The 45,041-nt window shown below is 40.7% G+C and carries 40 protein-coding genes, 1 other RNA gene and 3 pseudogenes; 37 read left to right on the forward strand and 7 right to left on the reverse strand.

Annotated features, from left to right (window positions below):
• The first annotated feature begins 255 nt into the window (after nt 1-255).
• Both malQ and glgP read left to right on the forward strand, forming a co-directional pair.
• Nucleotides 256-1,764, forward strand: coding sequence for a 4-alpha-glucanotransferase (gene malQ, locus ODU45_RS06480; RefSeq protein ID WP_011922661.1), 1,509 nt, complete (start codon nt 256-258; stop codon nt 1,762-1,764).
• Nucleotides 1,757-4,021, forward strand: coding sequence for a glycogen/starch/alpha-glucan family phosphorylase (gene glgP / locus ODU45_RS06485; protein WP_105121089.1), 2,265 nt, complete (start codon nt 1,757-1,759; stop codon nt 4,019-4,021). The genes malQ and glgP overlap by 8 nt, the downstream gene beginning before the upstream one ends.
• Before the next feature lie 229 nt (nt 4,022-4,250).
• On the opposite strand, the gene ODU45_RS06490 is transcribed toward glgP, so the two are convergent.
• Nucleotides 4,251-4,958: a UTRA domain-containing protein gene (locus ODU45_RS06490; protein ID WP_029186820.1), complete on the reverse strand. Its 708-nt coding sequence runs from the start codon at nt 4,956-4,958 to the stop codon at nt 4,251-4,253.
• 198 nt (nt 4,959-5,156) lie between these two features.
• On the opposite strand from ODU45_RS06490, the gene ODU45_RS06495 reads away from it, so the two are divergent.
• The 11 genes from ODU45_RS06495 (at nt 5,157) to ODU45_RS06545 (ending at nt 16,172) form a co-directional block, all read left to right on the forward strand.
• A complete protein-coding gene (locus tag ODU45_RS06495) occupies nt 5,157-5,948 on the forward strand; it encodes an endonuclease/exonuclease/phosphatase family protein (RefSeq protein WP_398580995.1) in 792 nt (263 codons plus the stop codon).
• A 33-nt stretch (nt 5,949-5,981) separates the two neighbouring features.
• Entirely contained in the window at nt 5,982-8,150 is a 2,169-nt protein-coding gene (locus ODU45_RS06500) for a PTS transporter subunit IIBC (protein WP_398580996.1), read from the forward strand.
• A gap of 109 nt (nt 8,151-8,259) precedes the next feature.
• Entirely contained in the window at nt 8,260-8,976 is a 717-nt protein-coding gene (locus tag ODU45_RS06505) for a YebC/PmpR family DNA-binding transcriptional regulator (protein WP_004194195.1), read from the forward strand.
• Between the two features lie 304 nt (nt 8,977-9,280).
• The gene (locus tag ODU45_RS06510) at nt 9,281-10,129 is read left to right on the forward strand and encodes an S-adenosyl-l-methionine hydroxide adenosyltransferase family protein (protein ID WP_398580997.1); all 849 of its coding nucleotides are present in this window, start codon (nt 9,281-9,283) and stop codon (nt 10,127-10,129) included.
• A gap of 20 nt (nt 10,130-10,149) precedes the next feature.
• A complete protein-coding gene (locus ODU45_RS06515) occupies nt 10,150-10,695 on the forward strand; it encodes an ECF-type riboflavin transporter substrate-binding protein (RefSeq protein ID WP_398580998.1) in 546 nt (181 codons plus the stop codon).
• 106 nt (nt 10,696-10,801) lie between these two features.
• Nucleotides 10,802-11,722 carry a hypothetical protein gene (locus ODU45_RS06520; RefSeq protein WP_398580999.1) on the forward strand — a complete coding sequence of 307 codons (921 nt, stop codon included), beginning with the start codon at nt 10,802-10,804 and terminating at the stop codon, nt 11,720-11,722.
• 210 nt (nt 11,723-11,932) lie between these two features.
• Entirely contained in the window at nt 11,933-12,916 is a 984-nt protein-coding gene (locus ODU45_RS06525) for a rhodanese-related sulfurtransferase (protein WP_023369456.1), read from the forward strand.
• A gap of 119 nt (nt 12,917-13,035) precedes the next feature.
• Entirely contained in the window at nt 13,036-13,188 is a 153-nt protein-coding gene (locus tag ODU45_RS06530) for a hypothetical protein (protein WP_398581000.1), read from the forward strand.
• Between the two features lie 117 nt (nt 13,189-13,305).
• Nucleotides 13,306-14,979, forward strand: a complete 1,674-nt coding sequence (locus ODU45_RS06535; RefSeq protein WP_398581001.1) for an ABC transporter ATP-binding protein — start codon at nt 13,306-13,308, stop codon at nt 14,977-14,979.
• Nucleotides 14,976-15,809: an energy-coupling factor transporter transmembrane protein EcfT gene (locus ODU45_RS06540; RefSeq protein ID WP_136671963.1), complete on the forward strand. Its 834-nt coding sequence runs from the start codon at nt 14,976-14,978 to the stop codon at nt 15,807-15,809. Before ODU45_RS06535 ends, ODU45_RS06540 begins: the two co-directional genes overlap by 4 nt.
• A gap of 159 nt (nt 15,810-15,968) precedes the next feature.
• A complete protein-coding gene (locus ODU45_RS06545; protein ID WP_004195223.1) occupies nt 15,969-16,172 on the forward strand; it encodes a cold-shock protein in 204 nt (67 codons plus the stop codon).
• 41 nt (nt 16,173-16,213) lie between these two features.
• Here the strand turns inward: ODU45_RS06545 and rsmG are convergent, their stop codons facing one another.
• Genes rsmG through recU form a run of 3 tightly spaced genes read right to left on the reverse strand, consistent with a single transcriptional unit; the run spans nt 16,214 to nt 19,758 of the window.
• Nucleotides 16,214-16,927 (reverse strand): 16S rRNA (guanine(527)-N(7))-methyltransferase RsmG, encoded by a 714-nt coding sequence (gene rsmG / locus ODU45_RS06550; RefSeq protein ID WP_136671951.1) that lies wholly within the window; start codon nt 16,925-16,927, stop codon nt 16,214-16,216.
• A gap of 58 nt (nt 16,928-16,985) precedes the next feature.
• On the reverse strand, nt 16,986-19,160 hold the full coding sequence (gene pbp1a, locus ODU45_RS06555) for a penicillin-binding protein PBP1A (protein ID WP_169051116.1): 2,175 nt from the start codon (nt 19,158-19,160) through the stop codon (nt 16,986-16,988).
• On the reverse strand, nt 19,141-19,758 hold the full coding sequence (gene recU / locus ODU45_RS06560; protein WP_004194173.1) for a Holliday junction resolvase RecU: 618 nt from the start codon (nt 19,756-19,758) through the stop codon (nt 19,141-19,143). Before recU ends, pbp1a begins: the two co-directional genes overlap by 20 nt.
• Nucleotides 19,759-19,823: 65 nt before the next feature.
• Between recU and ODU45_RS06565 the strand changes: the two genes are divergently transcribed.
• The 6 genes from ODU45_RS06565 (at nt 19,824) to tnpA (ending at nt 24,639) form a co-directional block, all read left to right on the forward strand.
• Nucleotides 19,824-20,363, forward strand: a complete 540-nt coding sequence (locus tag ODU45_RS06565) for a DUF1273 domain-containing protein (protein ID WP_105141725.1) — start codon at nt 19,824-19,826, stop codon at nt 20,361-20,363.
• Between the two features lie 70 nt (nt 20,364-20,433).
• Complete coding sequence (gpsB, locus tag ODU45_RS06570; protein WP_004194167.1) at nt 20,434-20,769, forward strand: cell division regulator GpsB; 336 nt, start codon at nt 20,434-20,436, stop codon at nt 20,767-20,769.
• 138 nt (nt 20,770-20,907) lie between these two features.
• Nucleotides 20,908-21,272, forward strand: an RNA gene (rnpB, locus tag ODU45_RS06575) — RNase P RNA component class B.
• A 53-nt stretch (nt 21,273-21,325) separates the two neighbouring features.
• A complete protein-coding gene (locus ODU45_RS06580) occupies nt 21,326-22,492 on the forward strand; it encodes a class I SAM-dependent RNA methyltransferase (protein WP_277697220.1) in 1,167 nt (388 codons plus the stop codon).
• Nucleotides 22,493-22,501: 9 nt separating this feature from the next.
• On the forward strand, nt 22,502-23,956 hold the full coding sequence (locus ODU45_RS06585) for a cell division site-positioning protein MapZ family protein (protein ID WP_398581002.1): 1,455 nt from the start codon (nt 22,502-22,504) through the stop codon (nt 23,954-23,956).
• 209 nt (nt 23,957-24,165) lie between these two features.
• Nucleotides 24,166-24,639, forward strand: a complete 474-nt coding sequence (gene tnpA / locus ODU45_RS06590) for an IS200/IS605 family transposase (protein WP_398581003.1) — start codon at nt 24,166-24,168, stop codon at nt 24,637-24,639.
• Nucleotides 24,640-24,859: 220 nt separating this feature from the next.
• Here tnpA and ODU45_RS06595 read toward each other — a convergent pair whose 3' ends face one another.
• A complete protein-coding gene (locus ODU45_RS06595) occupies nt 24,860-25,342 on the reverse strand; it encodes an S-ribosylhomocysteine lyase (RefSeq protein WP_105148059.1) in 483 nt (160 codons plus the stop codon).
• Between the two features lie 129 nt (nt 25,343-25,471).
• Here ODU45_RS06595 and ODU45_RS06600 point away from each other — a divergent pair, with 129 nt between their 5' ends.
• The 14 genes and pseudogenes from ODU45_RS06600 to ODU45_RS06665 all read left to right on the forward strand — a co-directional run bounded on the left by ODU45_RS06600 (nt 25,472) and on the right by ODU45_RS06665 (nt 40,476).
• On the forward strand, nt 25,472-27,085 hold the full coding sequence (locus tag ODU45_RS06600; RefSeq protein ID WP_024384085.1) for a ribonuclease Y: 1,614 nt from the start codon (nt 25,472-25,474) through the stop codon (nt 27,083-27,085).
• 147 nt (nt 27,086-27,232) lie between these two features.
• Nucleotides 27,233-27,859 (forward strand): guanylate kinase, encoded by a 627-nt coding sequence (gmk, locus tag ODU45_RS06605; RefSeq protein ID WP_024384084.1) that lies wholly within the window; start codon nt 27,233-27,235, stop codon nt 27,857-27,859.
• A 23-nt stretch (nt 27,860-27,882) separates the two neighbouring features.
• Nucleotides 27,883-28,197: a DNA-directed RNA polymerase subunit omega gene (gene rpoZ, locus ODU45_RS06610; protein WP_105257322.1), complete on the forward strand. Its 315-nt coding sequence runs from the start codon at nt 27,883-27,885 to the stop codon at nt 28,195-28,197.
• Between the two features lie 188 nt (nt 28,198-28,385).
• Nucleotides 28,386-30,776: a primosomal protein N' gene (locus tag ODU45_RS06615; protein ID WP_398581004.1), complete on the forward strand. Its 2,391-nt coding sequence runs from the start codon at nt 28,386-28,388 to the stop codon at nt 30,774-30,776.
• A gap of 131 nt (nt 30,777-30,907) precedes the next feature.
• Complete coding sequence (fmt, locus tag ODU45_RS06620) at nt 30,908-31,846, forward strand: methionyl-tRNA formyltransferase (RefSeq protein ID WP_205026551.1); 939 nt, start codon at nt 30,908-30,910, stop codon at nt 31,844-31,846.
• Nucleotides 31,833-33,146: a 16S rRNA (cytosine(967)-C(5))-methyltransferase RsmB gene (gene rsmB / locus ODU45_RS06625; protein ID WP_398581005.1), complete on the forward strand. Its 1,314-nt coding sequence runs from the start codon at nt 31,833-31,835 to the stop codon at nt 33,144-33,146. Before fmt ends, rsmB begins: the two co-directional genes overlap by 14 nt.
• Before the next feature lie 37 nt (nt 33,147-33,183).
• Entirely contained in the window at nt 33,184-33,921 is a 738-nt protein-coding gene (locus ODU45_RS06630; protein WP_004194145.1) for a Stp1/IreP family PP2C-type Ser/Thr phosphatase, read from the forward strand.
• Nucleotides 33,921-35,477 (forward strand): annotated as a pseudogene (pknB, locus tag ODU45_RS06635) (Stk1 family PASTA domain-containing Ser/Thr kinase); the annotation flags it as partial. The gene ODU45_RS06630 and the pseudogene pknB, both read left to right, overlap by 1 nt.
• Nucleotides 35,451-35,915, forward strand: a pseudogene (locus ODU45_RS06640) (PASTA domain-containing protein); the annotation flags it as partial. The pseudogenes pknB and ODU45_RS06640, both read left to right, overlap by 27 nt.
• 416 nt (nt 35,916-36,331) lie before the next feature.
• On the forward strand, nt 36,332-37,027 hold the full coding sequence (gene liaF, locus ODU45_RS06645) for a cell wall-active antibiotics response protein LiaF (RefSeq protein ID WP_024384079.1): 696 nt from the start codon (nt 36,332-36,334) through the stop codon (nt 37,025-37,027).
• On the forward strand, nt 37,024-38,040 hold the full coding sequence (locus tag ODU45_RS06650; protein WP_398581006.1) for a sensor histidine kinase: 1,017 nt from the start codon (nt 37,024-37,026) through the stop codon (nt 38,038-38,040). Before liaF ends, ODU45_RS06650 begins: the two co-directional genes overlap by 4 nt.
• The gene (locus tag ODU45_RS06655; protein ID WP_002937025.1) at nt 38,012-38,653 is read left to right on the forward strand and encodes a response regulator transcription factor; all 642 of its coding nucleotides are present in this window, start codon (nt 38,012-38,014) and stop codon (nt 38,651-38,653) included. Before ODU45_RS06650 ends, ODU45_RS06655 begins: the two co-directional genes overlap by 29 nt.
• 49 nt (nt 38,654-38,702) lie before the next feature.
• Complete coding sequence (locus ODU45_RS06660) at nt 38,703-40,103, forward strand: bifunctional Cof-type HAD-IIB family hydrolase/peptidylprolyl isomerase (RefSeq protein WP_044759386.1); 1,401 nt, start codon at nt 38,703-38,705, stop codon at nt 40,101-40,103.
• 1 nt (nt 40,104) lies between these two features.
• Complete coding sequence (locus ODU45_RS06665; RefSeq protein ID WP_002937017.1) at nt 40,105-40,476, forward strand: S1 RNA-binding domain-containing protein; 372 nt, start codon at nt 40,105-40,107, stop codon at nt 40,474-40,476.
• Between the two features lie 25 nt (nt 40,477-40,501).
• Here the strand turns inward: ODU45_RS06665 and cysK are convergent, their stop codons facing one another.
• Both cysK and ODU45_RS06675 read right to left on the reverse strand, forming a co-directional pair.
• The gene (gene cysK / locus ODU45_RS06670; protein ID WP_002937015.1) at nt 40,502-41,428 is read right to left on the reverse strand and encodes a cysteine synthase A; all 927 of its coding nucleotides are present in this window, start codon (nt 41,426-41,428) and stop codon (nt 40,502-40,504) included.
• Between the two features lie 89 nt (nt 41,429-41,517).
• Nucleotides 41,518-42,150, reverse strand: coding sequence for a YigZ family protein (locus ODU45_RS06675; protein WP_161950536.1), 633 nt, complete (start codon nt 42,148-42,150; stop codon nt 41,518-41,520).
• 56 nt (nt 42,151-42,206) lie between these two features.
• Here ODU45_RS06675 and ODU45_RS06680 point away from each other — a divergent pair, with 56 nt between their 5' ends.
• The 4 genes and pseudogenes from ODU45_RS06680 to ODU45_RS06695 form a co-directional block, all read left to right on the forward strand.
• A complete protein-coding gene (locus ODU45_RS06680; protein ID WP_105152846.1) occupies nt 42,207-43,499 on the forward strand; it encodes a DEAD/DEAH box helicase in 1,293 nt (430 codons plus the stop codon).
• Nucleotides 43,492-44,157 carry a ComF family protein gene (locus ODU45_RS06685; RefSeq protein WP_105212078.1) on the forward strand — a complete coding sequence of 222 codons (666 nt, stop codon included), beginning with the start codon at nt 43,492-43,494 and terminating at the stop codon, nt 44,155-44,157. Before ODU45_RS06680 ends, ODU45_RS06685 begins: the two co-directional genes overlap by 8 nt.
• Before the next feature lie 76 nt (nt 44,158-44,233).
• Nucleotides 44,234-44,776: a ribosome hibernation-promoting factor, HPF/YfiA family gene (hpf, locus tag ODU45_RS06690; protein ID WP_014637536.1), complete on the forward strand. Its 543-nt coding sequence runs from the start codon at nt 44,234-44,236 to the stop codon at nt 44,774-44,776.
• A gap of 56 nt (nt 44,777-44,832) precedes the next feature.
• Nucleotides 44,833-45,041, forward strand: a pseudogene (locus tag ODU45_RS06695) (hypothetical protein); the annotation flags it as partial.

The following is a 45,041-nucleotide window of genomic DNA, read 5'->3' on the forward strand; positions in this document are numbered from 1 at the left end:
TAGCCCATGATAATAGAAACAAAAGGAAAAACACAAATAGTTCGGCTGGATTTCATCAAAATCAGCTTGAATCTATCTGTGTTTTTTATTTACTGGCTAGTTTTTGCTCAGCCTCTTTTCTTTTTTGTTATTCGCTAACAAATGCTATAAAATAGGCTTTCTAGAGCACATTAAAACTTTTTTCATAAAATCCTTGACAAGTGCAAACGTTTGCGTTAAACTATATTCGTAACCGACAGAAAGGAAAATGTTTTTATGACAAATCGTACCAGTGGAATTTTGATGCATATTACCTCACTTCCAGGTAAGTTTGGTATTGGTACTTTTGGACAGTCTGCCTATGATTTTGTAGATTTCTTGGTGGAAACCAAGCAAACCTACTGGCAGATTTTACCACTAACAACTACAAGCTATGGAGATTCTCCTTACCAGTCTTTCTCTGCTATTGCAGGAAATACACACTTGATAGACTTTGACCTCTTGGTTGAAGATGGCTTGTTGGCAACAGAGGATTTCCAAGATGTAAATTTTGGAGATAATCCTGAAAAAGTAGACTATGCTCTTATCTATCAAGTTCGCCGACCAATTTTGGAGAAGGCAGTTCAAGCATTTTTACAAGATGATAAGAAGAAGGCTGCTTTTCTAGAGTTTGAAAAGGCTAACTCATCTTGGTTGACAGATTATGCGGAGTTCATGGCTATCAAGGAATACTTTGGTAATAAAGCTCTCCAAGAATGGGAAGATAAAAAAGTTGTAGCTCGCAACGAGGAAGCTCTTGATAAGTACCGCTTAGAATTGGCAAATCAAATCGACTACTACAAAGTCACCCAGTATTTCTTCTTCAGCCAATGGAAGCAATTGAAAGAATATGCCAACAAACACCACATCAAAATCATCGGAGACATGCCAATCTATGTTTCTGCTGATAGCGTTGAAGTGTGGACAAAACCCCAACTATTCAAATTAGACAGTGAACGCAAGCCGCTTTATGTAGCAGGTGTACCAGCTGATAACTTCTCGGCAGATGGGCAATTATGGGGAAATCCTATTTACGATTGGCCAGAACATGAAAAAACAGGCTATAACTGGTGGATTTATCGTATCCATGAAAGTTTCAAACTTTATGATGTCCTTCGGATTGACCATTTCAAAGGTTTCTCAGACTTCTGGCAAGTTGATGGTAAGGCAGAGGTGGCAAAAGTTGGAACTTGGGAACCAGGTCCTGGCTACAATCTCTTCAAGGCTGTCAAAGAAACACTTGGAGACCTTCCAATCATTGCAGAAGACCTTGGAAACATTGACGCTAAAGCTCGCAAATTGCTTGCAGATTGTGGCTATCCTGGCATGAAAATCTTAGAATTTGGTTTCTTTGATGTAACAGGTAAGAGTATCGATGCTCCACACCGTTGCATTCCAAATTCAGTTGCCTACACTGGAACTCACGATAATGAGGTTGTCAACGGCTGGTACAACAATCTTGATCCAGAACAACAAGAATACGTGGACGCCTACAGCAACCGTAAGCCGATTGAAAAAGTTAGCCAAGCTATGCTCCGTATGCTGTTTGCAACAGTGAGTGATACAGCTATTGCAACCATGCAAGATGTCCTAGACTTGGGCGAAGAAAGTCGAATGAATATGCCGTCAACTATCGGTGGAAACTGGGAATGGCGCATGAAAGCTGAAGACTTGACCCAAGAACGCAAAGACTTCTTGACAAAAATGACATTACTATACCAACGAGGAAATGAAAACCATGACTAAATTTACAACATTTGCAGAAACAAACACTTCGAAGAAATTAGCTGATTTGACAAATGAAGAAATCTATCTTCAATTGTTAAACTACGTAAAAGAAGCTGCAGCTACAAAACCAAAAAACACAGGAAAACGTAAAGTTTACTATATCTCAGCTGAGTTCCTTATCGGTAAACTCTTGTCAAACAACTTGATCAACTTGGGTGTTTACAAAGACGTTCAAGCAGAATTGGCAGCAGCTGGTAAATCATTGGCTCAAGTTGAAGACGTTGAACCAGAACCATCACTTGGTAACGGTGGTTTGGGACGTCTGGCTTCATGTTTCGTTGATTCGATGTCAACACTTGCTATCAACGGTGAAGGTGTTGGTCTGAACTACCACTGTGGTCTTTTCCGTCAAGTATTTAAGAAAAATGAGCAAGAAGCAGAGCCAAACTTCTGGATTGAAAATGATTCTTGGTTGATTCCAACAACTATCAGCTATGATGTTCCATTCAAAAACTTCACTTTGAAATCAAAATTGGATCGTCTTGATATTCTTGGCTATAAAAAAGAGACTAAGAACTACCTCAATTTGTTTGATATTGAGTCAGTAAACTATGACTTGATTACAGACGGTATTTCATTTGACAAGACTGATATTAAAGAAAACTTGACACTCTTCTTGTACCCAGATGATTCTGATAAGAATGGTGAATTGCTCCGTATCTACCAACAATACTTCATGGTATCAAATGCTGCTCAACTTTTGATTGATGAAGCAATTGAGCGCGGTTCAAACTTGCATGACTTGGCTGACTACGCTTATGTGCAAATCAACGATACTCACCCATCAATGGTGATTCCTGAGTTGATCCGTCTTTTGACTGAAAAACATGGTATTGAATTTGCGGAAGCAGTTGCCATCGTTAAGAATATGACTGGTTACACAAACCACACTATCTTAGCGGAAGCGCTTGAAAAATGGCCACTTGAGTTCCTTGAAGAAGTGGTGCCGCACTTGGTTGATATTATCAAAGAATTGGATGCCCTTATTCGTGCAGAAATTAAAGACCCAGCAGTCCAAATCATTGATGAATCAGGTCGTGTACACATGGCTCACATGGATATCCACTTCTCTAACTCAGTGAACGGTGTAGCTGCGCTTCACACAGAAATCCTCAAAAACTCTGAATTGAAAGCTTTCTACGAGCTTTACCCAGAAAAATTCAACAATAAAACAAACGGTATCACTTTCCGCCGTTGGTTGGAATTTGCCAACCAAGACCTCGCTGACTATATCAAAGAATTGATTGGCGATGAATACTTGACAGATGCTACTAAACTTGAAAAATTGCTTGCCTTTGCTGATGACAAGGAAGTTCATGCTAAGTTGGCTGAAATCAAGTTCAACAATAAGTTGGCTCTCAAACGTTACCTTAAAGACAATAAAGGTATCGAGCTGGATGAAAATTCTATTATTGATACACAAATCAAACGTTTCCACGAGTACAAACGCCAACAAATGAATGCCTTGTATGTTATCCATAAATACCTTGAAATCAAGAATGGTAACCTTCCAAAACGTAAAATCACTGTTATCTTCGGTGGTAAAGCGGCACCTGCCTACATCATTGCACAAGACATCATTCATTTGATTCTTTGCTTGTCAGAGTTGATCAACAATGACCCAGAAGTAAATAAATACCTCAATGTTCACTTGGTAGAAAACTACAATGTGACAGTTGCTGAGAAACTCATCCCTGCGACAGATATTTCAGAACAAATCTCATTGGCTTCTAAAGAAGCGTCAGGTACTGGTAACATGAAATTCATGTTGAACGGTGCATTGACACTTGGTACCATGGACGGTGCAAACGTTGAGATTGCTGAGTTGGCTGGTATGGACAACATCTATACATTTGGTAAAGATTCAGATACCATCATCGACTTGTACGATAAGGCTGGATATGTATCTGCTGACTACTACAATGGCGATGCTAATATCAAACGTGCAGTTGACTTTATAGTAAGCGATGAAGTGAAGGCGCTTGGTAACGAAGAACGTCTTGCACGCTTGCACCATGAATTGATTTCGAAAGACTGGTTCATGACCTTGATTGACTTGGCTGAATACATCGAAGTAAAAGAACAAGTCTTTGCAGATTACGAAGATCAAGATTCATGGAACAAGAAAGTTGTTCACAACATTGCTAAAGCTGGATTCTTCTCATCTGACCGTACCATTGAACAGTACAACCAAGACATCTGGCACAGTAACTAATTGAATTCCAACAATTAGTAGGAAAATTGATTGAACCACTCCAAAACTTATCAGATCAATTCTTCCTATGTGTTGAAGAATAAAAAACTACCAGTTTTTACCATTATTGGTGCTCTCCTTAGTATATAAATGCAAAGAATGTCTCTGCAAAAAAGCGGAGACATTCTTTTTATAACTATAAAATTCTAGAAGTTTTGTACACTTGGTCGAAAAAATCGAAAGCTTCCTTTTACCGTTTCGCCATTGAGACAAAGCTAACTTTGTCTGGACGGTAGCTAATGGTCCCATACTGGAAAGCTTGACCATTTGAAAGATAGGTGATACTAGTGACCACGACGACCATGTCATAGTCTCCTAAGTCCATTAATTGTTTTTCTTCTTCGTTTGCAAAACGGAAGGAGATTTCACGTCTGGAATGAGAAATTGTTAAATGGAGTTCTTCTTCTAAGTAGCGGTAAATAGAGCTTTCGGCAATTTCTTTGCTAAGATAAGGGACGACCCTACGGTCGAAATAGGAAATGTCATATTCTAACCGCTCACCGTCAATTGTCCGTACCCGACTCACTCGATAGAAATCTACCTTATCATCAACTTCGAAAGTTGACATTAAATCTTCTTGGCCTTGAATAATATAAAGCGAAGTAAGTTGGGTCTGAATTTGGTGCTGTGATTTTTTGTTCAATTCGCCCGCTGTTTTTATTTCAGAAAGATACTGGTCCTTCATTAGACCGTGTTCGATAACAATAGAAGATTTCCCCTGTTTCTTTTGAATATAACCATCCATTTCAAGAAGAGATAGTGCTTTGCGAATGGTGTCCTTGGAGTAGGAATACACTTCCATTAATTCATTTTCTGTCGGTAGGGCCTGTCCAGTTGACCAAACCTGCTCTTCAATTTTTTTCTTAATATCTTGATAAACTTTTTTATACTTACTCATAGTTTCCTGTCTTTCTACCCATTAGTGTATCATAAAAGAGCCAGAAAGGGGCAATACATCTATTTTATTTAGTAGAATACACAACTTTTACGTAAAAGTTTAAAATATTACGGAAAAGCTATTGACTAATGCAAACGTTTACGTTATACTATTCCTATAAAAGAAAACGGTTACGCATTTTCAGAGAGAGGGGGAGCAATGAAATTACTAACAATTAATGTCCATGCCTGGTTAGAAGAAAGGCAGGATGAAAAACTAGATGTTTTAGCCCAAACAATAGCTGAAAAGGCTTATGATGTCATCGCTCTTCAAGAAGTCAATCAGCTCATAACTGCTGATTTGGTAGCGAAAGACTTGAAGGCGGATAATTATGGCTTGATTTTATTAGAAAAATTAAGAGCCTTGGGACAATTTGACTATTCATATTATTGGAGCAACTCACATATCGGCTACGATAAGTACGAAGAAGGGATTGCCTTTCTTACCAAGTTGCCAGTTTATGAAGTGGATCCATTTTATTGTAGTCAGAATAAATCTGTTGATTCCATCCTATCACGAAAAATTATGGGCTTGACGGTCTTCTATCAAGACCAGTTGATCGACCTGTATTCTTGTCACATCAATCTTCCAGGGAGTGAAGAGGAAGACCAGCTTGATAACATTCGTACGATTGTGGAACGGACTGGCAATAGACGTTTTAAGATTCTTATGGGAGATTTTAATACCGATGCCTTCTCAGATCGAGAGGCCTACGAAGCGATTACAGAGCTTGGGCTTTATGATTCATACAATCTAGCGATGGAAAAAGACCAGGGGATTACGGTTGAAAAGGCTATCGATGGCTGGGCTGGTCACAGTCAGGAAAAACGATTGGATTACATTTTCTTAAATCAGAAAAAGGAAGTTTTATCCAGCTTAGTGATTTTCAATGGAGAGAATCGTCCGATTATTTCAGACCATTTTGGTGTGGAAGTTGAAATTAATGTATAAAATGGCACAGAGCCAAAAAATAAAGGAGAAAAAATGAAAAAATTTCTTAGTTTCGAATTTTGGCAAAAATTCGGTAAGTGTTTAATGGTCGTGATTGCAGTTATGCCTGCAGCAGGTCTTATGGTTTCTATCGGAAACTCTATTCCGTTAATCAGCCCAGAATCAGAACTCTTGATTCGTATTGGGAATATTATTGCCCAAATCGGTTGGGGGATTATCGGAAACCTTCACTTGCTCTTTGCCTTGGCTATCGGTGGTAGCTGGGCTAAGGAAAAAGCTGGCGGTGCCTTCTCGGCAGGTCTTGCTTTTATCTTGATTAACTTGATTACTGGCCACTTCTTTGGTGTGACGACTGACATGCTTGCAGATGCGGCGGCAACCGTAACCACTGTTTTTGGAACAGAGATTCCAGTTTCAGGCTACTTCGTCAATATCTTGGGTCAACCTGCTTTGAACATGGGTGTCTTCGTTGGTATCATCGCTGGTTTTGTAGGGGCAACAACCTATAACAAATACTACAATTACCGCAAATTACCTGATGTTTTGACCTTCTTTAACGGTAAACGCTTCGTACCATTTGTGGTTATCTATCGCTCAGTTCTTGTAGCGCTAGGATTAGCTATCTTTTGGCCGGTTGTTCAAACAGGAATCAACAGCTTTGGTAAATGGATTGCAAGCTCACAGGATACAGCACCAATTCTTGCACCTTTTGTTTATGGTACCTTGGAACGTTTGCTTCTTCCATTTGGTTTGCACCACATGTTGACCATTCCAATGAACTATACTTCACTTGGTGGTACCTATGAGATCTTAACAGGTGCACAAGCAGGTACACAAGTATTTGGACAAGATCCGCTCTGGTTGGCTTGGATTACAGACTTGATCAACCTCAAAGACGCTGGTGATATGGCTCAGTACAATGACCTTCTTGCAAACATTACTCCAGCCCGTTTCAAAGTTGGTCAAATGATTGGTTCATCAGGGATTTTGATGGGATTGACTTACGCTATGTACCGCAATGTGGATGAAGATAAAAAACATAAGTACAAAGGTATGTTTATTTCTTCAGCACTTGCCGTCTTCTTGACAGGTGTAACAGAACCAATTGAGTTTATGTTCATGTTTGCAGCAATGCCACTCTATGTCGTTTATGCTTTTGTACAAGGTGCGGCTTTTGCCATGGCTGACGTTGTCAACTTGCGTATGCACTCATTTGGTAATATCGAATTCCTTACACGTACACCGATGGCGATTAAAGCTGGTATCGGTATGGATGTTATTAACTTTATCTGGGTAACAGCCCTCTTTGCGGTTGGTATGTACTTCATTGCCAACTTTATGATTAAGAAATTCAACCTAGCAACAGCTGGACGCAATGGTAACTATGATACAGAAACAACGGATGTGGTTTCAAACTCAAACGTAGATACTGCGGATGCCAATTCACAAGTAGTTCAAATCATCAACTTGCTTGGTGGTCGTGATAATATCGCAGATGTGGATGCTTGTATGACTCGCCTTCGAGTTAGTGTTAAAGATGTGGCACAGGTTGGAGATGAAAATGCTTGGAAACAGGCTGGTGCTATGGGCTTGATTATCAAAGACTCAGGTGTTCAAGCAGTCTATGGACCAAAAGCAGATGTTCTCAAATCAGACATTCAAGACTTGCTAGAATCTGGCGTAGCTATTCCTCGTACGGAAATTGTTGCGACAGAAGAAGTTGCTCCTGAGACTCAGTTCAAAGGTGTGACGGAGACAGTTTACTCTGTCGCTGAAGGGCAAGCTATTGCCATTACAGAAGTAAAAGACCCAGTCTTCTCACAAAAAATGATGGGTGACGGTTATGCAGTTGAGCCTAGCTCCGGCAATGTCTACGCACCAGTTTCAGGTATTGTAACTAGTGTCTTCCCAACCAAACACGCTGTTGGTATTTTGTCTGACAAGGGTGTAGAAGTCTTGGTGCACGTCGGCCTAGATACGGTTGCGCTAAACGGTGCTCCATTCTCAGCTAAGGTAACAGATGGCCAACGTGTGGAAGCAGGTGACTTGCTCCTTGTTGCAGACCTTGAAGCTATTCACTCAGCAGGACGCGAAACAACCATCGTCGTTGCCTTCACAAACACAGCAGAAATCAAATCTGTCAGCCTTGAAAATCTTGGACAGGTCAGTCAAGATAGCCAAGTTGCGACAGTTGAGTTGTAAAAAGTAAAAGACAAGTTCATCAGAGCTTGTCTTTTACCTTTAAAAATCTTCTCAATCCTTTCCATTTATGGTATAATAAAGCGATTTTATAAAATGTAGGAGGTTCCCCATGGGACGTAAATGGGCCAATATTGTAGCCAAGAAAACCGCAAAAGACGGTGCTAACTCAAAAGTTTACGCCAAATTTGGTGTTGAAATCTATGTAGCAGCGAAAAAGGGTGACCCAGATCCAGAAACAAACTCAGCGCTGAAATTTGTTATCGACCGTGCTAAGCAAGCGCAGGTTCCAAAACACATCATTGATAAAGCCATTGACAAGGCAAAAGGAAATACAGACGAAACCTTCGTGGAAGGTCGTTACGAAGGCTTTGGACCAAATGGTTCTATGATTATCGTTGATACTTTGACATCAAACGTAAACCGTACCGCAGCCAATGTTCGCTCTGCCTTTGGTAAAAACGGTGGAAACATGGGTGCATCTGGTTCCGTATCATTCATGTTTGATAAAAAAGGTGTGGTTGTATTTGCAGGTGATGATGCAGATGCCATCTTCGAATTGCTCCTTGAAGCAGATGTCGAAGTCGATGATGTAGAAGCAGAAGACGGCACAATCACTGTCTACACAGCCCCAACTGATCTGCACAAGGCCATCGTGGCACTCAAAGAATCAGGAATCCAAGAGTTCAACGTCACTGAACTTGAAATGATCCCGCAATCAGAAGTATCACTTGAAGGCGATGACCTCGCAACATTTGAAAAACTCTACGACGCCCTCGAAGACGACGAAGACGTCCAAAAAATCTACACGAATGTAGATGGCTTCTAATAAAAATGACTGTCCGGGAGACAGTCATTTTTATTAGAAGGTTGGAGATTGGAACTGCCGGTAGGCAGTTTTCTTTGTATCGAATTGCTCAAAGACGATAGTTGGTTGGAACTAGAGAGTGGAGGATTTTATCTTAAGTTCGAAGAAGGTACGATGGGAAAATTTGCGGAGTTTTCGGTGGCTGATAGTAGAGTGCTTGACAGATGAGGTATAAGGAAAAACTATAGCCAGGCTTTGGAAATATCTATTTGAATGGTCACGGGTTTTCTGTTATCATAGAACGGTAATAAGATTAGGAGAATGTATGTCAAATAATTTACTTGTTTTACAATCAGATTTTGGTTTAGTTGATGGTGCAGTTTCAGCGATGATTGGTGTTGCTCTCCAAGAATCGAGAGATTTAGTTGTTCACCATCTAACTCATGATATTACTCCGTACAATATCTTTGAAGGTTCTTATCGCCTCTTTCAAACGGTCGAATACTGGCCGGAGGGGACAACATTTGTTTCGGTTGTTGATCCAGGAGTTGGTTCAAAACGTAAGAGTGTAGTAGCTTTGACCGAACAAAATCACTATATTGTAACGCCAGATAATGGGACGCTATCCTTCATCAAAAAATATGTGGGGATAAAGGCGGTTCGAGAAATTTCAGAGGTGGCCAATCGCCGTGCCAATACAGAATATTCGTACACCTTCCATGGTCGAGATGTTTATGCCTATACGGGAGCTAAATTGGCTTCTGGACACATTAGCTTTGAAGAAGTTGGTCCAGAATTAAGCGTGGATAAGATTGTGGAAATTCCAACAGTCCCAACGGAAGTTGGTTCAGATTATGTAAAAGGCGCAATTGATATTCTAGATGTTCGATTCGGCTCGCTTTGGACCTCGATTACGAGGGAAGAATTTTACACCTTGCAACCGCAGTTTGAAGATCGCTTTGAAGTGACCATATACAATAACGACATGCTTGTGTATCAAAACCAAGTAACCTATGGCAAGTCCTTTGCGGATGTACGTATCGGACAGCCATTGATTTATATCAATTCCCTCTATCGTGTAGGTGTTGCGATTAATCAGGGCTCATTTGCCAAGGCTTATAATGTCGGTGTAGGTCAAAACTGGCATATTGAAATCAAACGTATTAGTAATTAAAGAAATTTTAGGAGATAGTTATGAAAAATAATTCAATCAAAACAGTCGTTGCTACTGGTATCGGCGCAGCCCTCTTTGTGGTTATTGGTCATTTAATCAATATCCCAACCTTTGTCCCAAATACTTCTATCCAGCTTCAATACGCTGTTCAATCGCTATTGGCAGTTGTATTTGGTCCTGTGGTTGGCTTCTTGGTCGGTTTCATTGGGCACACGCTTAAGGATTCGTTGACTTACGGTCCATGGTGGTCATGGATTTTGGCATCAGGGGTCTTTGGTTTGGTTGTTGGTCTTACCAAAAAACGTCTGCGTATTCAAGAAGGGATTTTTGAAGGGAAAGATATTCTTTTCTTTAACCTTGTTCAGATTGCAGCGAATGTGCTTGCTTGGGGAATCATTGCCCCAGTTTTAGATATTCTTATCTACAGTGAGGCGGCGAATAAGGTCTTTGCACAGGGACTTGTAGCAGGTATTGTAAACAGTATTACGGTTGCTATTGCAGGGACACTCCTTTTGGCTGTTTATGCAAAATCTCAAACGAAGACAGGTAGCTTGTCTAAAGATTAAGTTTTTATTTTCCCTAGAAAAAATTCTAGGGTTTTTTAATACAAAAAAATACATATATGATATAATAATATAAAACAAACAAAAACATGTGTTCAAGGGGAGAAGTATGGTCTGGATAGAAGAAAAGTTGGGACCGATTATTCATTCTATACTCAATCCTGACGAGGAAGTTTTAAGTCTTTATCAATCGAAAACGACGAAATCAATTTATGGATGCATTCTTTGGAATAGTTATTATTATAAGGTTTTCCGAGTTAGTAACCACTCATCACAATCTACATATAAACAGCCAACTTTTTATGATTTCCATGGCGAATTTTATATGAAGGGAGCGATTCGGACCTACCTTTACCACACGAACAGCTGGTATGAACTTAGTAAACAAGGCTACTACCTTCTTCTCTTCTTTCAAAAGTTATGGGATGAAAAGCAAGAGGTGGAGGCGAGTTGGCAAAATGGTAGGATGCAGATTCGCTTAGTGGTTGAAGAAGAGGGGTGGCAAGTCCATTACCGTTTTCCAGATCATCAGGCAAGGGAGGTTGAACGCCTATTGGCCTCAGGCATGCTGGTGGCCGTTCGCTCCTCCAGAAATTTTATCAAGATACGGACGAGTCGTTTTGTTGCACCGTATATAGCTCTAATCAAACAGCGTCAACTTTATCGAAAAAAGCCGAGTAAAGCTATGCTCCAGTGGGAAAAATATCAAAGTCAACTTATTGAAATCCAAAGGACCTATCGGCTAGTGGAGGAAAGTGCTCCGCAAACTTTTTTTGGACACTGGTTGAATAAGGTCCAACTCTATCTCTGCTCTGCTATTGCCAGCTATTGGGAAGAAGTTATTAAAGGAGTGGAGTGGCAGGAGGCAAGAGAAATCAAAGAGCAAAGGAAAATCGAGAAGCCACATAATCCTATTGAAGATAAATGGAAGGAAAATATTGCTAGACGCCATAAGCGAAAAGTGGACCAACTTATCGGACATGATACCTTGGAAAAACTCCGACAGCTGAAAATAGAATTAGACGACTAAGAAGTTATAGCGAACCTTCAATAAATGCGGTAGCATGTCATCCATGTTACCGTATTTTTTACATATAAGCACTGAACCTGCGAATAGAGGTTCTAAATTTTCAGTTCAGATTTTTGTCTTTTGAGGGGCTAAACGATATAATCGTAAGGTATCATTTATTAGAAATGACAGAGTTTTATCATCTATTGCAAAGATTGAGAAGGAGAAATCATGTCAAAAGACATTCGTGTATTACTTTATTATAAATATGTCCCAATTGAAAATGCGGAAGCCTATGCTGCTGAGCATCTAGCTTTCTGTAAGTCTATCGGACTCAAAGGACGTATTTTGATTGCTGATGAGGGAATCAACGGTACTGTTTCTGGTGACTATGAAACAACTCAAAAGTACATGGACTACGTTCATGCAAACCCATTGTTCAGCGATTTGTGGTTTAAGATTGATGAAGAAAATGAGCAAGCTTTCAAGAAAATGTTTGTTCGTTATAAAAAAGAAATTGTTCACCTTGGTTTGGAAGACAACGACTTTGACAATGATATTGACCCACTTGTAACAACAGGTGCCTACTTGTCACCAAAAGAGTTCAAAGAAGCTCTCTTGGACGAAGATACAGTTGTTTTGGATACACGTAATGACTACGAGTACGACCTTGGGCATTTCCGTGGTGCCATCCGCCCAGACATCCGCAACTTCCGTGAATTGCCACAATGGGTCCGTGATAACAAAGAGAAATTCATGGACAAGCGCGTAGTTGTTTACTGTACTGGTGGTGTTCGCTGTGAGAAATTCTCAGGCTGGATGGTTCGTGAAGGCTACAAGGATGTCGGCCAGCTCCACGGTGGTATCGCAACCTATGGTAAAGACCCAGAAGTTCGTGGCGAATTGTGGGATGGTAAGATGTATGTCTTTGACGAGCGTATCGCGGTCGATGTTAACCATGTTAACCCAGTTGTCGTTGGTAAGGACTGGTTCGATGGCACACCATGTGAGCGCTATGTCAACTGTGGCAATCCATTCTGTAACCGTCGTATTTTGACATCAGAAGAGAATGAGCACAAGTATGTTCGCGGCTGTTCAGCTGAATGCCGTGCTCATGAGCGCAACCGTTACATTTCTGAAAACGGATTGACTCGTCAAGAATGGGCAGAACGCTTGGAAGCGATTGGGGAGACTCTGACTCCAGCAAATGCTTAGTAATACCAAAATTGCATTGAAAAGTCAGTGCAATTTTTTTGTGCAATCAGAATTCTTTATATTTTTTCAGTCCATTCTATACGAAGCCTATCAATTAGAAAAGAGAAGGAGATGAAGTCTTGATTTCGCTTAATGTGGCGAGTAGGGAAGAAGTGGATAGACTTATCGAGCGTGTTGAAGTAAATGGTGGACCAATTACAGATCGCTCGACAGATGCCACGGCTTTTATGGAGCAAGTTTTACGGGCCTTGATGGGCATCATTTTAATGTGATTGTGAGGTAAGAAGGTAGAATTCATCTGCTCTAGAATCATGGATGAAGGTATTTGAAAAGGGAGAAACTGATGATTCTTCCTTTTTTTCAGAGTCAATTTACGCTATAATAGTCCTATGAAAAAAATCATTGAGTTTAAAGATTTTACATTTAGATACCAAGCGCAACAGGAACCCACTTTAAAAGATATTCAGTTAACGATTTATCAGGGAGAGAAAGTTCTGATTATTGGCCCATCTGGTTCAGGAAAGTCGACGATTGGACAATGTCTTAATGGTATTATTCCCAATATTTACAAGGGAGAACATAGCGGAAGTTTACTATTGGATGGTCAGGAAGCTTTTAATCTTTCAGTTTATGATAAGTCCTTGCTCGTATCAACGGTTCTTCAAGATACAGATGGTCAATTCATTGGCTTATCAGTTGCCGAGGACCTAGCATTTGCCTTGGAAAACGACATGGAAAGCCAGGGGGTGATGAAGCAAAAAGTAGGGGATTGGGCAGAAAGACTGTCTTTGACCGATTTGCTGGCACATCGACCACAAGATTTATCTGGAGGTCAAAAGCAACGAGTCAGTCTGGGCGGGGTTCTTATTGATGAGAGTCCTATTTTGTTGTTTGATGAGCCACTTGCTAATTTAGATCCCAAATCGGGCCAAGATACGATTGATTTGATTGACCGTCTGCACAAGCAAGAAGGGGCCACAACCATTATTATCGAACACCGTTTAGAGGATGTACTGTATCGTCAGGTGGACCGAGTTGTATTGATTAATGACGGTCGGATTTTGTTCAATGGAGGACCTGATGATTTATTACGTACCTCATTGTTACAGGAAAACGGCATCCGTGAACCCTTATATCTATCGACTCTTCGCGCCTTAGGATATCCGATTGCGCAGGCAGAACACCTCTCCTCAGTTTGGGAAATTGATATTGAGGCTTTGAATATAGCGTCCCTACCGACTCTACACTTTGAAAATGGAGAGAAAGAGGCTTTGTTAGAAGTCAAGCATCTTCATTTTTCCTATCCTAACAAACAAGTTCTTACAGACATTCAACTGACGATTCATAAGGGGGAACGTCTAGCTATTGTTGGAAAAAATGGTGCTGGGAAATCTACTTTAGCCAAGGTGCTTTGTGGTTTTATTCAGGGTGAGGGTGAGATTCTCTGGAAGGGACAGTCAATCAAAGAAGATTCTGTTAAAGAGCGAGCAGAACGGATTGGTTATGTTCTTCAGAATCCCAACCAAATGATTAGCCAAACGATGATCTTTGATGAGGTTGCCCTTGGTTTGCGCATGCGAGGGGTGACAGAAGAAGAAATCAAACACCGAGTTCACCATATTTTGAAAGTATGTGGCCTGTATCCGTTTCGTAATTGGCCGATTTCGGCACTTTCGTATGGGCAGAAAAAACGGGTAACGATAGCATCTATCTTGGTTCTCAATCCAGAAATTATTTTGCTAGATGAGCCAACAGCAGGACAAGATCAACGACATTATCGGGAAATGATGGAGTTTTTGGATCAATTAAATGCTCAAGGGCACACCGTTGTCATGATTACCCATGACATGCAACTCATGCTAGATTATTCAGATAGAGCTGTTGTTGTGGTGGATGGGCAGATTATTGAAGATGCCAGTCCAGCAGAAATTTTATCTGATGATACGGTGATTGAGCGAGCCAATTTAAAAGAAACATCAATTTTTCACTTGGCGGAGAGGTTGGGAGTTAATCCCTTAGAATTAACTACGTTTTATATGCAGGAAGAAAGGAGAGGAAGATGAGTCGACAAAAACTAATTGGTTACCATCCAGGAACTGGCTTTATTCATAGTTTATCGGCTGTCAGTAAATTACTCTTTTTTCTCATAGTTTCCATTCTTGCTATGATTACTTACGATACCCGCTTGGTTCTTTTTATCGCAGTATTTTCTCTAGCCTTGTTCAAAATGTCAGGGATTCGTTATAAAGAAATCTCTCTTGTTTTAATTCTGACGATCATTTTTGCTGCAATGAATGCCCTGATGGTTCACTTGTTTGCACCACGGTATGGAGTGGAACTTTACGGAGCAGATACTCCCTTGCTATCAGGTCTGGGAGTTTATTCCTTGACGAGTCAGCAAGCATTTTATCTGGTAAATCTTCTCTTGAAGTATTTTTGTACAGTTCCTTTAGCGATTATCTTTCTCATGACAACTCATCCTAGCCAGTTTGCTTCCAGCTTGAATCAAATTGGGGTATCCTACAAAGTTGCTTACGCAGTCAGTTTGACCATGAGGTATATTCCAGATATTCAAGAAGAGTTTTATACGATTCGAATGTCTCAAGAAGCGCGTGGTTTGGAATTGTCCAGGAAAGGAAAATTGATGGAGCGTATAAAAGGGAATCTATCCCTTGTCATTCCTCTGATTTTCAGCTCCATGGAGAGGATTGATACGATTTCAACGGCTATGGAATTGCGGCGTTTTGGAAAGAATAAAAAAAGAACATGGTATACCCAACAGCCTCTACAGAGAATAGATTACGCAGTCTTGCTATTTATTCTTGCTCTAGTAGTCGTGACAATCTATCTATTTTTTGTTAATCAGGGTCGATTCTATAATCCGTGGCGATGATTATTGAGTTTATTGGGCCGATCAACCCTTTATCGTTGACATATAGGAAATATACTGTTACAGTAGGGAGTGTAAATAAGTTTAGAGTTTAAGTATCAGTTTCATCTTTTGTTTTTCCTCTTGATAAATTTTACAAATAAATAAAAAGAGGTAACACAAATGGTACAAGGTACAGTTAAATGGTTTAATGCAGAAAAGGGATTTGGTTTTATTGCTCAAGAAAACGGTCCAGATGTATTTGCACACTTTTCTGAAATTCAGTCTAATGGTTTTAAATCTTTGGAAGATGGTCAAAAAGTGACATTTGAAGTGGAGCAAGGCCAACGTGGTCTTCAAGCAACCAATATTACCAAAATTGGATAATAAAAGAGCGGGTTTCTTAGTGAAACTCGCTTTTCTTATGTTTAAAGGGGTCTTTTATTTGGCATACCAGCTTTGCGTGGAAACTTATTTGGAGTTTCCTTTTTCTTTTCGACGATAGTTAGTGTTCGAGGGTCGCCATTTGGAAGAGTATAGTCGTGGTTTTCGATGACTTTTGCGAAGAGGAGATTGAGTGCGTTTTTTGCCTGGGTCAATTCATCTTCTGCGCTGGACGCCTTGAGTGCGATTAATTTTCCGTTGAGCTTCAAATAAGGGATAGTCAATTCAGAAAGAATCTGCATGCGGGCAACTGCGCGTGCTGTGACAAGGTCAAATTGTGCACGGAAGCTCTTATCTTGTGCAAAGTCTTCTGCACGGCCATGATAGAAATGAACATCTTCGAGCTCTAGTTCTTCGGCAAGCAAATGTAAAAAGTTAATTCGTTTATTAAGAGAATCAATGATGGTAACATCTAGTTGCGGAAAGATAATCTTCATAGGTAGGCTAGGAAATCCAGCTCCAGCTCCAATATCTAAAAGCCGAAGAGGTTCGTTCTGAATATGGCCTTGCAGGATTGGAGCGCTAGAATCGTAGAAATGCTTCAGATAGACTTCGCTTTCTTCGGTAATAGCTGTCAGATTGATTTTCTCATTCCATTCCACCAATAATTGGAAATAGCGATGAAATTGGTGTTTTTGTTGGTCAGTTAATTGAATACCTTGGTCTGCCAAGGTTTTATAAAATACTTCAGGTTTCATAATCTTATCTTATCATAATTTAAGCAAAAGAAAAACCCAGAAGAGTCTGGGAATTTTCTTATTGACCATCTGTCTGTCCCGTTGCGGGATTGTTTCCTGTTGTTGCAGTTTCAGTTGAAGAAGTTGCAGTCTCGGTTGCAGTTCCAGATGATGTTTCGCTTGATGTTGTCGTCGCTTCGGTTGTTTCACTAGTTTCAGTCGAACTTGAAGAACTTGTACTAGAGCTAGTGTACGTGTTATAAGCATTGGAGAGTGAGCGACTACCTCTGAGATAGTAGTTGGAACCGTAACGTACGAGTCCGCTTGGCATCTCCCAATCGGTAGCTGTATAGTCCGAATGCATAAAGAGCATCATATTGTGGTAGACATCCGTCGCAATTCGCATGCTGTTATCAAGGATAGGAGTCATACGATTGGTATATCCGGTCCAAACAGCCATTGCGTACTGACTAGAATATCCAACGAAGTTTTCATCAGGAACGACCATGTAGCTATAATTTGCTTCTGGAATTGAAGCTAGAATAGTATCCGTTTCGCTATCGGTATAGTTTGATGTACCTGTTTTACCGGCCATAGGAACTCCACTAACAGAAGCGTTTAATCCATAACCGTAAGACATGACAGCCTTCATCATATCGGTCATCATGTAGGCTGTTTCGGCAGACATGACTTTGGTCCCTTTAGGAGCATATTCTGTTACTGTTCCATCACTAAAGACAATTTTATTGACATACTGTGGAGCGTAGTAAGTACCACCATTGGCAAAAGCAGCGTAGGCAGCAGCCATTTTTTCACTACTTGCTCCATACTTACTGCTAGTATCGGATGTATTACTTGAAATAGCATTAGAGTAATGAATATCTGGATAATTGATACCAACGCTATTCAAAAATTTCAAGGCATTTTCTAAGCCTGTAGCTTCCAATGCTTTAACGGCTGTAACATTTCGAGAATACTGAATAGCAGTCTTAACAGAGATATTACCATAGTATTGTTTATCCCAGTTATTGACAGGAGTTGGTGTACCAGGATAGTTATAAGGACCGTCTAAGATTAAATCTGCTGTAGATGTATAAATGCCGTTTTCAAAAGCAGGAGCATAGTCTGTGATTGGCTTCATTGTAGAACCGAAGTCGCGGTTGGTTTCAACGGCTTGGTTGGTACCAAATGAGACATTTGTTTCCTGTTTACGACCACCTAATTGCGCAACGACTTTACCATTAGAAACATCCACAACCGTTGAAGCTACCTGTAATAAATCATCTGGATAGCTGACATACATATCTGTATTGTAGATATTCCAAAGTTGCTGCTGGGCGGCAGGATCGACGTTCGTATAGACATCCATCCCTGTTGTCAGCAAGTTGTAACCTGTTTTTGCTTCAACTTCTTCAACGACTTGTTTCAGATAGTTGTCCATATAAGCAGGATAAGCAGCTGCATTAGATAGTGGTTGTAAACCATCTGTTACAGGTGTTAGAACAGCTTGTTCATACTGGGTATTATCAATGTACTTTTCTTCCAGCATCTCAGCCAATACCAAATCGCGACGTGCTTTTGCATCTTCTGGATTGGTATAAGGATCATATTGGTTTGGCGCTTGGGGCATTCCTGCTAAAAGAGCTAATTGAGGAAGAGTCAAATCTTTTAACTCTTTTCCATAAAAAGCAAGAGCAGCAGTCTTCATACCGTAATTACCATTTGACATATACACCTTGTTAATGTAGTAGGTCAAAATCTCTTGTTTGGTATTGCGACGTTCCAATTGAGTAGCCAGCCAAGCCTCTTGAATTTTCCGTTTTAGATTTTGATCTTCTACGGATGTCGAGAAATAAGTCAGCTTGATAAACTGCTGGTCAAGTGTCGAGCCACCCTGCAAATGTCCCCCACTCAGGTTATTAATCAGGGAACCTGCAATACGAATAACGTCAACCCCTCTATGATTGAAGAAGCGTTGGTCTTCGATTGCGACAATCGCATTTACCAAGTCTGTTGGAATTTCTTCAGTCTTGGCACTCGAACGTTTTTCTGCTCCTAAATCTGCAATAAGATTTCCGTTCTTATCATAAATTTTACTTGACACAGTTGCTGTCAAAGATTCTTCTGTCAATTCTGGAGCGCTTTGGATGTAGTAAACAACCAATGCAGCTCCGGCCAGGCAGGCAATGATAGCCCCCGCAAGTAAAATATTTGCAGTGATTAGAAGAGCTTTTTTAATTGTTGTAGTTTTCAAAAGATTCACCACCTAATAGATTTTTTTCAACGATTTCCAGATATGGGATGCTGGGGAAACGTCCCATTTGAATCTCAAAGCCGTATTGTCGAATAAAGGTCAGAGGCATCGACTTACTACCCATGTCTACTTGATAAAATTCGATCAAATGAGTGGCTGGCAAGAGATAGGTTTCTTTTAATGTTGAAAAGTGAAGAAGGACAAAACAAATGCCACCTTGTTTTACAACCTGTTTCATGTGTTCAATCTGATGCGCATGAAAATTTTTCATAGGCATGGATGCTTTTTGGCGTGTCTCTTTCGCTTCAAAATCAATATAATGTCTTTTAAAAACACCAGAGTAGTCTGTGGTAGATGCCTGTCGAAAGTATGCCTCGACAATCTTAGCACGGCTCCGTTTGGGGTAATCAACTTTTACAATTTGCACGGGAGTTGGCTTCTTGTGAATGACAGCAATATCGTGCGCAAGGTAATATTGATTGCTATCGTTGATAGCGGCCTCAAAAGACATTCCGCGATTAGCAAAGTTTACTCGCTGGGATGAAATAGGACTGGTTCTATTGATTTTTTTGGACACCTTATGAGGATAATTGACCATAGAACTCCTTCTTGATAAAATAATATCAGCATATTATACCATAATTAGCGAAAAGAGTACAAGAAATGGATACTAAGAGCCTTTTGATAACAGGTTATAGACATACAGACCTGGGAATTTTTTCAGAAAAAGATCCTCGACTGCACATTATTAGATCTGCAATTCGTAGGAATTTTATTCGTTTTTTAGAAGAGGGTGTTAGTTGGTTTATACTGACAGGTCAATTGGGCTTTGAATACTGGGCCTTAGAAGTCTTAGAAGATTTACGAGCCGAGGGGTATCAACTGAGTATTGCAACAATATTTCCATTTGAAAATCATGGCGAACAGTGGAATGAGGCTAACCAAGCAAAGTTAGCACGGTTTAAGCAGGTTGATTTTGTAAAGTATGCCTATCCACGCTATGAAAACCCAGGGCAATTTAGAGATTATAACCAGTTTCTACTGGATAATACGACAGGTTGTTATTTGTTTTACGATTCTGAAAATGAAACCAATTTGAAATATTTATATCACATGGTCTTAAAGAAAGAAGGATATAATAGAAAAACGCTTACCTTTGAAGAATTGAATGAGGAGGCTGAAAATTTTTCAAATTCTGAGTGATTTGACTTGATTTTTCCCTATTTTTTTTAATATAATAGGAGTAGTGACGTTTTAGATTAGGGAGAGAGAGATGGCAAGTATTAAATTTACGACAAAAGATATTTTCGAGCAAGATTTTAAAATTGGTTTTCGTGGCTATGATCAAGATGAAGTGAACGATTTTCTTGATGATATTATGAAAGACTACGATGCTTATGAAGCGATTATCAAGGAATTAAAAGGCGAAATTGCTCGATTGAAAGCGCAGGCAGCAAATTCTCCCAAAACAACTCTTCCTACTGAAGAATCAAACGACGTATTGCGTACAGAACGTCCATCTTCAGCGACAAACTTTGATATTCTCCGCCGTCTGAATCGTCTGGAGAAAGAAGTATTTGGAAAACAAATCGTTCAGGATCAAGAATAGAAAATTGTACACCTAAACTGACACTTTATTCGCAGTTATTTTCTTGTGCACAAATATATTATGTATTTGTGTCAGAGATATTCCTTGATTTAAAGTGGCTTGCTTTGTAGATACAACTTCTAAGATAATTAAGGTGCAATTTTTGGATAATCGCGTGGTAGTTTTCTACCATGAGGAAAGTCCATGCTAGCACTGGCTGAGATGCCAGTAGTGTTTGTGCTAGGCGAATCAATAAGCCTAGGGACGCCCTTGGGCGTTACGGCGGTTAAAATGGCTAAGTCTTTTGATATGCCAGAGTAGATCTGAAAGTGCCACAGTGACGAAGTTTTTATGGAAACGTAAAAAATGGAACGCGGTAAACCCCTCAAGCTAGCAACCCAAACTTTGGTCGGGGCATGGGATGGATGGAAATGAACAGAAATCCTGACTGTTTAGACAGTAGACAGATGGTTATCGAAGGTGGTAGAACCTAGTACCACCGGAACAAAACATGGCTTACAGAAAATTGCATAAAATAGGTAGCTAGCTCTGCTAGCTTTTATTGTAGAGGAAAAAAATGAAAAAACAATTTGAGTTGATTGCAACGGCAGCAGCAGGTCTGGAAGCGGTTGTGGGTCGAGAAATTCGTAATCTTGGCTATGAATGTCAAGTGGAAAATGGCCGTGTTCGATTCCAAGGAGATGTAAAATCCATTATCGAAACCAATATCTGGTTGCGTTCAGCAGATAGAATTAAAATCATTGTTGGACAATTTCCAGCAAAGACTTTTGAAGAGTTGTTCCAAGGAGTTTTTAACTTGGACTGGGAAAATTACTTGCCTCTAGGCTGCAAGTTCCCTATTTCCAAGGCCAAATGTGTCAAATCGAAATTGCATAATGAACCAAGTGTGCAGGCTATTTCTAAGAAAGCAGTTGTTAAGAAACTGCAGAAACACTTCTCTCGTCCCGAAGGGGTTCCCTTGCAAGAGGTGGGGGCAGAGTTTAAAATTGAAGTGTCGATTTTGAAAGATGTGGCGACAGTCATGATTGATACGACAGGTTCTAGTTTGTTCAAACGTGGTTATCGGGTGGAAAAAGGTGGCGCCCCAATCAAAGAAAATATGGCAGCTGCTATTTTGCAATTATCGAATTGGTATCCAGATAAACCGCTTATTGACCCTACTTGCGGATCGGGAACTTTCTGTATTGAGGCAGCTATGTTGGCCAAAAATATAGCCCCGGGTTTGAAGAGAAGTTTTGCATTTGAGGAATGGCCGTGGGTTGAGGATCAATTGGTGGCTGCATTACGCAAAGAAGCACAAGCTTCTATCAAGGCAGATTTGGTATTAGATATTGCTGGATCAGATATTGATGCTCGTATGATTGAAATTGCGAAGAAGAATGCATTTGCGGCAGGAGTTGAGCAGGATATTGTTTTCAAGCAAATGCGCGTGCAAGACTTGCGTACAGATAAAATTAATGGTGTCATTATTTCTAATCCACCTTACGGAGAACGTTTGTTGGATGATGAAGCCATTGTTACTCTGTATCGAGAAATGGGGGAGACTTTTGAACCACTCAAAACATGGTCTAAGTTTATTCTAACTAGTGATGAGTTGTTTGAAACCCGTTTTGGACAGCAAGCGGATAAGAAACGCAAACTGTATAATGGTACCCTAAAAGTGGATCTTTATCAATTTTTTGGTCAACGAGTGAAACGTCAAGTGCAAGAAGTGCAAGGATAGGAGGACATCGTGGGAGAAAAAAATAGTCATCATCTTCCTTTGGATGAGGAGAAAGTTTTAGATTTTGAAGTGGCGAAAGATTTAACAATCGAAGAAGCAGTCAAAAAACATAAGGAAATTGAAGCGGGTGTGACAGAAGATGATGGTCTCTTGGATCGTTATATCAAGCAACATCGCGCAGAAATTGAATCTCAAAAATTTGAAACCAAAATCAATCATCTTCCTTTAGTTGAGGTGGCTGATGAGGAAAAAAATCAAGGACATGAAAGCGCGGAAGAGGTAGAAGCAAATGAGTCTTCTCTTACGGAAGTTAGTGAGGAGATTGCTCCTGTTGTAGAAGAACTTTCGGTAACTCCGATGGAAACCTTGGAAGAAACAGTGATTGCAAGTACTGTAGCAATGGAGGGGTTATCTTCAGTGGCAGATGATTCTAGTTTAGAATTGGAAGAAGATGAAGCCGAAGAATTGGACCATAGTGAGGGCGCAGATAGGGACCAGAAAAAGAAATTTTACTTCTGGTCAGCAGTAGGGCTTTCAATGATTGGTGTAATGGCAACGGCGCTGGTTTGGATGAATTCGGTTAACAAATCGAATACTGCGACTTCTTCAAGTTCAACAAGTACAAGCCAGACGTCATCGACAGCATCAAGTTCGACAGATGCGAATGTGACCGCTTTTGAACAGCTCTATAATAGTTTCTTTACGGATAGTAGTTTGACCAAGCTAAAAAATTCAGAATTTGGTAAATTAGCAGAACTGAAAGTGCTGTTGGAAAAATTGGATAAGAATTCGGACAGTTATACCAAAGCTAAAGAACAGTATGATCATCTTGAAAAAGCCATTGCAGCCATTCAGGCCATTAATGGTCAGTTTGATAAAGAAGTCGTTGTTAATGGTGAAATTGATACAACGGCGACGGTTAAATCAGGAGAATCTCTTTCTGCGATAACGACAGGGATTAGTGCGGTTGACAGTCTATTAGCATCAGTCGTGAATTTTGGTCGTTCGCAACAGGAAGTCGCTTCGGCTACGGTAGCAAGTGAGGCTGCAGTCACAAGCAACCAAGGTGCTGATGAAAATGTATCTACTGGTGTACCAGCGACAACAGAAGTCGCTTCAACAACGGTTTCAGGCTCAACAACCGACTTTGGTATTGCCGTGCCAGCTGGTGTCGTCTTGCAACGTGACCGCAGTCGTGTTCCTTATAATCAAGCAATGATTGATGATGTAAACAATGAAGCATGGAATTTCAATCCAGGTATTCTTGAAAATATTGTGACGATCTCGCAACAGCGTGGGTATATAACAGGCAATCAATATATCTTGGAAAAAGTCAATATTATCAACGGCAATGGCTACTACAATATGTTTAAACCAGATGGGACCTACTTGTTCTCTATAAATTGTAAGACAGGTTACTTTGTCGGTAATGGTGCTGGTCATTCTGATGCCTTGGATTATTAAACAAAAAAGCGGTTTACCCGCTTCGGATTGAAGAAAAAGTCCATTTTGGACAATTTTCTTCAATCTTTTTTATGGCTTCGAGCCAGTTTTTCTCGTAGAGAAAAACAAGAAAACCACCAGCTATGCTGGTGGCTGACAAGGCTTTGAGCTTCCATTTCTTTTTCCTGATATAATCTAATTGTTCAGGTTAGATAAAGGAGGAAAAAGAAATGGCTAAAACCAGTTACAGTTTATCACATACCAAATGGATGTGCAAATATCACATAGTTTTCACGCCTAAGTACCGTAGAAAATCCATTTACTACAAAATTAGACAGGACTTAATTGATATTTTCCGTCATCTATGTCAATACAAAGGCGTGGAAATCATTGAGGGACACATGATGCCAGACCATGTTCATATGCTTGTCTTGATACCTCCGAAACTTTTGATTTCCGATTTTATGGGATATTTGAAAAGCAAAAGTGTTCTAATGATATTTGATAAACATGCCAATTTAAAATATAAGTATGGAAATCGAAAGTTTTGGGCTAGAGGCTACTATGTTAGTACCGTTGGACTGAACGAAAAGACAGTTGCGAAATACATTCGCGAGCAGGAGAAAAATGACATTGCACTTGATAAATTGAGCGTCAAAGAGTATGAAGATCCATTTTCAGATGGCAGTTTTAGAACGAGATAAAAGCCCGTTGTTACGGGCATTAGTCAAGTAATTATAGCACTAACCTGAACGAAGTTCAGCGAACGTCTTTAGACGTCGCTGGAGAGAAACGGCTTATAGCCGGTGTACAAGCCACCCGTTTTCACGGGTGGTTATGACTTGCTATCTTTCACAAACTTCTTCAATTTTTTATATTTTTAGGAGTTTGTCTACGTTCGGAGCGGTTTATCCGCTTTTTTTGTTAGATTGGTTTTCTTTCAAAGGCATCGGTAGAGATTCCTTGAGAAAGGATTAGTTTGGCCCATTCTTTAGCTGAATGAAGGCTGTGGTCTTTGTAGTTACCGCATGATTCAATGGTTGTCCCAGGAACATCCTCCCAAGTGATACCTTCTGCAATTTCTTCCAAAGTCGACTTGATGACTTGAGCAATCTTTTCAGAGTCTTGTTTTCCCCACATAATCATGTGGAAACCTGTCCGACACCCGAAAGGAGAACAGTCGATTAGCCCATCGATGCGCTGGCGAATTAGTTTAGCTAATAGATGCTCGATGGTATGTAGACCAGCTGTATCCATTGCATTTTCGTTGGGTTGGATAAGGCGAATATCAAAGTTTGTAATAATGTCTCCTTTGGGTCCGACTTCTTCAGAAATTAAGCGGATGTAAGGTGCTTTTACAATAGTGTGGTCTAGCTCGAAGCTTTCGACAGTGACTTCTTTTTTCATGGTTTCCTCCAAATAAGTGATGAATTTATTATACCATATTTGACAATTTGGAATTGTGAAATCGTTTCAAATATGATAAAATAGATACAGATTTTGTGAAAATCGAATTATAAAAAAAGAGGTAGAAATATGGATATCATTACAGTAGTAGTGACACTTGTTTCTGCTCTCATTGGTTTAGTATTAGGTTACTTTGCCATTTCTTTGAAGATGAAATCTGCAAAAGAAACTGCAGAATTGACACTTTTAAACGCAGAACAAGAAGCTAGTAATGTTCGTGGTCGAGCAGAAGAGCAAGCTGAGGTTATTCTAAAAACAGCTGAGCGCGATCGCCAGACCTTGAAAAAAGAATTACTCTTGGAAGCTAAGGAAGAAGCTCGTAAGTACCGAGAAGAAATTGCAGAAGAATTTAAGTCAGAACGTCAAGAGTTGAAGCAAATCGAATCACGCTTGACAGAGCGGGCGACTAGCTTGGACCGCAAAGACGATAATTTGACCAACAAGGAAAAGACTTTGGAACAAAAGGAACAAAGTCTGACCGATAAAGCTAAGCACATTGATGAGCGTGAACAAGAAGTTGTAAAACTCGAAGAACAAAAAGCTTTGGAGTTAGAACGAGTGGCGGCCCTCAGTCAAGAAGAGGCGAAGGAAATCATCCTTACCGATACACGTGATAAACTGACGCATGAAATTGCGACTCGTATCAAGGAAGCAGAGCGTGAAGTAAAAGAACGTTCTGACAAGATGGCTAAAGACCTGTTGGCACAAGCCATGCAACGCATATCAGGTGAATATGTGGCTGAGCAGACGATTACATCGGTTCATTTACCGGATGATGCGATGAAGGGACGGATTATTGGACGTGAGGGTCGAAATATTCGTACCTTTGAAAGTCTCACAGGTATCGATGTTATCATTGATGATACACCAGAAGTGGTTGTTCTATCAGGTTTTGATCCGATTCGCCGTGAGATTGCCCGTATGACCATGGAGACCTTGCTTCAAGATGGTCGTATTCATCCAGCTCGTATTGAGGAGTTGGTTGAGAAACACCGTGTAGAGATGGATAACCGTATTCGTGAGTATGGGGAAGCTGCTGCTTATGAAGTTGGGGCACCAAACCTTCATCCAGACTTGATTAAAATCATGGGACGTTTGCATTTCCGTACCTCTTATGGACAAAATGTTCTTCGCCACTCAATCGAAGTTGCTAAATTAGCAGGTGTACTTGCTGCTGAATTGGGCGAGAATGTGAATTTGGCCCGTCGAGCTGGTTTCCTACATGACGTTGGTAAAGCTATTGACCGTGAGGTGGATGGAAGCCACGTTGAAATCGGTACAGAATTGGCTAAGAAATATAAAGAGAATCCAATTGTTATCAATGCGATTGCTAGTCACCATGGCGATGTAGAAGCGACAAGTACTATTGCAGTTATTGTGGCTGCGGCAGATGCTCTGAGCGCTGCTCGTCCAGGTTCGCGTCGTGAATCTATGGAAGCCTACATTAAACGTCTGCAAGACTTGGAAGAAATCGCCAACAGTTTTGAAGGGATTAAACAATCCTATGCTATTCAGGCTGGTCGTGAAATTCGGATTATCGTTCATCCTAACAAGGTCACTGATGATCAGATTACCATCTTGGCCCATGATGTTCGTGAGAAAATTGAAAATAATCTGGATTATCCAGGAAATATCAAAATCACAGTTATCCGTGAAACAAGAGCAACAGATGTTGCTAAGTAAATGTAGAAGAGTCCGAAGGGCTCTTTTTCTACTGGCTCAAAGTTCGCTTAGGGTTGGGAATAGAAAATATTCTAATCGTATTTAAAAGCAGTTGAAATTCATGCTAAATTTTGTTACACTAGAATGAAAGATTTAAAAGGAGATATCATGAAAGAGCGAGGCTTACTCATTGTCTTTTCTGGCCCATCTGGTGTTGGAAAAGGAACAGTTCGAAAGGAAATTTTTGAAAGCTCTGATAATAAATTTGAATATTCTGTATCCATGACGACACGTCCACAGAGACCGGGAGAAGTTGATGGAGTTGACTATTTCTTCCGTAGTCGTGAGGAATTTGAAGATTTGATTCGCCAGGGTCAAATGTTGGAATATGCAGAGTACGTTGGAAATTACTATGGAACACCTCTGACCTATGTCAATGAAACTCTTGATAAGGGAATTGATGTCTTTTTAGAAATTGAAGTACAGGGTGCCCTCCAAGTGAAGAAAAAGGTTCCAGATGGGGTGTTCATTTTCTTGACACCACCTGACTTGGAGGAGTTGCAAGATCGCTTGATTGGTCGCGGAACGGATAGTGAGGAAATTATTGCTCAACGTATCGAACGTGCCAAGGAAGAGATCGCCTTGATGCGTGAGTATGATTATGCAGTTGTGAACGATGAAGTCCCGTTGGCTGCTGAGCGTGTCAAGCGTATTATCGAAGCAGAACATTTCCGTGTAGACCGAGTGATTGGTCGCTACGATGAAATGATTCGTGAACAGATAGCAGAACGATAAAAGAAAGAAGAGAGAATCGCATTATGATGTTGAAGCCGTCAATTGATACCTTGTTGGATAAGGTACCATCTAAGTATTCTTTGGTTATTCTTGAGGCTAAGCGTGCCCATGAATTGGAAGCAGGTGCCAAACCAACTCAAGAATTTACCTCAGTTAAATCTACCCTTCGTGCTTTGGAAGAGATTGAATCTGGTAATGTTGTCATTCACCCAGACCCAGAAGCAAAACGTGAGGCGGTCCGTCGTCGTGCTGAAGAAGCAAAACGAATTGCTGAAGAAGAAGAGCGTAAAATCAAAGCTCAAATTGCTAAAGAAAAAGAAGAAGGCGAAAAGATTTAGAAACAAGACTCGGTTGGGATTGCCATCCGGGTTTCTTTTCACTTTCGGAATGATGAAAGTTTTGACAGAAAGGAGCTAGGTCATTTAGTTTATCTTTTAATATTTGCTCCAATAGTTGGAGTTTATACATAAAGTGAACCTTGTTCGCATCAGTCGTGGTATTAGAAGGTGAAATAAATGGAGATGGTATGTTAGCACAGATTATTGTAGACGTCCCTTTGATGCAGACAGATCAAGCTTATTCCTATCGCGTTCCAGCTGAGTTGGAAGAAGGGCTCAAGGTTGGCGTGCGTGTCCATGTACCCTTTGGTAAGGGAAATCGGCTGATTCAAGGGATTGTGGTTGACTTGATTGATGAAGATGATGAAAATAACTTACAAGACTTGAAAGAGCTTGCCGAGGTTTTGGATTATAGTCCTGTTCTCAATCAAGAGCAATTTTGGTTGGCGGACCAGATGAGGAAGTCTGTCTTCTCCTATAAAATTACCCTCTTAAAATCCATGTTGCCCAGCTTGCTCAATTCGACCTATGACAAATTGCTCCGTCCGGGTCTTGGTTTGGAAATGGCAGAGCAGATCAGTCTGTTTGGTGATAAGGAGCAGATTCGTTTTTCTGACTTGGACGTGACAGAGCAAGGGAAAATCATGCGTCTGGCCCAGTCAGGGAAAGTCTTGGTAGACTATGTGGCCAAGGATAAGAAGCAAATCAAGACGGAAAAATGGTACCGAGTTTGTCTGGAGAAATTACGAGAAGCAGACATTAGCAATCGGGCTAAAAAACGGCAGCAGTTAAGGGAATTTCTTCTGGAACATTCTGAAGACCAGCTCCTTTCAAACTTAAAATCGGACTATTCCGCTGATACGCTCCGCTATTTCCAAGAAAACGGCTATATAGAAGTCTGGGAAGAGGAAGTGTCGCGGACTCAGGGTGTTTTTGATAAGGTGGAAAAAACACAGGCCTTGGATTTGAATCCAGAGCAGGCGATTGCGGTTCGTGAGATTGTGGCCTCTATCGGTCAGGAAAGTCAGACATTTCTACTGCAAGGAGTGACTGGCTCTGGGAAGACGGAGGTTTATCTCCAGGTTATTGATAGGGTTTTAAAAATGGGGAAAACAGCTATTATGTTAGTACCTGAAATATCCTTGACCCCACAGATGACCAATCGTTTTATTTCTCGTTTTGGTCAGCAGGTTGCTATTTTGCATTCGGGCTTGTCTGACGGAGAGAAGTATGACGAGTGGCGGAAGATTGAGGCGGGAAATGCCCAGGTGGTTGTCGGGGCTCGATCAGCTATCTTCGCTCCTTTGACAAATTTGGGTGTTATCATCATTGATGAGGAGCATGAGGCGACCTACAAGCAGGACAGCAATCCACGCTATCATGCGCGTGATGTGGCGAAGTTGCGGGCTGATTATAATCGAGCAACCCTGGTCTTGGGGTCTGCTACGCCGAGTCTTGAAACACGGGCTCGGGCTAGTCGAGGAGTCTATGGAAGACTGACTCTTAACCAGAGGGCCAATCCCTTGGCTCGTATTCCAGAAGTGGAAGTTGTGGATTTCCGTGATTATATCGGTCAGCAGGAGGCTAGTAATTTTACCCCTGTCTTGATTGAAAAGATTAGAGAAAAGCTGGCTCGTAAGGAACAGGTCGTTCTTATGTTGAATCGGCGTGGTTATTCTTCTTTTGTCATGTGTCGTGATTGTGGGAGTGTTGACCAGTGTCCCAACTGTGATATTTCCCTGACGCTCCACATGGACACAAAAACGATGAATTGCCACTACTGTGGTTTTCAAAAGGGGATTCCTCAGACCTGTCCAAACTGTCAAAGTCGTTCTATTCGTTATTATGGGACGGGTACGCAAAAGGCCTACGATGAATTGCAGGAGCTCTTGCCAGAAGCTAGAATTTTGCGTATGGATGTGGATACTACCAAGAAAAAAGGTGCTCATGAGGACTTGCTCGAACGGTTTGGTCGAGGCGAAGCGGATATTCTTCTGGGAACCCAGATGATTGCCAAGGGCTTGGATTTTCCAAATGTGACGCTGGTTGGGGTGCTCAATGCTGATACGGCCCTCAATTTGCCTGATTTTCGGTCTTCTGAGCGGACCTTCCAGTTGCTAACTCAGGTAGCTGGTCGGGCTGGTCGAGCTGATAAGGAAGGGGAGGTCCTGATTCAGACCTACAACCCCAATCATTATGCTATTGCTTTTGCCAAAGAGCAGGATTATGAAGGTTTCTATCGTTATGAGATGGGTATTCGGAAAAATCTTGGTTATCCGCCTTACTATTTTACGGTTGGTCTAACCTTTTCGCACAAGTCGGAAGAATTTGTCGTGAAAAAAGCCTATGAAACTGTAGCCTTTCTCCGTCAACACTTAACAGATGCAATTCAAATCTTGGGACCGACGCCCAAGCCCATTGCCAGAACCCATAATCTCTACCACTACCAGATTATCTTGAAATACCGGCATGAAGACCGTTTGGAAGAGGTCTTGAACCAGATTTTGGATTGGACACAGGAGAGAGAAAATCAAGATTTGCGGCTGATTATTGACAATGAACCGCAGAATATGATGTGAGGTCACTATTGACCTTGCATTTTTTTGTTTTAAGAACCTTTGATTAAGGAAAAAATAAGCAAAAATGATATAATTAGGGGATAGTATAATTGATATGAATCAGAAAATGAAAAGGAGATGAGAACACGAATATGACAAAGTTGATTTTTATGGGAACGCCAGCGTTTTCAGCGACGGTCTTAAGAGGGCTCTTAGCTGATGGAAATTATAACATACTAGCAGTTGTAACCCAGCCAGACCGAGCTGTTGGACGAAAAAAAGTCATCCAAATGACACCTGTGAAAGAAGTAGCCTTGGAATACAATTTACCAGTCTTTCAACCAGAGAAGCTATCTGGAAGCCAAGAAATGGATGAGCTGATGAATTTAGGAGCAGATGGGATTGTGACGGCAGCTTTTGGGCAATTCCTACCAACCAAATTATTGAACTCAGTTGACTTTGCAGTCAATGTTCATGCTTCTCTTCTTCCTAAATACCGTGGCGGTGCTCCTATCCATTACGCTTTGATTAACGGTGATGAACGTGCCGGCGTAACCATCATGGAAATGGTCAAGGAAATGGATGCCGGTGATATGATTTCCAGCGATAGCATTGCTATTGAAGAAAGCGACAATGTCGGCACCTTGTTTGAAAAGTTGGCTGTTGTTGGTCGGGATTTATTATTACAAACCTTACCAGCCTATATTGCTGGTGACTTGAAACCAGTCGCTCAAAATCCAGAACAGGTAACCTTCTCACCAAATATCCAGCCAGAAGAAGAGGTACTGGATTGGAATAAGACAGCTCGTCAACTATTTAATCACATTCGCGGTATGTACCCGTGGCCCGTTGCCCACACCTATTGGCAAGGGGAACGTTTTAAAATTCAAGAAGCTGTAGAAGCAGAAGGTGAAGGACCAGTTGGTCGGGTTATTGCTCGAAGCAAGAAAGAATTGATCATTGCGACAGGTCAGGGAGCCCTTTCTCTGAAAACTGTCCAGCCAGCTGGTAAGCCAAAAATGACCACTGCAGACTTTTTAAATGGTGCAGGTCGAGATATTGCAGTAGGAGATCAATTTGGTGGTCAATAAGCATGAAACAGCAAGAAGTCTAGCCTTATCTATATTGGAACAAGTCTTTGATCAAGGTGCTTATTCGAACATCGCTCTCAATAAGGCCCTAGAATCTTCTCGTTTATCAGCACAGGACAAGGGCTTGGCGACTGAGTTGGTTTATGGGACGGTTTCTCGTAAAATTACCCTAGAGTGGTATTTGGCACATTTTATCGAAGATAGAGAAAAGTTGGACACTTGGGTCTACTATCTCCTCATGTTGAGCCTCTACCAGTTGGTATATTTGGACAAATTGCCCCCCCACGCAGTTGTCAATGAGGCAGTTAATATTGCCAAGCGAAAGCCTGGAACTGACAAATTTGTCAATGCTATTTTGCGTAAGCTTAGTCAGGATTCGTTGCCGAAACCAGCAGATATTAAAAGAAAGAACAAACGTCTATCCGTTCAGTATTCTGTGCCAGTTTGGTTGGTCCAAGCCCTGATTGCAGAATATGGCGATGAACGTGCAGAGAAGATTTTCCAAAGCTTACATGATCGGAATAAGGCCAGCGTACGCGTGACGGATAGTCAACAAGTGGAGCGATTGGCAGAGGAGCTAGGCGCCCAACACTCGCAGTTATCACCAGTTGGATTGGTTAAATCTCATGGACACTTTGCGGGGACAGATTATTTCAAGGAAGGGCTTATCACTATTCAAGACGAAACCAGTCAATTGGTAGCTCCGACTTTGGATATTCAAGGAGGTGAAATCATCTTGGATGCCTGTGCAGCTCCGGGTGGAAAGACCTGTCATATGGCAAGCTATCTTACGGATGGAAAAGTTTATGCGTTGGATTTATATGATCATAAACTAAACCTGATTGAAGAAAACGCACTTCGTTTAGGTCTAGAAGATAAGATTGAGACCAAACGTCTGGATGCCAGTCGTGTTCATGAAACATTTGGCCCTGATACCTTTGATAAGATATTGGTAGACGCTCCTTGTTCAGGTATTGGACTCATCCGCCGTAAGCCAGATATTCGTTATAACAAGGCATCGATGGACTTTGATTCTCTAAAGACTATCCAGTTGCAGATACTGGACAGTGTTTGCCAAAGCTTGAAAATTGGTGGTATAATAACCTATAGCACATGTACGATTATTGCTAAGGAAAACCAAGAGGTTATTCAAGAATTTCTGCAAAACCATCCCAATTTTGAGCAGGTGACACTAGAACACCCTCAAACAGATATTATGGTGGATGGCTGCTTGTTGATAACCCCTGAACAGTATAAGACAGATGGATTTTTCATCGGTCAACTTAGACGAAAATCCTAGAATAAGAGGAGGAAGTTGCTTAGCAACGATAAAAATTATGGAAATTGCATTACTTACTGATGTAGGACAGAAACGTTCGAACAACCAAGACTATATCAATCGCTACAAAAACCGTGCAGGGATTGATTTGGTCGTGTTAGCTGATGGAATGGGTGGTCACCGTGCCGGCCATATTGCTAGTGAAATGGCAGCAACAGATTTGGGAGCTGCTTGGGTTGATACTCAATTAGTGACCTTAAATGATGTCCGTGAATGGATGGTTGCAATCATTGATGCTGAAAACCAAAAGATTCATGAACTTGGACAGACAGAAGAATACAAGGGGATGGGAACAACGCTTGAAGCAGTTGTTGTCATCGATAATCAAATGATTTATGCCCATGTCGGAGATTCACGAGTTGGATTGATTAGAGATGGCGAATATACACGTCTAACCAACGACCATTCGCTGGTAGGTGCCCTTGTTCGAGCTGGTCAGCTCACAGAAGAAGAAGCACAGCGTCATCCTCAAAAAAATATTGTAACGCAGTCCATCGGACAAGCCGAGCCAATTGAACCAGACATTGCTTTGAAAACCCTTGAGGTTGGAGATTACGTCCTTATTAACAGCGATGGCTTAACCAATATGGTACCAACCGAGGACATTCGTGATATTGTATTGAGTGATGTTTCAATTGAAAGCAAGGTAGAAACACTTGTACGTTTTGCCAATAATGCAGGCGGTCTAGATAATATTACAGTAGGTTTGCTTCACATTACGGAGGAGGCTAGGTAATGATTCAAATCGGTAAGATCTTTGCCGGTCGGTATCGAATCGTTCGGCAAATTGGTCGAGGCGGTATGGCAGATGTTTACCTAGCAAGAGATTTGATTTTAGATGGAGAAGAGGTTGCCGTTAAAGTTCTTCGGACCAACTATCAGACAGATCAAATTGCTATCCAGCGTTTTCAACGTGAAGCGCGTGCCATGGCAGAACTTGACCATCCCAATATCGTTCGTATTTCGGACATCGGCGAAGAAGATGGTCAACAGTATCTGGCTATGGAATATGTCAATGGCCTCGATTTAAAACGTTATATAAAAGAAAATGCACCACTCTCCAACGATGTTGCGGTGCGAATTATGGGACAGATTCTCCTTGCTATGCGAATGGCGCACACGAGAGGAATTGTCCATCGAGATTTGAAACCTCAGAACGTCCTTTTGACTTCCAATGGAGTCGCTAAAGTAACAGACTTTGGTATTGCAGTTGCCTTTGCTGAAACGAGTTTGACACAAACCAACTCCATGTTGGGTTCTGTTCACTATCTTTCACCTGAGCAGGCGCGTGGTTCGAAAGCGACCATTCAAAGTGACATTTATGCGATGGGAATCATCCTTTTTGAAATGTTGACGGGTCGCATTCCCTATGATGGAGATAGTGCTGTGACAATTGCTCTTCAGCATTTCCAAAAACCTCTCCCATCTGTTAGAGAAGAGAATGCCAACGTACCTCAGGCCTTAGAAAATGTTGTACTAAAAGCAACGGCTAAAAAATTAAACGAGCGCTATAAGTCGGTTGCAGAAATGTACGCAGATTTAGCTTCGGCTCTATCCATGGATCGTCGGAATGAACCCAGGGTTGAACTAGAAGGGAACAAGGTTGATACAAAAACCTTGCCAAAACTCTCCCAGGCCAATGTTGAAACGAAAGTACCGCATACAAACAGTTCTGCCCAAGTTTCTGCGACGGATAAGGGGCCTGGTAAGAAAGAAGTGGCGAAGTCGGGAAATAAGCCTGTTTCAAAACCAAGGCCAGGTATGCGTACACGCTACAAAGTCTTGATAGGGGCTATTTTGTTAACAGTCATAGCGGTTGGACTCATGTTTTTCAACACTCCACGAACAGTTACAGTCCCTGATGTGTCTGGTCAAACCGTTGAAAAAGCTACAGAAATGATTGAAGTGGCAGGATTGGAAGTTGGAAACATCACAGAAGAAGCGACAGCGACTGTAGATGAAGGCTTGGTAATACGGACCTCTCCGGCTGCAAAGACGACCAGACGTCAAGGAAGTAAGATTGATATTGTAGTAGCAACGGCTGCGATGGTATCTATTCCAGATGTGACAGATAAGGATTCTGATACTGCACGGCAGGAATTGGAGGCTCTTGGTTTCCAAGTGACAATAAAAGAAGAATATAGCGAAAAAGTTGCCCAAGGACTCGTCATCAAAACAAATCCAGAAGCAAATAGTTCTGCTGAGAAGGGGGCAAAAATTACCCTTTACGTTTCCAAAGGAGTGGCACCACAAGTTGTTCCAAACGTTGTTGGAAAAAGTCAGGAGAATGCTACTCAAGTTCTTCAGACAGCAGGATTCAGTGTTGGAACTATTACTCAGGAATATAGCTCATCTGTTACTGCGGGTCAGGTTATCAGTACAGATCCCGTTGCCAATACAGAATTGGCAAAAGGTTCTATCATCAATCTAGTTATTTCAAAAGGAAAAGAGTTGATTATGCCTGATTTAACATCTCGCAATTACACCTATTCACAGGCGCGTAGTCAATTACAAGCCTTGGGTGTCAATGCGGAAAATATTGAAAAACAAGAAGATAGAAGTTATTATTCAACGACAAGTGATATTGTCATTGGACAATATCCTGCTGCTGGAGCAACAATTGATGGAACAGTTACCTTGTATGTCTCCGTTGCATCAACCAGAACCAGTAGCGATTCTTCAACAGGAAGTTCCACAAGCACAAGTACTTCAACAGATAGCGGACAATAAAGATGAATAAGGTTGGGTAGATGCCCAATGTCATTAAGTTAACTAACCTATCATATTTTGTGGTAGGTTAGTTTTTTATGTTACACTAAAAATAAAAGGGGAAAAGTCATGCTAGATCAGATTAAAGCTCATTTATACTCTTCGAAAATCAAAATTATCCGTTGTCAACTTGACTTGATGAACTCCAGTTCTATCTTCGACTTCGTTTCCTAGGCTACTTTTGATTTTCATTGAGTATTACTTGATGGTATAGTTATTTAGTTTTATAGCCCTTTAGTTTCTCTTTGATTACTTCATCAACTTGCTTTGAATTAAAAGTAAACTAAAACTATATATCAGTCAGTCCTATATTTCCTACTTTGGATGGAGTTCTTTTACTTATTTTTTGTTACAATAGTATAGAAAGGATGGAGAAGATGCGGAAAGTTCAATTTTTTCTACTAATAGAAAGTATGATTTTTACGATGGCAGCCTTTGATGTGGTAGCCAATGAGGCCAGTCGGACCCTGCTACTTTTCTCTGCCTTATTACTCATCATTTGGTACTTCCTAGGAAGAAAAGTCAACAGTGTTTTACTGGTCAGCTCCTTATCTCTATTATTTTTGGTCTTTGTTTTAAATCCCTTCTTCATTATTGGGATTATGCTACTAGTCGTCTACATGCTGATTAATTTCTTTTCACGTTATGAAAAGAGAAACCAATATACCCACATTGTTTTTAGTGACTATTCTCTACAGGTTCAAAAAGAGAAAAATAGATGGTTTGGCAACCACGATCACTCTCAAGATAGGTTTGGTTTTGAAGATATTAACATTGTACGCTTGTTTGGCAATGATGTAGTTGATTTGGATAAGACTGTATTAGTTGGCAGAGATAATATTGTTGTAATTCGTAAAACGTTTGGACGGACAAAAATTATTGTTCCAATTGATGTTGAGGTTGCACTGTCAGCAACTAGTATCTATGGACGAGTAAGTTTCCTGGGTGAATCATACTGGGATTTGCGGAATGAAAGTATAGCGGTCAATAGTCCCGATTATCAAGAATCACACAAACGTGTAAAAGTCGTTACCAACAATATACTGGGAGATGTGGAGGTGGTTCGCGTATGAGAAAACGTACCTACCTACTCCTCGCCTGGTTTGCCTGTCTTATTGTTTTTGTGGTGATTGCTTCCACCCTCCCACTTTTAAATTATTCATTGCTAGATGTTACGCTCTGGATTTCAACGGAGCAGCTTGTGTTTACTCTCATTCTACTAGTTATTGTTTTGACTCTTTTTCTAGCTGTAATGGTACAAACTGTCAGCCTAGCCTCCACTCAGGTTATGCGGACGAAGTTACAAGCTATCTTGAAGAATAAAAGTATTCGAACAGACACCGAAAGTGATCAACTCTTGCTCCAGTTGTCTGATAAGGTCAGAAACCTCACGCGTCAGGTGCAGCTGGTTGACAATCAAGATTTAGTCAAGAAAGAAGAGATTGTTGAGGGAGAACGGAAACGGATTGCCAGGGATTTGCATGATACGGTTAGTCAAGAGTTATTTGCGACGAGCATGATTTTGTCAGGATTATCGTCCAATCTATCCACTCTTCCGCAGGAAACCTTGCAGGAACAGCTGGTGCTCGTGAAAGACATGATTGAGTCTGCCCAAAGAGACCTACGCATCCTATTATTACATCTACGCCCAAGTGAACTTGAAAGTAAAACCTTGGTTGAAGGATTTGAGCTGATTTTGCGTGAAGTTAGCGACAAAAGTAATATTATCGTTCATTTCCAACATGAAGTAGAGGAACTACCGAAACTAATTGAAGAACATCTCTTCCGCATTGCGCAAGAAATTATCAGTAATACCTTGCGACATGCCAAAGCCAAGCATTTGGATGTTTACCTCTTGCAGAAGGAAACAGAACTTCAGTTGAAAATGACAGACGATGGTATCGGCTTCCAACAAGGTGCAGATGATGAATTAAGTTACGGTCTTCAAAACATACGTGAGCGAGTTAAAGACATGGCTGGAACGATAAAAATTCGCACAGCCCCAAATAAGGGAGTGGCGATTGATATTCGTATCCCACTATTGAAAGGAAAAGAAGATGAATACGATTCGAGTGATGCTGGTTGACGACCATGAGATGGTTCGGCTAGGATTGAAAAGTTACTTAAATTTACAGCCAGATGTTGAAGTAGTTGCAGAAGCTAGTGATGGCGAGGAAGGTTTGGCTAAAGCATTAGAGGTTAAACCCGATGTTGTAGTGATGGACTTGGTTATGCCCAAGATGACTGGCGTAGAAGCAACCCTGGCCTTGCTGAAGGAGTGGCCGCAAGCGCAGATTGTCATCCTGACCTCCTACCTAGATAATGAAAAAATCTATCCTGTGCTGGAAGCAGGAGCTCGTGGCTATATGTTGAAAACGTCAAGTGCTGACGAAATCTTAGCAGCCATCCGCAAGGTAGCTCTTGGAGAATATGCTATTGAGACAGAAGTAGAGAAAAAAGTAGAGCACCATAAACGCCACCCAGATTTACATGATGACTTGACAGCCCGTGAACGCGAAATCTTGACGCTGTTAGCCAAGGGATATGATAATCAACGAATTGCAGATGAGTCCTTCATATCCTTAAAAACTGTAAAAACCCATGTTTCCAATATCTTATCCAAACTAGCTGTGAGCGACCGTACTCAAGCAGTTGTTTATGCTTTCCAGCATGGTTTGGTGGCGCAAGAGGACCAATAGTGGTATAATGAAAATTAGTTAATTTTCAACCAAAGGATAGTGGAATTATATGGATGCAAAACTCAGATATAAGGCAAAAAAAATAAAAATAGTCTTTTTTGACATTGACGACACGCTACGTGTGAAGAATACAGGCTACATTCCTGAATCAATTCAGCAGGTTTTCAAATCACTGAAAGAAAAGGGAATTTTGACAGGAATTGCGTCAGGACGAACGCCATATGGTTTGGTGCCAGAAATCAAGGCCTTAAAGCCAGATTTTTTCGCTATGATTAACGGCTCCTATGTAGAAGATGCCAAAGGTCAGGTAGTGTACCATCAGCCAATGCCCCAAAATTTAGTAGAATCTGTATTAAATTGGGCTAAAGAAATTGGAATCGAATATGGTATGCTTGGTAGTCAAAAAGGGACACTTTCTGCACGAACTGACCGCATTAGTCAAGTAATTGACTTGATTTATGAAGGTTTGGAAACAAACCCAACTTTTTATAAAGAAAATGACATCTATCAATTGTTAACTTTTGAGAAAGATGGTCACGAAGTAGAACTTCCAGAAGAGTTGCAAGCGGAATTGCGTAGTGTTCGTTGGGATGCTATTTCATCGGACATTGTGCTAAAAGGCTCTTCCAAAGCAACTGGTGTTGCTAAGGTTGTTGAAAAACTAGGCCTGAAACCTGAAAATGTCCTAGTATTCGGAGATGGACTCAACGATATTGAGTTATTCGATTATGCAGGAATTAGTATCGCTATGGGGCATTCGCATCCAGAACTGCAAAAGCATGCAGATTATATCACAAAAAAAGTAGAAGAAGATGGCATTTTTGATGCCTTGGAGAAATTAGGTATGGTAGAAAAAGAAAAATATTTCCCGCAATTAGATTTGGAAAATGTTACAGGGCCAGTTGCGCATATCAAGACTAACCACGGTAAGTTAACAGTAAAACTCTTCCCTGAAATTGCACCCAAAACTGTAGCAAATTTCGTAGCTCTTTCTAAAGATGGCTATTATGACGGAATTATCTTCCATCGTATTATCAAAGACTTTATGATTCAAGGTGGCGATCCAACCGGAACAGGTATGGGTGGTGAATCTATTTATGGTACTGCGTTTGAAGATGAATTTTCAATGGAAGCTTTTAATTTCAGAGGAGCCTTGTCAATGGCCAATGCAGGACCAAATACAAATGGAAGCCAATTCTTTATCGTTCAAAACCAAAATTTCCCATACAATGCGAAAGAATTAGAACGAGGCGGTTGGCCTAAAGAAGTTGCAGAAGCCTATGTCAAAAATGGCGGGACACCACATCTAGACCAACGCCACACAGTGTTTGGTCATCTAGTTGATGAAGAATCCTTCGTCGTCTTGGATGCTATCGCAGCGGTTGCAACAGATTCAGCAGATCGTCCACATGAAGATGTTGTAATTGAGACCATCGAAATAGAGGATTAAGATGAAAATCGGAGATAAACTCAAGGGGACGGTAACGGGCATTCAGCCGTATGGAGCCTTTGTACAATTAGAGAATGGGACGACGGGCCTAATCCATATCTCGGAAATCAAAACAGGTTTTGTTGATAATATTTATGATCATTTAAAATTGGGGCAAGAGGTTTTGGTACAGGTAGTTGACTTTGATGAATATACTGAAAAGGCTAGTTTATCAATCCGGACCTTAGAAGAAGAACAACAAAAAATTCCGCGTCATCATCGTTTTACAAATGAACGGAATAAAATTGGTTTTTCCCCTTTAGCAAAACAACTTCCGAAATGGATTGAGGAAGCTAAAGGCTATCTCAAAGAACACAAAGAAAAGAAGGTATAGGATGCATTCCTAACCTTCTTTCTTTTTAATCATTAAACTCGTAAAGAGCTGTTGACAAGTAACGTTCTCCGTTATCAGGCAAGATTGCCAACACTTTTTTTCCAGTTCCCAACTCCTTAGCGACTTCGATCGCAGCGTGAATTGCTGCACCTGAAGAAATACCAACTAAGAATCCTTCTTTTCCACCGATAGCACGACCTGTAGCTAAGGCATCATCGGATTTGACACGAATAATGCCATCATAGGCGCTAGTGTCCAAAGTATCTGGAATAAAACCTGCCGAAATACCTTGGATCTTGTGCGGACCAGGTGCTTCACCAGATAAGACAGCTGATTCATCAGCTTCGACAGCATAGATAGCGATATCTGGATTTGCTGTCTTCAAAACATGCGAAACACCTGAAACGGTACCACCAGTACCAACGCCAGATACAAAGGCATCTAAACCAGTTGTTCCAAAGTCTTCCAAAATTTCCTGTCCTGTTGTATCTTCGTGAACTTTTGGATTGGATGGATTAGCAAACTGGAAAGGAACCCAGCCATTTTTTTCTTCAGCAATCTCTTTTGCTTTGGCGATAGCCCCCTTCATCCCTTCGCTACCAGGAGTCAAGACGAGTTCAGCTCCATAAGCTTGGATAATCTTACGACGCTCAACACTCATGGTTTCAGGCATGACGATAATCACCTTATAACCTTTTGCTGCTCCAACCCAAGCAAGACCGATACCAGTGTTACCACTTGTTGGCTCAACAATAGTATCTCCAGGTTTGATGGTACCAGCCTTTTCAGCATCTTCAATCATAGCCAAGGCGATCCGGTCTTTTACAGAAGAACCTGGGTTAAAGGCCTCTAATTTCACATAGACTTCCGCCGCCCCCTCTGGAACGATATTATTGAGTTTAATAACAGGTGTTTTTCCAACTAATTGAGTAATGTTTTGATAAATAGCCATATGGCACCTCCAAATAATGTTATTATACATTATATAGTAGAAAGTCAAAAAAGGATAATATAAAAAAACTATCTCGCCGATAGCTTTTTTTAATAGACAGGTACCTCAACGATTCGAGAGTTAGCTTTTTCCGCGAATACTTTTCCGTGGTAAAAGTCAGTAAGACTTGCTAATGTTTGTTCAAGGAATTCTTTATCTACAAAAATCATGGTTGAAACTTCAGTAGTAAACTGGGTATCAAATTCTTCCAGACCTTGCTCAGCTCGCCAATTGGCAAACTCTTGGTATTGGGCGTAGGACATACTAATGGAAATACCTTCCTGCTCCTTGACTTCCACAACACCGATCTCCTTGACTGCATTAGCCACGGCTCCAGCGTAAGAACGAATAAGTCCGCCTGCCCCTAGTTTGATACCTCCAAAATAGCGGGTAACTACCGTTGCGACATTGGTCAGTTCGTGATTTTCTAAAACCGTCAGCATTGGCACACCAGCAGTGCCAGACGGCTCCCCATCATCTGAGGAACGCTTGATTTCCATATTTTCTCCAAGGACAAAAGCAGAGCAGTTATGAGTAGCCTTGTAATGTTCTTTCTTGATCTTGTTGATAAAGTCGCGAGCTTCCTCCTCGCTGGTCACTCGTTTCATAAAGCAGATAAATCGTGACTTTTTAATTTCTTCCTCAACAATACCATCTTCTCTAATTGTTTTAAATTCTTTCATAACCAAATTGTACTAATTTTTTTAAAAACTGACAAGAAATTCCGAATAAATAAGCGATGAAAGAATTAGAAAATTATTATGGAAGATTATTTACCAAATACCAATTGACAGCAAAAGAAAGAGAAATAGCAGAAAAAGTGCCAAGTATTACAAAAAAGAATAACTGCTTTCGCTGTGGAACAACTTTTAAAGAAGAAAACAAATTGCCAAACGATGCTTATTACTGTCGAGCCTGCTTGCTTTTAGGCAGAGTACGGTCAGACGAAAAACTCTATCATTTTCCTCAGAAAGATTTTCCAATCACTAAGTGTTTAAAGTGGAAAGGTCAACTAACTGATTGGCAACAAAGAATTTCAGATGGACTAGTTGCAAACGTGGAAAATAATCGTGCGACATTGGTTCATGCAGTAACAGGAGCAGGTAAGACAGAAATGATTTACCACACCGTTGCCTCAGTGATTGATAAAGGCGGAGCGGTTTGCCTAGCTAGTCCTCGAATCGATGTTTGTATCGAACTCTATAAACGTCTGCAAAATGATTTTTCAGTTCCAATTAGTTTACTACATGGAGAGTCTGAACCTTATTTCCGAACTCCATTAGTTGTAGCAACCACACATCAGTTATTAAAATTTTATCAGGCCTTTGATTTGGTTTTGATCGATGAAGTAGACGCCTTTCCCTATGCAGATAATCCCATGCTCTATCGAGCAGCAGACAATGCGGTCAAGGAAGCCGGTGTTCAAGTTTTTCTGACGGCGACTTCAACAGATGAATTGGATAAAAAAGTCAGAACGGGCAAATTAAGCCGTCTTAGTTTGCCAAGGCGCTTTCATGGCAATCCGCTTGTTGTCCCGCAAAAAGTCTGGTTTAGTAAATTCGATGATACCCTAAAGAAAAATAGACTAGTTCCAAAGTTGAAAAAAGCGATTGAAGAACAGAGAAAGTCGGGCTTTCCCTTACTCATTTTTGTCCCAGAAATCTCCAAAGGTCAAGAATTTACCAAGATAATGAAAAAAACATTCCCAGAAGAAACAATTGGCTTTGTATCCAGTCAAACAGAAAATCGCCTTGAAATAGTTGAAGGGTTTCGCAAGAGAGAAATCACAGTATTAATCTCGACTACTATTCTTGAACGTGGGGTGACCTTCCCATGTGTAGATGTCTTTGTTGTTCAAGCCAATCATTACCTCTACACAGCGTCAAGTCTTGTTCAGATTGCAGGCCGGGTCGGCAGAAGTATGGAACGTCCGACTGGGTTACTCCAGTTTTATCATGAGGGAAGTACAGGAGCTATTGAAAAGGCAATTGCTGAAATTAAACAGATGAACAAGGAGGCTGGATATGTCTAATTGTCTATTGTGTGATCAAGCTATGAAAAATAAAACAAGATTTTCAGATCTCATCTTCTTTAGTAAAGAAAAATCGGGCACCTGTGAAGAATGTTTTTCGACTTTTGAGGAAATAGCAGAGCAACACTGTCCACATTGTTATAAAAATGGGGAATCGGAAAGTTGCAAGGATTGTCAGTACTGGCAGAATCAAGGGAAACTAGTTGTCCATACAGCTTTGTACCAATATAATCAAGCGATGGCACATTATTTTAGTCGCTACAAATTTCAAGGAGACTATGTTTTAAGAAATATTTTTGCTAAAAAGCTTAGAATAGCGTTAAGCCAATTTCCTGACTACACAATTGTTCCCATACCAATTAGTCAAAAACGACTATCAGAACGTGGGTTTAATCAAGTGGAAGGACTTTTGGATGCTACAAATATTCCCTATCAGTCCCTTCTTGGAAAGTATGAAAGCCAAAAACAATCGTCTAAAAATCGAGCAGAGAGACTAGAAGCAAAACAGATGTTCTATCTATTAGATGAAAAAGAAGTGCCAGAAAAAATATTATTATTCGACGATATATACACAACAGGAGCCACAATCCAACTTGCTGTAGAACTTTTCATGAAAATTGGTAGGAAAGAAATCAAAACATTTTCACTAACACGATAAGAAAACGGTTGCAATATTCCTATAATGTGGTATAATAATAGTGAAGAAAGGCGAAAGCCAAGAAAGAGGTACTAATATGATTAAATTCAGTATTCGTGGAGAAAACCTTGAAGTTACAGATGCACTTCGCACCTATGTAGAAGAGAAAGTGGCTAAGATTGAGAAATATTTCAATGAAGAACAAGAGTTGAATGCTAAAGTAAATCTAAAAGTTTACCGTGACAAGCGCGCAAAAGTAGAAGTAACAATTCCAGTTGGAGCAGTTACACTTCGCGCAGAAGATATTTCACAAGAAATGTATGGCTCTATCGATCTTGTAGTAGATAAGATTGAACGCCAAATTCGTCGTAACAAAACAAAGATTGAACGAAAACATCGTCAAAAAGTGGCAACTGGTCAAGTCTTTACAGATGAACTTGTTGAGCAAACAGGTGAGGAAGTAAAAGTGGTTCGTACTAAGCAAGTAGACTTGAAACCAATGGATATGGAAGAAGCAGTCCTCCAATTGGAGTTGCTCGGACATGATTTCTTTATCTATACAGATGCCAATGACGGTACAACAAATGTATTGTATAGACGTGAAGATGGAGATTTGGGTCTTCTAGAGGTACGTCAATAAAGATAATAAAACAGTTGCAGTTTTTGCAGCTGTTTTTATCATTTTCAAAAAACCGGTTGACAATTACCAAACTAGATGATAGAATAAATGAGTTGTCTCTTGAGGGGCTAGTCAGTAGCGGAATGAAAAAAAGTTTCGAAAAAGTGTTGACAAGTCCATCAGAAGATGATAGAATAATTGAGTTGTCTCTTGAGGAACTAGTCAACAGCGAAACGAAAAAAAGTTTCAAAAAAGTGTTGACAAAGTTTCTAAGAAATGATAAACT

The organism is Streptococcus sp. 2022WUSS135 (assembly GCF_044427045.1).
Taxonomy (GTDB): domain Bacteria; phylum Bacillota; class Bacilli; order Lactobacillales; family Streptococcaceae; genus Streptococcus; species Streptococcus hashimotonensis.

Coding starts and splice junctions, on each gene's coding strand:
- malQ (WP_011922661.1), top strand. CDS start 256: ATGACAAATCGTACCAGTGGAATTTTGATGCATATTACCTCACTTCCA.
- glgP (WP_105121089.1), top strand. CDS start 1,757: ATGACTAAATTTACAACATTTGCAGAAACAAACACTTCGAAGAAATTA.
- ODU45_RS06490 (WP_029186820.1), bottom strand. CDS start 4,958: ATGAGTAAGTATAAAAAAGTTTATCAAGATATTAAGAAAAAAATTGAA.
- ODU45_RS06495 (WP_398580995.1), top strand. CDS start 5,157: ATGAAATTACTAACAATTAATGTCCATGCCTGGTTAGAAGAAAGGCAG.
- ODU45_RS06500 (WP_398580996.1), top strand. CDS start 5,982: ATGAAAAAATTTCTTAGTTTCGAATTTTGGCAAAAATTCGGTAAGTGT.
- ODU45_RS06505 (WP_004194195.1), top strand. CDS start 8,260: ATGGGACGTAAATGGGCCAATATTGTAGCCAAGAAAACCGCAAAAGAC.
- ODU45_RS06510 (WP_398580997.1), top strand. CDS start 9,281: ATGTCAAATAATTTACTTGTTTTACAATCAGATTTTGGTTTAGTTGAT.
- ODU45_RS06515 (WP_398580998.1), top strand. CDS start 10,150: ATGAAAAATAATTCAATCAAAACAGTCGTTGCTACTGGTATCGGCGCA.
- ODU45_RS06520 (WP_398580999.1), top strand. CDS start 10,802: ATGGTCTGGATAGAAGAAAAGTTGGGACCGATTATTCATTCTATACTC.
- ODU45_RS06525 (WP_023369456.1), top strand. CDS start 11,933: ATGTCAAAAGACATTCGTGTATTACTTTATTATAAATATGTCCCAATT.
- ODU45_RS06535 (WP_398581001.1), top strand. CDS start 13,306: ATGAAAAAAATCATTGAGTTTAAAGATTTTACATTTAGATACCAAGCG.
- ODU45_RS06540 (WP_136671963.1), top strand. CDS start 14,976: ATGAGTCGACAAAAACTAATTGGTTACCATCCAGGAACTGGCTTTATT.
- ODU45_RS06545 (WP_004195223.1), top strand. CDS start 15,969: ATGGTACAAGGTACAGTTAAATGGTTTAATGCAGAAAAGGGATTTGGT.
- rsmG (WP_136671951.1), bottom strand. CDS start 16,927: ATGAAACCTGAAGTATTTTATAAAACCTTGGCAGACCAAGGTATTCAA.
- recU (WP_004194173.1), bottom strand. CDS start 19,758: ATGGTCAATTATCCTCATAAGGTGTCCAAAAAAATCAATAGAACCAGT.
- ODU45_RS06565 (WP_105141725.1), top strand. CDS start 19,824: ATGGATACTAAGAGCCTTTTGATAACAGGTTATAGACATACAGACCTG.
- gpsB (WP_004194167.1), top strand. CDS start 20,434: ATGGCAAGTATTAAATTTACGACAAAAGATATTTTCGAGCAAGATTTT.
- ODU45_RS06580 (WP_277697220.1), top strand. CDS start 21,326: ATGAAAAAACAATTTGAGTTGATTGCAACGGCAGCAGCAGGTCTGGAA.
- tnpA (WP_398581003.1), top strand. CDS start 24,166: ATGGCTAAAACCAGTTACAGTTTATCACATACCAAATGGATGTGCAAA.
- ODU45_RS06595 (WP_105148059.1), bottom strand. CDS start 25,342: ATGAAAAAAGAAGTCACTGTCGAAAGCTTCGAGCTAGACCACACTATT.
- ODU45_RS06600 (WP_024384085.1), top strand. CDS start 25,472: ATGGATATCATTACAGTAGTAGTGACACTTGTTTCTGCTCTCATTGGT.
- gmk (WP_024384084.1), top strand. CDS start 27,233: ATGAAAGAGCGAGGCTTACTCATTGTCTTTTCTGGCCCATCTGGTGTT.
- rpoZ (WP_105257322.1), top strand. CDS start 27,883: ATGATGTTGAAGCCGTCAATTGATACCTTGTTGGATAAGGTACCATCT.
- ODU45_RS06615 (WP_398581004.1), top strand. CDS start 28,386: ATGTTAGCACAGATTATTGTAGACGTCCCTTTGATGCAGACAGATCAA.
- fmt (WP_205026551.1), top strand. CDS start 30,908: ATGACAAAGTTGATTTTTATGGGAACGCCAGCGTTTTCAGCGACGGTC.
- ODU45_RS06630 (WP_004194145.1), top strand. CDS start 33,184: ATGGAAATTGCATTACTTACTGATGTAGGACAGAAACGTTCGAACAAC.
- liaF (WP_024384079.1), top strand. CDS start 36,332: ATGCGGAAAGTTCAATTTTTTCTACTAATAGAAAGTATGATTTTTACG.
- ODU45_RS06650 (WP_398581006.1), top strand. CDS start 37,024: ATGAGAAAACGTACCTACCTACTCCTCGCCTGGTTTGCCTGTCTTATT.
- ODU45_RS06655 (WP_002937025.1), top strand. CDS start 38,012: ATGAATACGATTCGAGTGATGCTGGTTGACGACCATGAGATGGTTCGG.
- ODU45_RS06660 (WP_044759386.1), top strand. CDS start 38,703: ATGGATGCAAAACTCAGATATAAGGCAAAAAAAATAAAAATAGTCTTT.
- ODU45_RS06665 (WP_002937017.1), top strand. CDS start 40,105: ATGAAAATCGGAGATAAACTCAAGGGGACGGTAACGGGCATTCAGCCG.
- cysK (WP_002937015.1), bottom strand. CDS start 41,428: ATGGCTATTTATCAAAACATTACTCAATTAGTTGGAAAAACACCTGTT.
- ODU45_RS06675 (WP_161950536.1), bottom strand. CDS start 42,150: ATGAAAGAATTTAAAACAATTAGAGAAGATGGTATTGTTGAGGAAGAA.
- ODU45_RS06680 (WP_105152846.1), top strand. CDS start 42,207: ATGAAAGAATTAGAAAATTATTATGGAAGATTATTTACCAAATACCAA.
- ODU45_RS06685 (WP_105212078.1), top strand. CDS start 43,492: ATGTCTAATTGTCTATTGTGTGATCAAGCTATGAAAAATAAAACAAGA.
- hpf (WP_014637536.1), top strand. CDS start 44,234: ATGATTAAATTCAGTATTCGTGGAGAAAACCTTGAAGTTACAGATGCA.